This window comes from Serratia sp. BIGb0163, from assembly GCF_024809935.1.
Lineage (GTDB): Bacteria > Pseudomonadota > Gammaproteobacteria > Enterobacterales > Enterobacteriaceae > Serratia > Serratia quinivorans.
Genome location: NZ_JANUDZ010000006.1, coordinates 171,822 through 229,492 on the forward strand (window position 1 = coordinate 171,822; position 57,671 = coordinate 229,492).

51 protein-coding genes and 1 other RNA gene (1 of these 52 only partly in view) are annotated in these 57,671 nt (G+C 54.8%); 17 read left to right on the plus strand and 35 right to left on the minus strand.

All coding sequences use genetic code 11. The features are described 5' to 3' along the window. Positions 1–72: 72 nt before the first annotated feature. From patD to purL, 13 genes are all read right to left on the minus strand, one after another. On the minus strand, positions 73–1,497 hold the full coding sequence (patD, locus tag M2406_RS19705; RefSeq protein WP_259191077.1) for an aminobutyraldehyde dehydrogenase: 1,425 nt from the start codon (positions 1,495–1,497) through the stop codon (positions 73–75). Between the two features lie 51 nt (positions 1,498–1,548). Beyond that, positions 1,549–2,355 carry an ABC transporter permease gene (locus M2406_RS19710; RefSeq protein WP_112363261.1) on the minus strand — a complete coding sequence of 269 codons (807 nt, stop codon included), beginning with the start codon at positions 2,353–2,355 and terminating at the stop codon, positions 1,549–1,551. Continuing rightward, positions 2,345–3,283: an ABC transporter permease gene (locus M2406_RS19715; protein WP_369804750.1), complete on the minus strand. Its 939-nt coding sequence runs from the start codon at positions 3,281–3,283 to the stop codon at positions 2,345–2,347. The genes M2406_RS19710 and M2406_RS19715 overlap by 11 nt, the downstream gene beginning before the upstream one ends. A gap of 7 nt (positions 3,284–3,290) precedes the next feature. Beyond that, positions 3,291–4,319 carry an ABC transporter ATP-binding protein gene (locus M2406_RS19720; protein ID WP_012146352.1) on the minus strand — a complete coding sequence of 343 codons (1,029 nt, stop codon included), beginning with the start codon at positions 4,317–4,319 and terminating at the stop codon, positions 3,291–3,293. 54 nt (positions 4,320–4,373) lie between these two features. Next, a complete protein-coding gene (ydcS, locus tag M2406_RS19725) occupies positions 4,374–5,528 on the minus strand; it encodes a putative ABC transporter substrate-binding protein YdcS (protein WP_012146353.1) in 1,155 nt (384 codons plus the stop codon). Positions 5,529–5,590: 62 nt separating this feature from the next. Beyond that, positions 5,591–7,054 carry a gamma-aminobutyraldehyde dehydrogenase gene (locus M2406_RS19730; protein WP_259191078.1) on the minus strand — a complete coding sequence of 488 codons (1,464 nt, stop codon included), beginning with the start codon at positions 7,052–7,054 and terminating at the stop codon, positions 5,591–5,593. A 115-nt stretch (positions 7,055–7,169) separates the two neighbouring features. Further along, positions 7,170–8,093 (minus strand): LysR substrate-binding domain-containing protein, encoded by a 924-nt coding sequence (locus M2406_RS19735; protein ID WP_012146355.1) that lies wholly within the window; start codon positions 8,091–8,093, stop codon positions 7,170–7,172. Positions 8,094–8,391: 298 nt separating this feature from the next. Then, positions 8,392–8,730, minus strand: a complete 339-nt coding sequence (gene glnB, locus M2406_RS19740; RefSeq protein WP_004847623.1) for a nitrogen regulatory protein P-II — start codon at positions 8,728–8,730, stop codon at positions 8,392–8,394. Between the two features lie 10 nt (positions 8,731–8,740). Next, entirely contained in the window at positions 8,741–10,363 is a 1,623-nt protein-coding gene (locus tag M2406_RS19745; protein ID WP_012146356.1) for an NAD+ synthase, read from the minus strand. A gap of 129 nt (positions 10,364–10,492) precedes the next feature. After that, positions 10,493–11,830 carry a two-component system response regulator GlrR gene (gene glrR, locus M2406_RS19750; protein WP_012146357.1) on the minus strand — a complete coding sequence of 446 codons (1,338 nt, stop codon included), beginning with the start codon at positions 11,828–11,830 and terminating at the stop codon, positions 10,493–10,495. Then, a complete protein-coding gene (gene qseG / locus M2406_RS19755) occupies positions 11,827–12,699 on the minus strand; it encodes a two-component system QseEF-associated lipoprotein QseG (protein ID WP_115184008.1) in 873 nt (290 codons plus the stop codon). The genes glrR and qseG overlap by 4 nt, the downstream gene beginning before the upstream one ends. 2 nt (positions 12,700–12,701) lie before the next feature. Further along, positions 12,702–14,138, minus strand: a complete 1,437-nt coding sequence (locus tag M2406_RS19760; protein WP_012146359.1) for a HAMP domain-containing sensor histidine kinase — start codon at positions 14,136–14,138, stop codon at positions 12,702–12,704. Positions 14,139–14,933: 795 nt separating this feature from the next. After that, complete coding sequence (gene purL / locus M2406_RS19765; protein ID WP_259191079.1) at positions 14,934–18,824, minus strand: phosphoribosylformylglycinamidine synthase; 3,891 nt, start codon at positions 18,822–18,824, stop codon at positions 14,934–14,936. Between the two features lie 279 nt (positions 18,825–19,103). On the opposite strand from purL, the gene mltF reads away from it, so the two are divergent. Beyond that, positions 19,104–20,564, plus strand: coding sequence for a membrane-bound lytic murein transglycosylase MltF (mltF, locus tag M2406_RS19770; protein ID WP_026142494.1), 1,461 nt, complete (start codon positions 19,104–19,106; stop codon positions 20,562–20,564). On the opposite strand, the gene tadA is transcribed toward mltF, so the two are convergent. Continuing rightward, positions 20,565–21,110 carry a tRNA adenosine(34) deaminase TadA gene (gene tadA / locus M2406_RS19775; protein ID WP_375189166.1) on the minus strand — a complete coding sequence of 182 codons (546 nt, stop codon included), beginning with the start codon at positions 21,108–21,110 and terminating at the stop codon, positions 20,565–20,567. A 150-nt stretch (positions 21,111–21,260) separates the two neighbouring features. On the opposite strand from tadA, the gene M2406_RS19780 reads away from it, so the two are divergent. Together M2406_RS19780 and yiaY are read left to right on the plus strand one after the other, a co-directional pair. Next, complete coding sequence (locus tag M2406_RS19780; protein WP_259191080.1) at positions 21,261–22,313, plus strand: DUF2157 domain-containing protein; 1,053 nt, start codon at positions 21,261–21,263, stop codon at positions 22,311–22,313. A gap of 147 nt (positions 22,314–22,460) precedes the next feature. Next, positions 22,461–23,612 (plus strand): L-threonine dehydrogenase, encoded by a 1,152-nt coding sequence (yiaY, locus tag M2406_RS19785; protein WP_218218632.1) that lies wholly within the window; start codon positions 22,461–22,463, stop codon positions 23,610–23,612. Between the two features lie 39 nt (positions 23,613–23,651). On the opposite strand, the gene yfhb is transcribed toward yiaY, so the two are convergent. Genes yfhb through murQ form a run of 3 tightly spaced genes read right to left on the minus strand, consistent with a single transcriptional unit; the run spans position 23,652 to position 26,592 of the window. Then, the gene (gene yfhb / locus M2406_RS19790) at positions 23,652–24,308 is read right to left on the minus strand and encodes a phosphatidylglycerophosphatase C (protein ID WP_115184004.1); all 657 of its coding nucleotides are present in this window, start codon (positions 24,306–24,308) and stop codon (positions 23,652–23,654) included. Positions 24,309–24,311: 3 nt separating this feature from the next. Next, the gene (locus tag M2406_RS19795) at positions 24,312–25,679 is read right to left on the minus strand and encodes a PTS transporter subunit EIIC (RefSeq protein WP_135345062.1); all 1,368 of its coding nucleotides are present in this window, start codon (positions 25,677–25,679) and stop codon (positions 24,312–24,314) included. A gap of 19 nt (positions 25,680–25,698) precedes the next feature. After that, on the minus strand, positions 25,699–26,592 hold the full coding sequence (gene murQ, locus M2406_RS19800) for an N-acetylmuramic acid 6-phosphate etherase (RefSeq protein ID WP_115184002.1): 894 nt from the start codon (positions 26,590–26,592) through the stop codon (positions 25,699–25,701). Between the two features lie 174 nt (positions 26,593–26,766). Between murQ and M2406_RS19805 the strand changes: the two genes are divergently transcribed. From M2406_RS19805 to M2406_RS19815, 3 genes are all read left to right on the plus strand, one after another. After that, positions 26,767–27,615 (plus strand): MurR/RpiR family transcriptional regulator, encoded by an 849-nt coding sequence (locus M2406_RS19805; RefSeq protein WP_012146368.1) that lies wholly within the window; start codon positions 26,767–26,769, stop codon positions 27,613–27,615. Between the two features lie 136 nt (positions 27,616–27,751). Further along, positions 27,752–29,290 (plus strand): phosphoethanolamine transferase, encoded by a 1,539-nt coding sequence (locus tag M2406_RS19810; RefSeq protein WP_259191081.1) that lies wholly within the window; start codon positions 27,752–27,754, stop codon positions 29,288–29,290. Positions 29,291–29,398: 108 nt separating this feature from the next. Next, positions 29,399–29,659: a YfhL family 4Fe-4S dicluster ferredoxin gene (locus tag M2406_RS19815; RefSeq protein WP_012146370.1), complete on the plus strand. Its 261-nt coding sequence runs from the start codon at positions 29,399–29,401 to the stop codon at positions 29,657–29,659. 215 nt (positions 29,660–29,874) lie between these two features. On the opposite strand, the gene acpS is transcribed toward M2406_RS19815, so the two are convergent. The 7 genes from acpS to lepA form a co-directional block, all read right to left on the minus strand. Continuing rightward, a complete protein-coding gene (acpS, locus tag M2406_RS19820; RefSeq protein WP_012146371.1) occupies positions 29,875–30,255 on the minus strand; it encodes a holo-ACP synthase in 381 nt (126 codons plus the stop codon). Next, positions 30,255–30,986 carry a pyridoxine 5'-phosphate synthase gene (gene pdxJ, locus M2406_RS19825; protein ID WP_259191082.1) on the minus strand — a complete coding sequence of 244 codons (732 nt, stop codon included), beginning with the start codon at positions 30,984–30,986 and terminating at the stop codon, positions 30,255–30,257. Before pdxJ ends, acpS begins: the two co-directional genes overlap by 1 nt. Positions 30,987–31,059: 73 nt before the next feature. Then, positions 31,060–31,791: a DNA repair protein RecO gene (recO, locus tag M2406_RS19830; protein ID WP_017893720.1), complete on the minus strand. Its 732-nt coding sequence runs from the start codon at positions 31,789–31,791 to the stop codon at positions 31,060–31,062. Positions 31,792–31,799: 8 nt separating this feature from the next. Continuing rightward, entirely contained in the window at positions 31,800–32,708 is a 909-nt protein-coding gene (gene era / locus M2406_RS19835; RefSeq protein ID WP_012146374.1) for a GTPase Era, read from the minus strand. Continuing rightward, positions 32,705–33,385 carry a ribonuclease III gene (gene rnc / locus M2406_RS19840; protein WP_012146375.1) on the minus strand — a complete coding sequence of 227 codons (681 nt, stop codon included), beginning with the start codon at positions 33,383–33,385 and terminating at the stop codon, positions 32,705–32,707. Before rnc ends, era begins: the two co-directional genes overlap by 4 nt. A 182-nt stretch (positions 33,386–33,567) precedes the next feature. Next, on the minus strand, positions 33,568–34,545 hold the full coding sequence (lepB, locus tag M2406_RS19845) for a signal peptidase I (RefSeq protein WP_012146376.1): 978 nt from the start codon (positions 34,543–34,545) through the stop codon (positions 33,568–33,570). Positions 34,546–34,581: 36 nt separating this feature from the next. Continuing rightward, positions 34,582–36,378: a translation elongation factor 4 gene (gene lepA, locus M2406_RS19850; protein WP_012146377.1), complete on the minus strand. Its 1,797-nt coding sequence runs from the start codon at positions 36,376–36,378 to the stop codon at positions 34,582–34,584. A 542-nt stretch (positions 36,379–36,920) separates the two neighbouring features. Between lepA and M2406_RS19855 the strand changes: the two genes are divergently transcribed. After that, on the plus strand, positions 36,921–37,760 hold the full coding sequence (locus M2406_RS19855; protein WP_259191083.1) for a hypothetical protein: 840 nt from the start codon (positions 36,921–36,923) through the stop codon (positions 37,758–37,760). On the opposite strand, the gene rseC is transcribed toward M2406_RS19855, so the two are convergent. Genes rseC through rpoE form a run of 4 tightly spaced genes read right to left on the minus strand, consistent with a single transcriptional unit; the run spans position 37,757 to position 40,448 of the window. Continuing rightward, positions 37,757–38,233 (minus strand): SoxR-reducing system protein RseC, encoded by a 477-nt coding sequence (gene rseC, locus M2406_RS19860; RefSeq protein WP_041418661.1) that lies wholly within the window; start codon positions 38,231–38,233, stop codon positions 37,757–37,759. The genes M2406_RS19855 and rseC overlap by 4 nt on opposite strands. Further along, positions 38,230–39,189, minus strand: coding sequence for a sigma-E factor regulatory protein RseB (gene rseB / locus M2406_RS19865; protein ID WP_135345058.1), 960 nt, complete (start codon positions 39,187–39,189; stop codon positions 38,230–38,232). The genes rseC and rseB overlap by 4 nt, the downstream gene beginning before the upstream one ends. Then, positions 39,189–39,842 (minus strand): anti-sigma-E factor RseA, encoded by a 654-nt coding sequence (gene rseA, locus M2406_RS19870; protein ID WP_259191084.1) that lies wholly within the window; start codon positions 39,840–39,842, stop codon positions 39,189–39,191. The genes rseB and rseA overlap by 1 nt, the downstream gene beginning before the upstream one ends. A gap of 30 nt (positions 39,843–39,872) precedes the next feature. Next, on the minus strand, positions 39,873–40,448 hold the full coding sequence (gene rpoE / locus M2406_RS19875) for an RNA polymerase sigma factor RpoE (protein ID WP_012146382.1): 576 nt from the start codon (positions 40,446–40,448) through the stop codon (positions 39,873–39,875). 213 nt (positions 40,449–40,661) lie between these two features. Between rpoE and nadB the strand changes: the two genes are divergently transcribed. After that, positions 40,662–42,263, plus strand: a complete 1,602-nt coding sequence (nadB, locus tag M2406_RS19880) for an L-aspartate oxidase (RefSeq protein WP_174354903.1) — start codon at positions 40,662–40,664, stop codon at positions 42,261–42,263. 40 nt (positions 42,264–42,303) lie between these two features. On the opposite strand, the gene M2406_RS19885 is transcribed toward nadB, so the two are convergent. Then, positions 42,304–43,086 (minus strand): tRNA(1)(Val) (adenine(37)-N(6))-methyltransferase TrmN, encoded by a 783-nt coding sequence (locus M2406_RS19885; RefSeq protein WP_017893728.1) that lies wholly within the window; start codon positions 43,084–43,086, stop codon positions 42,304–42,306. 99 nt (positions 43,087–43,185) lie between these two features. Between M2406_RS19885 and srmB the strand changes: the two genes are divergently transcribed. Next, on the plus strand, positions 43,186–44,511 hold the full coding sequence (gene srmB / locus M2406_RS19890; RefSeq protein WP_012146385.1) for an ATP-dependent RNA helicase SrmB: 1,326 nt from the start codon (positions 43,186–43,188) through the stop codon (positions 44,509–44,511). Positions 44,512–44,571: 60 nt separating this feature from the next. On the opposite strand, the gene M2406_RS19895 is transcribed toward srmB, so the two are convergent. The 3 genes from M2406_RS19895 to grcA all read right to left on the minus strand — a co-directional run bounded on the left by M2406_RS19895 (position 44,572) and on the right by grcA (position 46,852). Further along, entirely contained in the window at positions 44,572–45,327 is a 756-nt protein-coding gene (locus M2406_RS19895; protein WP_259191085.1) for an ankyrin repeat domain-containing protein, read from the minus strand. After that, positions 45,320–46,282, minus strand: coding sequence for a phospholipase (locus tag M2406_RS19900; RefSeq protein WP_259191086.1), 963 nt, complete (start codon positions 46,280–46,282; stop codon positions 45,320–45,322). The genes M2406_RS19895 and M2406_RS19900 overlap by 8 nt, the downstream gene beginning before the upstream one ends. A 186-nt stretch (positions 46,283–46,468) precedes the next feature. Continuing rightward, positions 46,469–46,852: an autonomous glycyl radical cofactor GrcA gene (gene grcA, locus M2406_RS19905; protein WP_012146388.1), complete on the minus strand. Its 384-nt coding sequence runs from the start codon at positions 46,850–46,852 to the stop codon at positions 46,469–46,471. A 344-nt stretch (positions 46,853–47,196) separates the two neighbouring features. Between grcA and ung the strand changes: the two genes are divergently transcribed. Then, positions 47,197–47,880, plus strand: a complete 684-nt coding sequence (ung, locus tag M2406_RS19910; protein WP_012146389.1) for a uracil-DNA glycosylase — start codon at positions 47,197–47,199, stop codon at positions 47,878–47,880. A 50-nt stretch (positions 47,881–47,930) separates the two neighbouring features. Here ung and grpE read toward each other — a convergent pair whose 3' ends face one another. Then, positions 47,931–48,503, minus strand: coding sequence for a nucleotide exchange factor GrpE (gene grpE, locus M2406_RS19915; RefSeq protein ID WP_017893731.1), 573 nt, complete (start codon positions 48,501–48,503; stop codon positions 47,931–47,933). A gap of 124 nt (positions 48,504–48,627) precedes the next feature. Here grpE and nadK point away from each other — a divergent pair, with 124 nt between their 5' ends. The 3 genes from nadK to bamE all read left to right on the plus strand — a co-directional run bounded on the left by nadK (position 48,628) and on the right by bamE (position 51,706). After that, positions 48,628–49,506, plus strand: coding sequence for an NAD(+) kinase (gene nadK, locus M2406_RS19920; protein WP_012146391.1), 879 nt, complete (start codon positions 48,628–48,630; stop codon positions 49,504–49,506). A gap of 86 nt (positions 49,507–49,592) precedes the next feature. Then, positions 49,593–51,254 (plus strand): DNA repair protein RecN, encoded by a 1,662-nt coding sequence (recN, locus tag M2406_RS19925; protein ID WP_259191087.1) that lies wholly within the window; start codon positions 49,593–49,595, stop codon positions 51,252–51,254. A gap of 113 nt (positions 51,255–51,367) precedes the next feature. Next, on the plus strand, positions 51,368–51,706 hold the full coding sequence (gene bamE, locus M2406_RS19930) for an outer membrane protein assembly factor BamE (RefSeq protein WP_012146393.1): 339 nt from the start codon (positions 51,368–51,370) through the stop codon (positions 51,704–51,706). A gap of 114 nt (positions 51,707–51,820) precedes the next feature. Here bamE and M2406_RS19935 read toward each other — a convergent pair whose 3' ends face one another. Continuing rightward, positions 51,821–52,105, minus strand: a complete 285-nt coding sequence (locus M2406_RS19935; protein ID WP_259191088.1) for an RnfH family protein — start codon at positions 52,103–52,105, stop codon at positions 51,821–51,823. Further along, positions 52,098–52,532 carry a type II toxin-antitoxin system RatA family toxin gene (locus M2406_RS19940; RefSeq protein WP_012146395.1) on the minus strand — a complete coding sequence of 145 codons (435 nt, stop codon included), beginning with the start codon at positions 52,530–52,532 and terminating at the stop codon, positions 52,098–52,100. Before M2406_RS19940 ends, M2406_RS19935 begins: the two co-directional genes overlap by 8 nt. 161 nt (positions 52,533–52,693) lie before the next feature. Between M2406_RS19940 and smpB the strand changes: the two genes are divergently transcribed. The 4 genes from smpB to M2406_RS19960 form a co-directional block, all read left to right on the plus strand. After that, positions 52,694–53,176 carry an SsrA-binding protein SmpB gene (gene smpB / locus M2406_RS19945; RefSeq protein ID WP_012146396.1) on the plus strand — a complete coding sequence of 161 codons (483 nt, stop codon included), beginning with the start codon at positions 52,694–52,696 and terminating at the stop codon, positions 53,174–53,176. Positions 53,177–53,225: 49 nt separating this feature from the next. Further along, positions 53,226–53,606: a transfer-messenger RNA gene (ssrA, locus tag M2406_RS19950) on the plus strand. 192 nt (positions 53,607–53,798) lie between these two features. Continuing rightward, entirely contained in the window at positions 53,799–54,998 is a 1,200-nt protein-coding gene (locus tag M2406_RS19955; protein ID WP_259191089.1) for an integrase domain-containing protein, read from the plus strand. Between the two features lie 2 nt (positions 54,999–55,000). Next, positions 55,001–57,671: the 5' portion of a KAP family NTPase gene (locus M2406_RS19960; protein WP_259191090.1), read on the plus strand. Its footprint extends 539 nt past the window's final position; 2,671 of the gene's 3,210 nt are visible here — the first part of the coding sequence; the start codon lies at positions 55,001–55,003; the stop codon falls past the right edge of the window.

Here is a 57,671-nt window from a genome sequence, read left to right on the forward strand (position 1 = left end):
AGTTTTTATTATCATCAGACCGGCCGGAGCCGGTCTGAAAGCCGCATTATTTTGCAGATAAAACCTGATGAATCAATGTTTAAACATCACGTGGCGGATTGCGGTGTAATCTTCCAGGCCGTACATCGACATATCCTTGCCGTAGCCAGACAACTTTTGGCCACCGTGCGGCATCTCGCTCACCAGCATGAAATGGGTATTCACCCAGGTGCAGCCGTATTGCAAACGGGCGCTCAGACGGTGTGCCCGCCCCACGTCGCGGGTCCACAGGGAAGACGCCAGCCCGTAGTCAGACTCGTTGGCCCAGGCCAGCACCTGCGCCTCATCGTCGAACGGCGTGACGGTCACCACCGGCCCAAACACCTCACGCTGCACGATTTCATCCTCCTGACGAGCACCGGCCAACAGCGTCGGCTGGAAATAGTACCCAGGGCCGTTAACCCGCTCACCACCGGTCACCACCTGTACATGCGGCAACGCCTTGGCTCGCTCGACAAAACCCACCACCCGCTCCAGATGCTGAGCGGTAATCAACGGACCCAGTTCGCTGCTGGCATCGATCGGCGGGCCGATCTTCAGGCTGCCGATAGCCTCGCCCAACGCCTTCACCAACTGCGGATAGATGCCTTTCTGCGCGTAAATGCGACAGGCGGCAGTGCAGTCCTGACCGGCGTTGTAGAAGCCAAAGCTGCGGATCCCTTCCACCACCTGTTGCAGGTCGGCGTCGTCAAACACCAGCACCGGCGCCTTGCCCCCCAGCTCCATATGGGTGCGTTTAATGCCGGATGCGGTATGGCCAATGATATGTTCGCCGGTGGCGATTGAGCCGGTCAGGGATACCATGCGCACTTTGCTATGGCCGGTCAGCCTGTCACCGACGCTGGCACCACGACCAAACAGGACGTTGAGCACGCCCGGCGGGAACAGTCCGGCGGCCAGTTCAGCCAGCTTGAAGGTGGTCAGCGGTGTTTGTTCCGACGGCTTAAGCACCACGCAATTGCCCGCCGCCAGGGCCGGAGCCAGCTTCCACGCCGCCATCATCAGCGGATAGTTCCAGGGGGCGATCGAGGCAACGACGCCCAGGGGATCACGGCGGATCATCGAGGTGTGTCCAGCCAGATATTCACCGGCCGCCAGCCCGCTCAAACAACGGCTGGCCCCGGCGAAAAAGCGAAAGACGTCGGCCACACCCGGCAGTTCATCATTCAGCACGCAGTGATAGGGTTTACCGCAGTTAATCGATTCCAGGCGAGCGAAGGTTTCCGCATGACTGTCGATCAAATCCGCCAGCTTCAGCAGATGTTCAGCCCGCTCCTTCGGCGTGGTCTGCCCCCAGTGTTCAAAGGCGGCGTCGGCCGCCAGCACCGCCTGATCGACCTGCTCTGCACTGGCTTCAGCCACCTGTACCACTACCTCTCCGGTTGCCGGGTTATACACCGGCAACAACGCGCCCTGGCCGGTAACCAGTCGGCCGTTAATCAACAGTTGGCTTTGCATAGGATTATCCTTTTATAAGATGTCTGGTACGCATTAGGACCAAGAGGCTATTTATTTGCTGCTGCCGGCGACGCTTTCGCCGCCCTTGGTCAGGTAATAGGCCCCCAAAATCGGGATCATGGTCAGCAACATCACCGACAGCGCCACCACGTTGGTGATCGGCACATCGCGCGGACGACCGAGCTGATTGAGCAGCCACAGCGGCAGCGTGCGCTCATGCCCGGCGGTAAAGGTGGTAACAATGATTTCATCAAACGACAGTGCGAACGCCAGCATGCCACCGGCCAGCAATGCTGAACCCAGGTTGGGCAGCATCACGTAGCGGAAGGTTTGCCAACCATCGGCACCGAGATCCATGGAAGCCTCGATCAGGCTATGGGAAGTCCGGCGGAAACGAGCGATGACATTGTTGAATACGATCACCACGCAGAAGGTGGCATGACCGATCACGATGGTCAGAACTCCCGGCTCGATATTCAGCGCCTTGAACGCCGCCAGCAGCGCCAGACCGGTAACAATGCCCGGCAGCGCGATAGGTAACAGCAGCAACAGTGAAATGCTGTCCTTACCGAAGAAATCACGCCGGTACAGCGCCGCCGCCGCCAGGGTGCCCAGCACCAGCGCCACCGCCGTCGCCAGCGCAGCAATCTGCGCGGAAAGCAGCATCGCATCGATAATGTCCTGCCGACCGGCAGCGACACTAAACCAATGCAGCGTAAAGCCCTTCGGCGGGAAGCTGAACGCTGCGTCCTCGGTGTTGAAGGCGTAGATGGCGATAATCGCCAGCGGGAAATGCAGGAAGATCAGACCGCCCCAGGCGGCCAGTTTCAGCCCTAATGGTGCGCGCTCAGAGTGCATCGAAGGCCCCCAGACGTTTCACAATGGAAAGATAAATCGCGATCAACACAATCGGCACCAGGGTAAAGGCCGCTGCCATCGGCATATTGCCGATCGCCCCTTGCTGGGCGTACACCATGCTGCCGATGAAATAGCCCGGCGGCCCTACCAGCTGCGGCACAATAAAGTCCCCCAGCGTCAGCGAGAAGGTGAAGATCGACCCGGCGGCAATGCCCGGCACCGCCAACGGCAGGATCACGTAACGGAAAGTCTGCGACGGACGCGCGCCCAAATCCGCCGAGGCATGCAGCAACGAAGGCGGCAGGCGTTCCAGCGCCGCCTGGATCGGCAGGATCATGAACGGCAGCCAGATATAAACAAACACCAGAAAACGCCCCAGCCCCGAGGTCGACAGGGTATTGCCTCCAACGCCCGGCACGGTGAGGATTGCCGCCAACACCGGCTCCAGCCCCAGATGTTGCAGGAACCACTGCGCCACACCATCCTTTGCCAGCAGCAGCGTCCAGGCGTAGGCCTTGACGATATAGCTGGCCCACATCGGCATCATCACCGCGATATAAAAGAACGCTTTGACGCGGCCACTGGTGTAACGCGCCATGTAGTAAGCAATCGGGAACGCCAACACCGCACTGGCCAGCGACACCAGCACCGCCATGGTCAATGTGCGCAGAATAATGTCGTAGTTGGCCGGGTTGAACAGCGCCCGCAGGTTATCGAAGGTCAGATCCGGCGTCACCGTCATGGTGAAGTCGTCGAAAGTATAAAATCCCTGCCACAGCAGCGTCAGTAATGAGCCAAGGTACACCGCGCCGAACCACAACAGCGGTGGAACCAATAACAGCAACAGGTACAGCGTCGGCCGGCGATAGAGAAAGGTCGACAGGGCGCGCAGAGTACCGCGGCGCGGCGCGGGATAGTCGATGCTCATCTCCATCTCACCTCTCCTCCAGCAGGGGCACCATCGCCTCACGTGACCAGCAGGCGGTGACCGGCTGACCGATCAGATGCTGCTGCCCGGCGGCATGCCACTGAGGATTCGCCTCGCTGACCAGCAGTTTCTCACCGCTGCTCAACGCAATTTCGTAGCGCGTGGCCGCCCCCTGATAATGGATCTCTTGCAGCAATCCCTGCACCTGGATTTCACCCTGCGCGGCACCGGCCTGATCCATTAGGCGAATATGCTCGGGGCGGATCGAGAAAGTGGCGGTCTGGCCGAGTAAACGCTGAGCCAGTTCGCTGCGCACCACGTTAGAGGTGCCGACAAACTCGGCAACAAACGGCGTCTTCGGCCGCATGTACAATTCACGCGGCGCATCCACCTGCTCGATTCGCCCGTTGTTGAACACCGCCACCCGGTCAGACATCGACAAGGCTTCGCTCTGATCGTGGGTGACGAAAATAAAGGTGATCCCCAGTTGGCGCTGCAGCTTTTTCAGTTCGCCCTGCATCTGTTCACGCAGCTTGAGGTCCAGCGCGCCCAGCGGTTCGTCCAGCAACAGCACCCGCGGTCGGTTCACCAACGCGCGGGCCAATGCGACCCGTTGACGCTGGCCACCGGAAAGATGCGCCGGCTTACGCTCGGCCACGAAACCCAGCGCCACGCTGTCCAGCGCTTCCTGTGCCCGTGCCAGCCGTTCACGTTTGGCGACGCCCTTCACCATCAATCCATAGGCGACGTTTTCCAGTACCGACATGTGCGGGAACAGGGCGTAATCCTGGAATACGGTATTCACGTCGCGCTGATACGGCGGCAGGTTAGCCGCTTCCTGACCGTGAATGCGGATCGAACCGGCGCTGAGTTGTTCAAAGCCGGCGATCAGTCGCAGGCAGGTGGTTTTGCCCGAGCCGGAAGGCCCGAGCATGGAGAAAAATTCCCCGTCCTGTATCTCGATAGAAACCCGATCCACGGCGCGAACCTCGCCGAAGCTCCGCGAAACATCGATAAATTGCACGGCAATGGTCATGATCTGCGCTCCTGAAAGGCATTAATCGGGCGTAGCAGGCTACGCCCCCGCGGGTTAGCGACCGCCCATGATGGCGATATAGTCCTGAGTCCAGCGGCTGTATGGCACGAATTTGCCGCCCTGTGCCTGCGGCGTTTTCCAGAAGGCAATCTTGTCGAACTGGTTGAAGCCGTTGGTTTCACAACCTTTGTCGCCCAGTAGCGTGCTGGCCTTGCAGCCCGCCGGTGATGCCGGTACCGAACCAAACCAGGCGGCAACATCGCCCTGCACTTTCGGCTCCAGCGACCAGTTCATCCACAGGTAAGCACAGTTCGGATGCTTGGCATCACTGTGCAGCATGGTGGTGTCCGCCCAACCGGTAACCCCCTCTTTCGGGAACACGGTGCCAATCGGCTGGCCTTCTCCTTTCAGAGCATTGGCCTGATAGGGCCAGGCGCTGGAGGCCACCACGCCTTCGTTTTTGAAATCGCTCATCTGCACCGAGGTGTCATGCCAGTAGCGGTGGATCAAGGCATGCTGGGTGCGCAATAGCTTCAAGGCGGCCTGATACTGCTCTTCGTTCAGTTGGTACGGATCGCTGATGCCAAGCTGCGGTTGCGTGGCCTTCAGGAACAGCGCCGCATCGGCGATGTAAATCGGCCCGTCGTAGGCCTGCACCCGGCCCTGATTGGTCTTGCCGTCCGGCAGGTTCTGTTGCTGGAACACTACCGCCCAGCTGTCTGGCGGCGTTGGGAAGGTTTTGGTGTTGTACATCAGCAGGTTTGGCCCCCACTGATAAGGCGTGCCGTAGGTTTTGCCGTCAACGGTGTACCAGGCACCGTTCAGCAGGCGCGGGTCGATATTTTTCCAGTTGGGGATCAGTGCAGTGTTGATCGGCTGCACCCGTTTACCGAAGATCAATCGCAGCGAGGCGTCGCCGGAAGCGGTGACCAGATCGTACCCGCCCTTGGCCATCAGGCTGACCATTTCATCGGAGGTGGCGGCGGTTTTCACATTCACCGCGCAGCTGGTTTGCTTTTCAAACTGGCTGACCCAGTCATAGTTTTTATCGGACTGGCCACGTTCGATATAGCCCGGCCAGGCGATGATATCCAGTCGCCCTTCGCCTTTACCCAGCGCCTGCGGCAAGTCTGCCGCCTGGGCCAGGCCGCAAAGCACGGTGAAACAGAGTGCGGAAACTGTGGTGGTGACTGCGGTAGTTTTTCCCATCGTAATAACCCCTGTGTTGCGTATCTGTGTGCGGCAGGGAACGGCTGCCGCTGTAGTTTTCATTAGAAGCTGGCTTTAAACTTCGCCATTACATGCCTGACTACGCTGTAGTCCTGCAGTGAATCACTGGAAAGATCTTTGCCGTAGCCGGAGCGTTTCAGACCGCCGTGTGGCATCTCACTCGCCAGGGTGAAATGGGTGTTGATCCAGGTGCTGCCGTATTGCAGATGTGCGGCAATATGCAGCGCTCGATCGATATTCTGCGTCCAGACCGACGAGGCCAGGCCGTATTCGGAATCGTTGGCCCAGTTGACCGCCTGCTCCAGATGTTCGAAGCGGGTGACGCTCACCACCGGGCCGAATACCTCGCGCTGGACGATTTCGTCGCTTTGCAGGCAGCCGGCCAGCAGCGTGGGTTGGTAATAGAAACCCGGACCGGAGTGCGCGGCGGCGCCGGTAATCAACTCAATATGCGGCTGGCTGAGCGCCCGCTCGACAAAGCTGGCCACGCGATCGCGCTGGCGGCTGCTGATCAGCGGGCCGATTTCGTTATCTTCATCGCGCTTGCGGGCAAAGCGCAGGCTGGCAACCGCCTCGCCCAGCGCTTCCACCAGCTTCGGATAGATCCCCGCTTGCGCGTAGATGCGGCAGGCGGCGGTGCAGTCTTGCCCAGCGTTGTAGTAGCCGTAGGTGCGGATGCTGTTGACCACTTCATCCAGGTCGGCGTCGTCACAGACAATCACCGGGGCCTTGCCGCCCAGTTCGAGATGCGTGCGTTTAACGCTTTTCGCCGCGGCCTGCAGAATTTTTTGCCCGGTGACAATATCGCCGGTCACCGAGACCAAACGCACCTGCGGATGCCCGACCAGATGGCTACCGACCCCTTCGCCACCGCCATAGATGATGTTCAGCACGCCCGGCGGCAGGATGTCCTGCAGTGCGGGCACCAGCGCAAGAATGGTCAGCGGGGTGTGTTCGGAAGGTTTGAATACTACGGTGTTGCCCGCCGCCAGCGCCGGTGCGATCTTCCACGCCGCCATCATCAACGGGTAGTTCCATGGCGCAATCGAGGCCACCACGCCAATGGGGTCGCGGCGGATCATCGAGGTGTGCCCTTCAATATATTCACCGGCCAGTTGCCCCTGCTGGGTGCGCACCGCGCCGGCAAAGAAACGAAACACGTCGACGGCGGCCGGCAGATCGTCATTGAGCGCCTGATGCAGTGGTTTTCCGCAGTTGAGCGCCTCCAGACCAGCCAGGCGCGAGGCCTGCCGTTCGATGGCGTCGGCAATACGTAGCAGAATGGAAGCACGGTAGGCCGGTGTGGTGCGCGACCAGTGGCCGAAAGCCTGCTGCGCCGCCTTAACCGCACTGCCGACCTGCGCCGATGAGGCTTCGGTGATGGAAACCAGCGTTTCGCCATTGGCCGGATTAACGATGCACTCCTGCTGGCCTTCGCCTTCGACCGACTGACCGTTAATGAATTGCTGACAGGATAAACCTGAAAGGAGGTGCACATCTGCCATGGTGTATTGCCCCTAAGTGACCCAAACGTTAACCAAATGTGAATAAGTTAGTTTCAATCAGACTAAGCGAGCATCAGGCAGCCAACAAATTCTAAATACTGAACGCCGCGTTCGATTAAATCGAATGCTTCAGCCCGGCAGCGTGCATATTGCCATTCTCACGGGCAATGGTGAGGAAAGGCGTGACCAGTTCCGGCCGCGCACTGCCGCGTCGCCAGGCCAGGCCGATGTCGAGCGGCTCCAGCAGATCCACCAGCTTGCGGGCTTCAATCATGTTGCCCTCCAGCGACCAGGCGCGATAGGCCATGTCCGGCAGGATCGAGACGCCCATGCCCGCCGCTACCAGGCTGCGCACCGCCTCCGTCGAACCGGTTTTCATGGCGATCTCCGGTTTCACTCCGGCGCGCGCCCAGATACGCCGCGCATGCACGTCCATTTCGTCGGCATTCAGCTGGATCAGCGGCAGCTTCGCCACATCCGCCAACCCGATACTTTCATGATCCAGCAACGGATGCAGCGGCGGTAACCACAGACGATAAGGCGAGTGCATCAGCACTTCGGTCTGTAACGCATCACGATCCTCAATATTCGACAGTATCAGTACACCGATATCGATCTCCCCGCTCACCAGCAGGTGCTCAATATAAGGACGCTCATCTTCGATCATCTGAATGGTGACATTGGGATAGGCCGATTTAAACCGCTTGAGCAGTTCGACCAAAAAGTACCCGGCCACCAGGCTGGTCACGCCAATGGTCAGCTTGCCGGTCAGGCTTTCGGTACCCAGTTGCAGGCTGCGCTTGGCGTTATCCACCGTGGCGAGGATCAGGTAAGACTGGCGCAGAAACTGATGGCCCTGATGCGTCAGGTTCATGCCCTTGGCGTGGCGATCAAACAGCCGCACGCCAATGTCGGTCTCCAGTTGCTGGATGGCCAGCGTCAGCGAGGATTGTGAAACAAACACCGCCTGGGCGGCGGCGGAGATCGAACCGGTTTCCGCCACCGCAATGAAGTGGCGAATTTGGCGTAGCGTCATCATAGGTCACAACCTCAATCAAAACAGTTGGATTGAGTGTAGATGCCGCGCGCAAAGCGATCGGGAAAACTATTAAAAACGCGACAGCCTTCGCTTTTTTAGAATGCTCACAACAGGAATGACTGCAAAAGAAGGAGGAGTCGGCAGGAGCAGAACAGCAGATACAACAAGGGCGCAGTATTGAACCGCGCCCCCAAGCGACTGATAAAGCCTGTTATTAGGGAGAGCGTGCCGAAGGGGTCGTAGCAGCTTTAGCTGCCGGAGCGCCCCTCGGTGCGCTAGGCCCGAGTATCTCAATAAATCAGATTGCTTCTTCGTCCTGCTCGCCGGTACGGATACGCACTACGCGTGCCACGTCGAAGACAAAGATTTTGCCATCGCCGATTTTGCCGGTTTGCGCGGTCTGCATGATGGTCTCGACGCAGGTATCGACGATATCGTCGGCCACCACGATCTCAATTTTCACCTTCGGCAGAAAATCGACCATGTACTCCGCGCCACGGTACAGCTCGGTGTGGCCCTTCTGGCGGCCGAAGCCTTTCACTTCGGTGACGGTCATCCCGGTAATGCCAACCTCAGCCAGCGCTTCACGGACATCATCCAGTTTGAACGGCTTGATAATAGCGTCGATCTTTTTCATCTTGTTTCCTTTACCAATTTTTGCGGCCAAAGCCGGATGTGATTGGGTAGCGGCGGTCTTTGCCGAAATTGCGGGCGGTGATGCGCGGCCCGACGGCGGCCTGACGCCGTTTGTATTCGTTGATATCCACCAGGCGGATAACCTTGCGCACGATCGCCTCGTCGAAGCCTTCGGCCACCAGATCGGCAACCGACTTATCGCGTTCGACGTAACCTTCCAGAATTGCATCCAGAATGTCGTACGGCGGCAGGCTGTCCTGATCGAGCTGATCCGGCGCCAGCTCTGCGGACGGTGGACGATCGATAACCCGCTGCGGGATCACGTATGAGACGGTATTGCGGTATTCGGACAGCTTGAACACCAGCGTTTTCGGTACGTCTTTCAGCACGTCGAAGCCACCTGCCATATCACCATACAGCGTGGCGTAACCTACGGCCATCTCGCTTTTGTTGCCGGTGGTCAACACGATGCTGCGGCGCTTGTTGGACAGCGCCATCAACACCACGCCGCGGCAGCGTGCCTGCAGGTTCTCTTCGGTGGTGTCGCGTTCGGTGCCGGCAAACATTGGCGTCAGCTGGCCCATAAAGGCGTCGAACATAGGTTCAATAGAGACGATGTCGAATTCAATGCCGAGGATTTCAGCTTCTTCTTTGGCGTCAGCGATACTGATATCCGCGGTGTAGCGGAACGGCATCATCAGCGCCTGCACTTTATCTTTGCCCAAGGCATCGACGGCAATCGCCAGCGTCAGCGCCGAATCGATACCGCCAGACAACCCCAGTACCGCGCCCTTAAAGCCGTTTTTAGTGACGTAATCGCGCACCGCCAACACCAGGGCTTCGTACACCTGCGCCAACTGCGGCAGCTCGGCCGCCGGAGCGGTCATTGGCACCACCTCCAGCTCATTGAGCTCAAGCAGGGTCACCTGCTCGGCAAATGCGGTCAGGCGATGGGTCATGTTACCGGCCGCATCGAACACCTTCGAACAGCCGTCGAAAATCAGTTCATCCTGCCCGCCAATCTGGTTCAGATACACCAGCGGCAGATGGGTACGTTGGCAATGGCCGGCCATTAACGTTTTGCGGATATACGGTTTTTCGCGGTTGTACGGCGAGGCGTTGATCGACAAAATCATTTCGGCACCGGCCGCCTTGGCGGCATCGACCGGCCCTGGGAACCACAGATCTTCGCAAATCAGCAGGCCCAATTGATAGCCTTTCAGCTCAACCACGCAGGTTTCACTACCGGCCTGGAAGTAGCGTTTCTCATCGAAAACGCCGTAGTTCGGCAACTGCTGCTTGAAGTAACGCGCCAGCAACTGCCCTTCGGAGAACAGAGACAGCGCATTATACAGCTTGTCGCCTTCACGCCACGGATGGCCAACCAGAATGGCGACCTCGGCAGATGCCTGCTGCAGACGTTGCAGCTGCGCGTCACAGCGCTGGTAAAAATCGTTGCGGTACAGCAGGTCTTCCGGCGGATAGCCGGAGAGCGCCAACTCGGTGAACATGACCAGATCGGCTCCCGCCTTCTGCTGCTCTTGCACGGTTTGCAACATGCGTTCGGTGTTGCCTTCAATGTCACCGACCAGCAGATTCAGCTGGGCCAGTGCGATGGAAAGTGATCTGCTCATTGTTTAGGATCCCGCTTAATACGTTCCATGGTGCTCTGTGTTGGGCCACGCCACAAACAAGAGAACGGAGTGTAAATCATTCCGTCGCGTTTGTTGAGAACCTGCGTGCGCAGGCTGCGGCGGAAAACATCATTCTTTAAAATCGTTGGCGTCCAGTTCATGACGCGACAGCAATTTATAAAACTCGGTACGGTTGCGGCCTGCCATGCGCGCGGCCTGGGTCACGTTACCCTTGGTGATCTGCAACAGCTTGCGCAGATAGTGCAACTCAAACTGATTGCGGGCCTCGACAAAGGTCGGCAAGGCGGTATTTTCCCCTTCCAACGCCTGCTCAACCAGCGCTTCGCTGATCACCGGCGCAGAGGTCAGGGCCACACACTGCTCGATGACGTTCACCAGTTGGCGCACGTTGCCCGGCCAGGTGGCGGTCATCAGGCGTTTCATGGCGTCCGTTGAGAAGCTGCGAACGAAGGGTTTGTGTCGCTTGGCCGATTCGCGTAGCAGATGATTGGCCAGCAGCGGGATATCCTCGGCACGCTCATTCAACGCCGGGATCTTCAGGTTCACCACGTTCAGCCGGTAGTACAAATCCTCGCGGAATTCGTTTTTCGCCATCGCCTTTTGCAGATCGCGGTGAGTGGCGGAAATGATGCGAACGTCAATGTCCAGATCGCGGTTGCTACCCAGCGGGCGTACCTTGCGCTCCTGCAATACGCGCAACAGCTTGACCTGCAGCGAAAGCGGCATATCGCCGATCTCGTCAAGGAACAGCGTGCCGCCGGCTGCCGCCTGGAACAGCCCTTCGCGGCTGCTGACCGCGCCGGTAAAGGCCCCTTTGGCATGGCCAAACAGCTCGGACTCCAGCAGTTGCTCCGGCAGCGCCCCGCAGTTAATGGCGATAAACGCCTTTTTACCGCGAGGACTGGCACCGTGGATAGCCTGTGCCAACACCTCTTTACCTGTGCCGCTGTGGCCGTTAATCAATACGCTGACGTCCGACTGCGCCACCATTTTTGCCTGCTCCAGCAGGCGCAGCATAATCGGGCTGCGGGTGACGATGTCTTCACGCCAACTGTCATCACCGGCCGGCAGTGACAGCGATAGGGCATCGTCGATGGCTTTATACAGCGCATCACGATCCACCGGTTTGGTCAGGAAGCTGAACACCCCTTGCTGGGTAGCCGCCACCGCGTCCGGGATTGAACCATGGGCGGTAAGAATGATCACCGGCATGCCGGGCTGATGCTTCTGGATTTCGGCAAACAGCGCCATGCCGTCCATTTCATCCATCCGCAGATCGCTGATCACCAGATCAATCTTCTCACGCCCTAACAGGCGCAGCGCTTCCTGGCCGCTTTCGGCGGTGGTGACATGAAAACCTTCGCTGGTCAGGCGCATCCCCAGCAGCTTAAGCAGGCTGGGATCGTCGTCAACCAATAACAAATTGGCCGGTTTGCGTGCGGTCATTGCGCGTGAGACTCCTTGTTAGCGGGGGGCGGCGCGTAGGTATCTTCCGGCTCCACCGGCAAAGCGGTACCCTTCTCAGGTTCAGCATCCGATTCCGCAGCCTTGGCTGGCGCAACTTTCTTGCCCGTGGCGTCAGTTTTTTGCTGCGTGCCGCCGTTGTCCGGGATGTCACTCTGCATCTGCTTGCGCGAAGAGAGCTGGCGTTCGATATCGGTCAGGTTTTCCAGCTTGCGCGAGGTATCCTGCAGCTGCGCCTGTAAACGTATCTGGCTCTGACGCAGCGTATCTATCTGGCTGTCGGAGCTTTCCTGCAGGTGCTGATAGCGCGCCTTTTCATCAAACAGGGTGATCTGCAGTACCTGCTGTTGACGCCACAGCTGCAACAGCGGGCGCAGTGAGCTTGGGAACTCCATGCGGTAACTGTTCAGACGGTCGATCATCTGGCGACGTTCGCCCGAGGTCGGCTCGGCACTGGCCAACAGGATACTTTGCTTGAAAATACCGTCCCAGCTGTTGCCAGGCAGGGTTTTCGCCAGCGCACGCGCCTGGGTTGAACCGATACGATCGGCACAGTCCATGGCTCGCAGCCAGTAAAGTGAGTTATTCAACGCGTCTTTTTCGTCGAGCGGCCACAGGCTGTCGCAGGCTGCGATGCGATAATCCACCACTTTGGTGTCCGGGATCGCTTCTTGCTGCGGCTGATTCAGGCCACCGCTAACCGCACGATCGACGCAACCCGCCAACAGAAACGGCATAAAAAGAACGCTGCCTAAAAAGGAAAATCGACGCTTGCCGAGCGGCGTGCCCTGTGTGGCACGCGGTGAACGTTCGGTCTGCGAGAGACGAAGGCGTTTAGACCATGTGTACATTATTATTCATTCTCGGCGGTTAATGGCAATTCAATACGGAAGCAGACGTCGGTGCCGGCGACTTCAACCAACTGCAGTTCGCCACGCATGCGGCGGATACAATCCTGCGCAATGCTCAGCCCCAGACCGCTTCCTTTTACCGCCCCTTTTCGCTGGTGACTACCCTGGAAAAAAGGCTCAAAAATCATGGTTCTCTCGGCTTCGGGGATCGGCGTGCCGCTGTTGGCGACATCAATCTGCACCCGTTGCCCAACCTGACGGCTGCGGATCCAAATGTTACCGGATTCCTTGCCGTAGTGCACCGCATTGGAGTAGAGATTATCCAGCACGCGCATTAATAGCGTAGGCTCTGCCCAGCATATTTCCGCATCCAATTGGATCTCGGTGCGGATCAATTTTGCCCGGGCCGGCAAACTGTGTGCCGCCACCACCATTTCGACCATTTCTTTCAGCTCGACATTCTCATGCTCTGCCGGGCCATCGGCCAGTTTGCGGTTGTAATCCAGCAGTTGTTCAATCAGTTGCTGCAGGTGGCGACTGCTGCCGTCGAGAATGGTCACCACCTCTTTTTGATCGGAGGTCAGCGGACCGGCCACTTCGTCCGCCAGCAATTCGGTGCCCTCACGCATGCTGGCCAACGGCGTCTTCAGCTCATGCGAGATATGGCGCAGGAACTCATGGCGCTGCGACTCCAGCCACGCCAGACGTTCACTCAGCCAAATAATGCGCTGAGCCAGAGAACGCAGTTCACGCGGCCCTTTGAAAGAGTCGGTACTGCCCAACGCCCGACCTTCCCCCAGGCGGTTGATCATTCGCTCTACCGCTTTTACCGGGCCGATAATCATCCGGGTGAATAACACCACCAGCATTACGCTGACCAGAAACAGCATCAATGCCTGCCAGCCGAAGAACTGACCGCGCTCGGCAATCGCCTGCTGTAACTGCTGGCCGCGAGAGAACACCACGGCGCGCGTGGCCTGCACCATTTCGGCATTGGAACGCGAGAATGACTCCAGCAACGTCGAAGCCTGTGCGTCCGGGCCGCTGCTTTGGCATTTAATCGCCGCAAGCTGGGTCAGCAGATCGCGCAAGGTTTGATAATAGCGTTCATCCGGCAGGATCGGCGCGTGGGCATCGAGCATCTGTGAATACTGTTTGCGCTGGTTTTGGTACAACCGCGCCAGAGTGGGATCGACCAGTACGCAATACTGGCGGTAACTGCGTTCCATTTCCAGCGCCACGCTGGTCATTGCCTCACTGCGTCGCGCATCCACCAGCGTGGTGCGGTTGATGTCTGCCGCCTGCGCGCTGAGGTGATCCAAGCTCTGGTAAGCCTGATAGGCCAGCACCAGCAGTGGCAGCAGCACCAGCAGGAACGCCATCAGCACCAGTTGGCGCAGCGATCGGGGAAATAAACGCCATCTTTTCAATGAAATCATCTCACTGTCTCTAGTTGCTCCGATGCTAACCGAGTCGCCGATGAGAGGAAAGCCCGGTGTTCAGCGCAGCGTCAGGAAAATACCGTCAAGTGGGCCTTGGGCAGAAGTTTGCGTTTGGATCTGTCGCTAATGAAAGAGGGGTAAACAGGACTTTGAAGATTTGACGCTGGGGCAGAGCTGCCCCATCGCAAGAATGTGTGGATGCCCTTGAATCTCGTCCCCAGGGTGATGTAGCACATGGCTGGCATCGAACAGGACGAATAGCATCCGTACGTATCCGGGATTGATGAACACTCATCACAGTTGGATACAGGCGGTGCCTCACTCCACGTGTCGCCCGATGCTTGATAAAGCGCTTGCGCGTCTGTTATCGGTTTGGTTGGACGATAGGCACCATTTCTTTGGCATCATTCGGAGGCTTATGAGGCAACAATTCCGTCTAAATACGGGGCCGTCATAAATAGTTGAATGAGCAACTGGGCAGAATAATGCACTTAGCGTGCCAACTTTTCAAGTTATTTTTAACTCATTGATATTTATGAATAAAATATTTATTCACTGTCAAAACACACAAATTAACCGCGTATCCGGCGAAGAAAAAAACGCCACCCTGTCGCCAAAAACCGACAACTTAAGCCAATTAATTTTACACCATTACAAATCAATGAGTTATGTGTCTCTTTTTAGAGACAGTTAAAATAGCCGCTGTCGCAAAATACCGACAACCCTCAGCAGGCAGCGCAATAAAAAGGGGCGCAATCTCTTGCGCCCCTCAGGCTACCGCTAAATGCTCGCTTAACCCAGTTGCTTACGGGCGTTGCGGAACATACGCATCCACGGGCTGTCTTCGCCCCACTCTTCCGGATGCCACGAGTTGCTGACGGTGCGGAATACCCGCTCCGGATGCGGCATCATCACCGTCGCACGGCCATTGCTGCTGGTCACTGCGGTGATCCCGTTCGGTGAACCGTTCGGGTTGGCTGGGTAGGTTTCCGTGACCTGACCGGCATTATCGACAAAGCGCAACGCCACCAGGTTATGGTGCTCCAGAGCCGCCAGATGTGCAGCATCGCGCACCTCGACGTACCCTTCACCGTGCGAGACGGCGATCGGCATGCGTGAACCCGCCATACCCTGCATGAACAGCGACGGGCTGGCCGCCACCTCCACCAGGCTGAAACGCGCTTCAAAACGGTCTGACAAATTGCGTACGAAACGCGGCCAATGTTCAGCCCCTGGGATCAGGTCGCGCAGGTTCGACATCATCTGGCAACCGTTACACACGCCCAACGCCAGGGTCTGCGGACGGTGGAAGAAGGATTCGAACTCATCACGGACGCGATCGTTGAACAGAATAGACTTCGCCCAGCCTTCACCGGCACCCAATACGTCACCGTACGAGAAGCCGCCGCAGGCCACCAGCGTATGGAAGTCCTGCAGGTCGCGACGGCCTTCCAGCAAATCGCTCATATGCACGTCTACCGCATCAAAACCGGCGCGATGGAATGCTGCCGCCATCTCAACGTGAGAGTTAACCCCCTGCTCACGCAGTACCGCCACTTTAGGACGTGCGCCCTTGGCGATGTACGGCGCAGCAATGTCTTCTTCCGGAGCAAAGCTCAGTTTGACGTTCAGACCAGGATCGCGCTCATCCTGCTTGGCCTGGTGTTCCTGATCGGCACATTCCGGGTTATCACGCAGACGTTGCATCTGCCAGGTGGTTTCCGCCCACCAGGTGCGCAGCGTGGCGCGGCTTTCGCTGTATACCGTTTTATCGCCCTGTGTGATCACAAAGCGATCGCCAGTCTGCACGCTGCCGATGTGATGAACATTGTCCGTCAGGCCGTGCTGAGCAAATACCTGCTGTACCGCTGCAAGCTGGTCAGCCGTAACCTGGATCACTGCGCCCAACTCTTCGTTGAACAGCGCAGCCAGCGCATCGTCGCCCAGCGCTTTGATATCCACCTGCACGCCGCAGTGGCCGGCAAACGCCATTTCCGCCAACGTAACCAACAGGCCGCCGTCGGAACGGTCGTGATAAGCCAGCAGCGCGCGATCGGCCACCAACTGCTGCATGGCGTTAAAGAAGCCCGCCAACTGCTCAACGTTGCGCACGTCGGCCGGTTTGTCGCCCAGTTGACGATAAACCTGCGCCAACGCAGTGGCACCCAGCGCGTTATGGCCGTTACCCAGGTCGATCAGCAGCAGTGCGCTGTCGCCCTTATCGGTACGCAGTTGTGGCGTCACGGTGTGGCGGACATCTTCTACACGAGCAAAACCGGTGATCACCAGTGACAGCGGCGAGGTCATTTCGCGCTGTTCGTTGCCTTCCTGCCAGCGGGTTTTCATCGACATCGAGTCTTTGCCCACTGGAATAGTGATACCCAGCGCCGGACAAAGTTCTTCGCCCACCGCTTTCACCGCTTCATACAGACCGGCGTCTTCACCCGGGTGACCGGCTGCCGCCATCCAGTTAGCGGAAAGCTTCACGCGTTTGAGCGAACCGATTTCGGTCGCGGCCAGGTTGGTCAGCGCTTCCCCGACCGCCAGGCGGCCAGAGGCAGCGAAGTCCAGCAGGGCTACCGGCGCACGTTCGCCGATCGACATCGCTTCACCGTAATAGCTGTCCAGGCTGGCGGTGGTAACCGCACAGTCGGCCACCGGGATCTGCCACGGGCCGACCATCTGATCGCGTGCCACCATACCGGTCACGGTACGGTCGCCAATGGTGATCAGGAAGGTTTTCTCTGCAACCGCCGGCAGATGCAGTACGCGGTTGACCGCATCATTCAGGGTGATCTCGTCACGCTGCAGCGGCTGGCCTTTGGCCTGCAGACGAGTCACGTCACGCGTCATCTTCGGCGTTTTGCCCAGCAGCACGTCCAGCGGCATGTCGATCGGCTGATTGTCGAAATGGCTGTCGTTCAGCGTCAAATGTTGTTCTTCGGTGGCTTCACCGATCACCGCATAAGGCGCACGCTCACGGCGGCAAATCTCGTCAAACTGCGCCATCTGCGCCGGTGCAATCGCCATCACATAACGTTCCTGCGATTCGTTACACCAGACTTCCAGCGGACTCATGCCCGGCTCATCGTTCAGAATATCACGCAGTTCGAAACGACCACCGCGGCCACCGTCGCTGACCAGTTCAGGCATGGCGTTGGACAAGCCACCGGCACCGACATCGTGGATAAACAGAATCGGGTTTTGTTCGCCCAACTGCCAGCAGCGGTCGATCACTTCCTGGCAACGACGTTCCATTTCCGGGTTGTCGCGCTGTACCGAAGCGAAATCCAGATCGGCATCAGACTGGCCGGAGGCCATGGATGATGCCGCGCCGCCGCCCAGGCCGATATTCATTGCCGGGCCACCCAGCACCACCAGTTTGGCACCGACGGTGATTTCAGCTTTCTGCACGTGGTCGGCGCGGATGTTACCGATACCGCCCGCCAGCATGATCGGCTTGTGGTAGCCACGCAGTTCTACGCCGTTATGGCTGTTGACCTGCTCTTCATAGGTACGGAAATACCCCACCAGCGCCGGACGGCCGAATTCGTTATTGAACGCCGCACCGCCCAATGGGCCGTCGGTCATGATGTCCAGTGCCGTCACAATGCGGTCTGGCTTGCCGAAATCCTGCTCCCATGGCTGTTCAAAACCGGGAATACGCAGGTTGGAAACCGAGAAGCCTACCAGACCGGCCTTGGGTTTGGCACCGCGGCCAGTCGCGCCTTCGTCACGGATCTCGCCGCCGGAGCCGGTAGCCGCACCCGGCCATGGGGAGATCGCCGTTGGGTGGTTATGAGTTTCCACCTTCATCAGGATATGAGCGGCTTCCTGATGGTAGTCATACTGGCCGCTTTCCGGTGCGGCGAAGAACCGACCGACCTGCGAGCCTTCCATCACGGCCGCGTTGTCTTTATATGCCGACAACACGTAATCCGGCGTCTGTTCGAAGGTATTTTTGATCATTTTGAACAGCGACTTCGGTTGCTGTTCGCCGTCGATGATCCAATCGGCATTGAAAATTTTATGGCGGCAGTGCTCGGAGTTGGCCTGCGCGAACATGTAGAGTTCGATATCCGTCGGGTTGCGCCCCAGACCGGTAAAGGCATTCAGCAGATAGTCGATTTCGTCTTCGGCCAGTGCCAGGCCCAGCTTGAGGTTAGCCTGCTCCAGCGCGCTGCGCCCTTCCCCCAGCATATCGACCCTCTGGTAAGGTGCCGGCTGATGCTGAGCGAACAGTTGCTCCGCCTGTTGCAGGCTGCTGAAGACGGTTTCCATCATGCGGTCGTGCAACAACGTGGCAAGCTGCTGCCATTGGGCTTCGGTCAGCGCCTCTGCTTTGACGTAGAACGCCAGACCGCGCTCCAGCCGCAGCACCTGCTTCAAACCGCAGTTATGGGCAATATCGCTGGCTTTGGAAGACCACGGAGAAAGGGTACCCGGACGCGGCGTCACCAACAGCAGGCGGCCTTCAGGGGCATGTTCGGCGAGAGAGGGGCCGTACTTGAGCAGGCGCGCGAGCTTGGCGTGCTCTTCGGTATTTAACGGTGCGCTAACATCAGCAAAGTGGACGTACTCGGCGTAGATATCACTGACCGGAAGTTGAGCGTCCTGGCAGCGGGACAGCAGTTTGGTAACACGAAAAGCCGACAAAGCGGGCGAACCACGCAGTATTTCCATAATCAAAGTTCTCTCGTCTTCGAAGCAACTGACTTCAGCACTTCATTGGGCGCAACAGGGGGAAAACGCGCGCCATTATAGAGAATCTACGCCGCCGACGAAACCGTTTGCGTAGCTATTATTGATAAAAGCTCTCCGCCCCCTCGAATTGTCATAACGTGTCAATAAAGTTGCGCGCTGGCGTTTTGTTGCGCAAAATGCCCCGGCACTGTTGATTTAACCATAAGAAAAGACTGGTCAGCCGTCGGCAGTGCATGTGTGCCACCACTGGATAACTATTTGAAACGCCTTAAAATAAACTACATTCTAATCGGTGTTGTTACCTTGCTTCTGGCGCTCGCCCTGTGGCCCAATATTACCTGGCGCGGCGGTCAGGGCGGGCAACTCGAAGAGATCAAATCGCGCGGAGAGTTGCGTATCAGTACGCTAAACTCGCCGTTGACCTATTTCACCACCAAGCAGGGGCCGAGTGGTCTCGACTACGAGCTGGCAAAACGCTTCGCCAACTACCTGGGCGTGAAACTGGTGGTGATCCCGCACAAGAACATTAATGACCTGTTTGACGATTTGGACGATGACGATGCCGACCTGTTGGCCGCCGGTCTGATCTACAATCAGGATCGCCTCAGCCGTGCGCGCACTGGCCCGGCTTATTATTCCGTTTCCCAACAGTTGGTTTATCGCCTGGGTACGGCTAGACCGAAAACCTTTGCTGATATTAAAGGCAAACTGGCGGTGGCTTCCGGCTCGGCACACGTCAGCACCCTGAAACAGCTCAAGCAAAGTAAATTCCCGGATCTCAGTTGGGAAGCCTCCAGCGATCTCACCTCCAAAGAGCTGCTCGAGCAGGTGGCCGACGGCAAGCTGGATTACACCCTCGGCGATTCCGTTACCATCGCGCTGCTGCAACGCATCCACCCGCAATTGGCAGTGGCGTTCGACGTCACCGATGAAGAACCGGTCACCTGGTATCTGAAACGCGGCACCGATGACAGCCTGTATGCGGCAATGCTGGACTTCTACAGCCAGATGGTGGATGACGGCACGCTGGCGCGGCTGGAAGAGAAGTACCTCGGCCACGTAGGCAGTTTCGATTACGTCGATACCAAAACCTTCCTGTCCGCCATCGATTCGGTGCTGCCGACCTTCCGTTCGCTGTTTGAAAAGTACGCCAGCGAGATCGACTGGAAGCTGCTGGCGGCCATTGCCTATCAGGAATCGCACTGGAACCCGCAGGCAACCTCACCGACCGGCGTGCGTGGCCTGATGATGCTGACACGAGCCACCGCCGACGGTCTGGGGGTTAACGATCGTCTCGATCCCGAGGAAAGTATTCAGGGCGGTGCCCTCTACCTGCAAAGGCTAATGGCCAAGGTGCCCGACAGCGTGCCGGAAGATGAACGTATCTGGTTCTCACTGGCAGCCTATAACATGGGCTGGGGCCATATGCTCGATGCCCGCAAACTGACCAAAATGCAAAAAGGCAATCCGGACAGCTGGGTCGACGTCAAACAGCGTCTGCCGATGCTCAGCCAGAAACGCTATTACCCGCAATTAACCTACGGCTATGCGCGTGGGCGCGAAGCCTATAACTACGTGGAAAACATTCGCCGCTATCAGGTCAGTCTGGTGGGTTATTTGCAGGAAAAAGAGAGAAAGGCGGCACAGGAAGCGGCCGAACAGGCTGACCTGGGGAAAGGTTATCCGGCCGTTACGCCGGAACTGGCACTGAATTTCTGATTATTCCGGCTTGTTATCTACATCGGTGCGCTGCGCTTGTTTCAACGCCTTTTGCTGCTCACGACGCATGCGGAAAAAGTTGCTCAGCGTAGCGGCGCACTCCTCGGCCAGCACGCCGGACAGGATCTCCACCTGATGATTCATGCCGGGGTGGCGCAAAATATCCACCAGCGACCCTGCCGCACCGGTTTTAACATCGGCCGCGCCGTACACCAACCGACGAATACGGCTGTGCACCATAGCGCCTGCACACATCACGCAGGGTTCCAGAGTCACGTACAGGGTAGCATTCAGCAGACGGTAGTTCTGTAGCACCGCCCCGCCCTGCCGTAACGCCATGATTTCCGCATGCGCCGTCGGATCGTGGCGGCCAATCGGTCGGTTCCAGCCTTCGCCTATCACCTGATTATCCAGCACCAGCAATGCCCCTACCGGCACCTCGCCCTCTTCCTGCGCACGCAGGGCCAACCGCAATGCCTGACGCATCCAGTACTCATCATTATATTCAGTCATTGCATCATTCCTCGTGCACTTTGCGGCGGGCATTATACACAGTAGGGGCGCTGCATGCTGCGCCCGTGTTAGCCGGGGCGAATATATTCGCCCCCTACAGGTGGGAGCAAAGTTGAACTCTGCAGCTTGAAATACAACGGGTATATACTGATTGAATAACGGTGTTTTTCAGGGACAGGAAACATGAAATTCAGCAAAAAAAATGCCGCCGTGGTGCGAAAAGCACTGGACGGTTGGGTGGGTGAAGGCGCGCTGACCCCACAACAACAGCAACAGCTGCTGCAGCATGTAGAAGTGCAGCCCTTCGACTGGCGACGACTGGCGCGTTATGCATTTCTCGCGGCGCTGGCTTCGCTGGTGATAGCCATCAGCAGCCTGTTCGCCGACAGCGAGCTGCTTTACCACTTGAGCGAATTGTTCCGCTTCGACGCACCGGTGCGCATGACTATCGCTGCCGTAGTAGCCGCACTTTGCTATATCTGGGCGCTGCGTCGCCGTCGTCGCCATCCGGAAAAACGCTACGGCAATGAGGCGGCGCTGTTCGTTGCCGTGCTGTTTACCGCCTGTGCCCTGTGGCAGATGGGCGTCTGGCTGGATAACGGCAGCGGCCGGGTTTCACTGCTGCTGATATTCGCCGCCCTATTGTATGGGGTGATCGGCTGGTTCAGCCGTTCCGGGCTGGTATGGTGGTTTGCCCTGCTGTCACTCGGCAACGCCTTCGGCGCCGAAACCGGTTATATGTCCGGCTGGGGAGCTTATTGGCTGGGCATGAGTTTCCCGATGCGCTTTATTGCCTTCGGGATGGTCCTGATCGCCGCGGCTTTGCTGTTACGACCGCTGCTCGCCAGTCGCGGGCTGGAACGAGTTTCCCTGGCGATGGGCTTGTTGTATCTGTTTATTGCCCTGTGGTTGCTGTCAATCTTTGGCAACTATGGTGACCTCGACAGTTGGTACAACGCTCGTCAAATAGAACTGTTGCACTGGAGCCTGTTGTTCGGCCTGGTCGCCGTCGGCTGCATTTGGCTGGGGCTAAAACGTGACGACGGCATGCTGCGCGGGTTCGGCCTGACTTTCCTTGGCATTAACCTCTATACCCGCTTTTTCGAGTTTTTCTGGGGTGCGATGCCAAAGGCGATTTTCTTTGTGCTGCTCGGTCTGAGCCTGTGGGCATTAGGCCACTACGCTGAAAAAATATGGCAACTGGGCCGCAAACCGCACGACCTGACCGATGATTAACATCCGGCCACGTCTGCAGCGCAGCTAACAACAGGGTGGTTTAAAAGACAACGGGTATACCGCGAAATTGCGATAGATCATAAACGCTTAATAATTAGCGTAGTAATGTTTGAGGCAAGCAATAAAGCTTTTATCAAGGAGTGACTTATGGCTGCCTCAACTTTCTTTATCCCTTCCGTCAATATGATTGGTTCCGGCTGTCTGGACGAAGCGGCAAAGACCATGAAACAACAGGGATTGCGCCACGCATTGATCGTGACCGACAAAGTGTTGAATAACATCGGCGTGGTCGCCCAGGTTCAACAGTTACTCGTCGCGCAACAGATTGAAAGCTGCGTTTATGACGGTACTCACCCTAACCCAACTACCCTTAACGTGAAACAGGGCCTGGCGCTGCTGCAAGAACACCGCTGCGACTGCGTGGTTTCTCTTGGCGGCGGCTCACCGCACGACTGTGCCAAAGGCATCGCGCTGGTCGCGACCAACGGCGGAGAGATCAAGGATTATGAAGGTGTCGATCGCTCCGCCAAACCGCAGTTGCCGATGATTGCCATCAACACCACTGCCGGCACCGCGTCTGAAATGACCCGTTTTTGCATCATCACCGATGAAGCACGCCACATCAAAATGGCGATTGTCGACAAGCACGTCACCCCAATCCTGTCGGTCAACGACCCGCACCTGATGGCCGGTATGCCGAAAGGCCTGACCGCCGCCACCGGGATGGATGCATTAACCCACGCGATTGAGGCTTACGTTTCCAGCGCCGCCAACCCGATTACCGATGCCTGTGCGCTGAAAGCCGTCACCATGATTGCCGAATCGCTGCGCGACGCGGTCGCCGACGGCAGCAATATGCAGGCGCGTGAAAATATGGCTTACGCCCAGTTCCTGGCCGGAATGGCCTTCAACAACGCTTCTCTCGGTTATGTGCACGCCATGGCGCACCAGCTTGGCGGTTTCTACGATCTGCCTCATGGGGTATGTAACGCGGTGCTGCTGCCGCACGTGCAGGAGTTCAACGCCCGGGTTTGCGCGCCACGGTTGAAAGACGTCGCCGTCGCCATGGGGCTGGATGTGAAGCATCTTAACGACCCACAGGGCGCTGCTGCATGTATCGCCGCCATTCGTTTGCTGGCAAAAGACGTCGGCATCCCGGCTGGGCTGCTCGATTTAAAAGTGAAAGAACAGGACTTCGATACGCTGGCGGCCAATGCTTTGAAAGATGCATGCGGTTTCACCAACCCGATACAAGCCACCCACGAACAGATCGTCGCCATCTTCCGCGCGGCAATGTAATTATCCAAAATAGCAAAAGGGCGGATATCCGCCCTTTAGTTATTCCAACTGCTGCAGCTCACCCAGCTTACTGACCCGCCAGCGGTGCTCGCAGAAATACAGCAAAGGGTTATCCTGCTTGCTGTCGCTGTAGCCGCTATATAACTTCAGCGGCGCGCCGAGACGCTGTTCCAACTGGGTCACCTTCTGTACCCCCAGGCAACGCAGAGCCAGCACCCAACCACCGTAACGCCGTAAAATACGGCTGCCCACCAGGTGGACCTGCGGCAGAAAAGCAGAGTCCTGATACACCTGCTCCACCAGACGCTCCGGCGAACCGGTAATCAGCCATACCTGCGCATCATGCGCCTCGAGGTACTGGCGCAAACGCATTTGCACCACCGGGAAAGCGGTCACCTTATCGCGGAAATAACTGACAAAACGCTGTTCCAGCGCCTTTAAGCGGGCCTCCGAGCGACCAAAGGTAATCGACCACAGCAGCACGCTCATCGGCCAGCGGGCAGCACGGCCCATCACCAACAGCGTCAGCCCGACAACCGGCAACAACGGTACCACCAGCAACAGATTCAATGGCAGATGGCGCAACAAGAAACGCAAGAAACTGCCAAACATGTCTTCCTGATGCAGCGTGCCGTCCAGATCAAAGAACACCACACGGCGGCCTTCCGCGGCCTGTTGGCTCTGTTTCTCGCTCAAGCGCTACTCCTCAGGATCGTTGAATCCCATTATCCAGGTGAAAATAAATCCAGCGGCAATGGTAATCACCAGACCCGTCAGATACAACATCACCTTACCCGAGACAATGGTTAACGCCAAAGGTAAACCCGAGATACCGAAGGTGATCACCGTCGCCACCTTCCAGTAGCTGATCAGCGCCCCGCCCACGGCACCGCCGAGACACGCGGCGACAAAGGGCCTCCCCAGCGGCAAGGTCACCCCGAAAATCAAGGGCTCGCCAATGCCGAGAATACCGACCGGCAACGCTCCCTTGATCACCTTTTTCAGCCGTGCATTACGGGTTTTCATTAATACGGCCAGCGCAGCCCCGACCTGACCAACACCCGCCATCGCCAAAATCGGCAGCAGTGGGTTGGAACCATGTGCCTGCACCAGCTCGACGTGGATCGGCACCAGCCCCTGATGCAAACCGGACAGCACCAACGGCAGAAACAGCCCGGACAGCACTGCCCCCACCAGCAGGCCCCCTTTGTCGATAGCCAGGTTAGCGCCGTGGGCGATGGCATCCGAAATATAGCCGCCCAGCGGCTGCAGGATCACAATCGCCAACGATGCGGTCACCAGCGTGGTGATCAGCGGATTGAGGATCAGCTCGATCGACTCCGGCAGCCAATTACGCAGCCGCTTTTCAACCCAGCACATCAACGCCACCACCAGCAGCACTGCAATCACCCCGCCACGGCCAGGCTGCAACGCCTCACCGAACAAAGTGATTTGCGCCAATGCCGGGCTGGAGAGAATACCGGCCATCACGCCGCCCATAGCCTGAGAACCGCCAAACACCCTGGCGGCGTTAACCCCGACCAGAATATTCATGATGGCGAACACGGCGCTGCCAAAAATTGCCAGCAGTCCCAGCACGTTAGGGTAATTTAGCGCCAGTTCGCCGGCAATATCCGGCCGTTTCAGCAGGTTGATGATGCCGGTAATCAGACCGGAGGCGATGAACGCCGGGATCAACGGAATAAAGACATCGGCCAACTTTTTCAGCGCGCCGCTCATTGGCGCAGCATACTTTTGTTTGGCTTGTGCCTTGTTACGGGCGACGTCATCTCCGCTGGCCACGGCAACCGGTGCGCCGGTGAGCAGTGAACGCATGGCATCGACCACCTTGGCAGCGGCACCCGGCCCAACAATAAACTGATGCTGTTCGCCCTGTTTGATATAGCCCTTAACACCCGGTAACTGCTTGAGCGCCGCCAGGTCAAGGCGTTGCTCATCGCTAACCTCGACACGTACTCGTGTCATGCAGTTCTCCAGCCGGAGGATATTCCCCTCGCCGCCAATGCCCGCCAGAATCTGTGTCGCCAGTGCCGTTGTCTTGTCCATCGCCCGCCCCAGGTGTGGTTTAGCGCGTCAATGCCGCGCGCAAATAGCCGTCATGCTGTTGTAAGCGCTGCTGCGCCTCTTGTGCGTCGATACCGGCCAGGATCATCAGGATTGCCGGTTTGACTTCAAAACCGGTCTGCGTCAGCGCCGCTTCGGCCTGACTGCGCTCGGCACCGGTGGCTTCCACCACGATGCGGCAGGCACGATCCACCAGTTTTACGTTGGTGGCCTTCACGTCCACCATCAGGTTTTCATAGACTTTACCCAGTTTGACCATCGCCCCGGTCGACAGCATGTTCAGCACCAGTTTCTGCGCAGTGCCAGACTTCAGGCGCGTCGAACCGGTCAGGGCTTCCGGCCCCACCACCGGTGAAATCGCCACCTGCGCCTCATGGGCGATTGGCGAATCCGGGTTACAGGAGATCGCCGCCGTCGGACAGCCCAATTGGCGTGCATAGCGCAGTGCACCAATCACATAAGGTGTTCGCCCGGATGCTGCCAGCCCTACCACCATATCGGTAGCGGTCAAATCCAGCGCGACAAGGTCAGCCTCGCCCAGCGCCGCATCATCCTCCGCACCTTCCACCGCTTTGAGCAGCGCGCCCGGGCCACCGGCAATCAGCCCGATCACCATGCCATGCGGCACGCCGAAGGTCGGCGGACATTCGGAAGCATCCAACACCCCAAGGCGGCCGCTGGTGCCGGCCCCCAGATAAATCAACCGCCCACCGGCCTTCAACGCCGCGGCCGCCAGATCCACCGCTTGTGCGATGGCCGGCAAAACTTTTTCAATCGCCTCCGGTACCTTGCGGTCTTCCTGGTTAAAACAGCTCACCATCTCCAGCGTCGACATCTCGTCGAGCCCCATGGTGGCCGGATTGCGGGTTTCAGAGACTAAAGCGCCCAAGTTCATTTTTTCACCTTTGAATTTTTAATTCACAAACTTAAATCATTATTTGAATATTTTATTCAACAAAGCGAGCGCTTTTTGCTATTTTAGAGACTGGCTCACAAAAAATTTTCACTGCGCGTTTTCGCCATCACCGTGGCAGAATAGCGTCTGGTTTCCAGGGATATATCAATATCAATGAGTACCCTTCTTCGTATTCGCCAGATGTATCCAACGCTGGCTCAAAATGATCGCAAGCTGGCGGACTTTCTGCTGCATAACGCCGAGCAGGCGCGCCATCTCAGTTCGCAAAAGCTGGCCCAACTGGCTGGCATCAGTCAGTCGAGCGTGGTGAAGTTTGCTCAGAAGATGGGCTACAAAGGCTTCCCGGCACTAAAACTGGCGCTAAGCGAGACCCTGGCCCAACCGCAGACAGCCCCCGTAGTTACAGTACATAACCAGATCCTCAGCAGTGATGCCTTGAAAACCGTTGGTGAAAAACTGTTGGTAGAAAAGCAGGCAGCGTTGCGCGCCACGCTGGACATTAATAGTGAGGAACGCCTGCATCAGGCACTGGAAATGTTGCGTCAGGCGCGAAGGGTTATTTTGTTGGGGATTGGCGCTTCCGGCCTGGTCGCCAAAGACTTCTCCTATAAGTTGCTTAAAATTGGCGTGATGGCAGTGGCCGAGCAGGATATGCACGTCCAGTTGGCAACGGTTCAGGCGCTGGACAAGCGGGATTTGCTGTTGGCCATTTCGTTCAGCGGCGAACGACGGGAAATCAACCTGGCGGCGGAAGAAGCCCGCCTGGCCGGTGCTAAAGTACTGGCGCTGACCAGTTTCTCACCGAACGGCCTGCAGCAACGTGCCGACCACTGCTTATATACTATCGCCGAAGAACCCAACACCCGCAGCGCGGCCATCTCTTCCAGCACCGCTCAATATGCCCTCACCGATCTGCTGTTTATGGCCTTAATTCAACACGATCTTGATCATGCCCGCGATAGAATAAAACACAGCGAACAGTTAGTGAAAAAACTCGTCTGAGTCGTATAATGCCCATGCCACAAATACCAGAATATAAAAAACTCATCTAAAAAATAGAGTACGTGGCGTTTATTGTTTAAATTCCGCCCAGAATTTAATCAGGCATGGACAGCAATATATTGATAATCGAGTTTTTATGAAAACACATACAGCAATTTTAAATAAAACCCACATACTCGCAACATCCCCCGTGGCACGTCACTTTTTGCTCTTCGTTGTCGTTTCGTTGATATTAATAAAGGCGATGGGATATAGCGGCGCCAAAGGGATCGATATCCTGTTTCTTTCCCTTAGCCTGTTATTATTATCCGCAATCCCCCTCACTCGATATTTTCTGGTTATCCCCTATATTATATTCTGTGCCATTTATGCCCCCGTCGGCGTGATCTACGGCCCACCTTCCGTTCCCGTGGTGTCGGCCCTGTTTCAAACCAACCGGGCGGAAGCCATTGAGTTTCTGCACGCTATACCTGCCGGCTGCTACCTGTTACCCAGCGCCACACTGCTCACGTTGTTTATTCTTGCTCGCTATAGCTGGCAGCGGCCGCTCCCGTTAAAAAAATTATTGCCATTTTTGGTGATTTTTATCGTTTTGCTGTTCGCCAGAATACTCAGTGGGGGAGTGGAAAATCTTAAATTAGTGAATTTCTTTTCCTCGCTAATTTCTTCGTACCAGAGCTACAACCAACAAATAGCAGAAATTGAAGCCGGTACGCATTCCCAACCCAGCTGGAACGTCGATAGCGCAAAGAGTAACGAGGCTAACTATGTCATTGTGGTTGGCGAAAGCATGCGCAGGGACTATATGTCATTATTTGGTTATCCGACGCCAACGACCCCTTTTCTGGATCACGTGAACGGGACATTTTACAGTAATTATATTTCCACCGCGCCGAACACCTTCGAATCCTTGCCAAGAACCCTGGCATTGAGCGACGGAAAAACACATCATATTGCGGATAATATTATCACCCTGGCAAAAGTCGCAGGACTGCATACCTATTGGTTTTCCAACCAAGGGTTGATTGGCCAATTTGATACGCCGATCTCCAAAATAGCCATGTTTAGTGATGAGCATCAGTTCCTGAAAAAAGGAGATTACCAATCACGCAATACCGATGACGATGAACTGCTGCCACTGTTGCAAACGGCACTGGCCCATAATGGCGTGGGGAACCTGTATGTTCTGCATATTATGGGATCTCACTCGGACTTTTGCGAACGCCTCGGCGGTGAGCCACCGGCTTTCACCAGCGATAATTCCGAGCTAGGTTGTTACCTGTCGACCTACCGCAAGACAGATCGATTTATCGAGCATGCTTATCAAATGCTGCAAGAGACTCACTCTCCCTTTAAATTATTCTATTTCTCTGACCACGGTCTTTCTCACAGAGATATTGACGGCAAGCTGTATCTACGCCATGGCGGCAATAATCGGCAGAATTATGAGGTGCCACTGCTGGTGCTTTCTGATTCCGACCGACAGCGAACCCTTATTGAGGATCCGCACAGTGCCTTTGACTTTCTCAGTCTGTTTGCCCAACAGGCTGGGATTACCCTCACCCAACCACAATTACACGCAGCGGTGACTGCGCAAGGCACACGGCATGTCTTCAATGGTCAGGAAATGGTTGATTTTGATCAGTTGGCCAACGACCCGCCGGAGTTACTATGACGGCCCGGTTAAGCGCATCTGCTGCTACAGGTGAAAAAACGCCCGGAAAAATGGGTTTTATGATAGATTGCGCGCCTGTTCGTGTGCACCGATTAAAAGATAACTGACATGGCACTGCTGATTACCAAGAAATGCATCAACTGCGATATGTGCGAACCCGAATGCCCTAATCAGGCCATTTCGATGGGCGAGGATATCTACCAGATTGATACCGATCGCTGCACCGAATGCGTCGGCCATTACGATGTTCCCACCTGCCAGCAGGTGTGCCCTATCGATAACACTATTGTGGTTGATCCGCAGCACAACGAAACCAACGAACAGCTGTGGGACAAATTTGTGGTGCTGCACCACGCCGACCGACTCTGACCACGCAGTCAGATCAACAAGGGCGCCTACAGGCGCCCTCGGGTTTGATGACAAAGTTGTCTTTGAATCCGAGATACCCGGGCCTAGCGCACCGAGGGGCGCTCCGGCGGGCAAGCCGCTACGACCCCTTCGGCACGCTCTCCCTAATAACGGGCTTTGTCAGTAGTCTTAAGGGCGCGAATAGCGTCCTTTCGTTTTGTCGCCGGATAAAACCATTACCCTTCGATAATCACCGTGGCACAGGCATAGCGACGTTCATCCGCCAGCGAAACATGGATCGAGGTGACCCCCATTTCCTTTGCCAGCTCGGCGGCGCGAGCATGCAGGCGAATATTCGGCTTGCCGAGACCGTCGTTGAACACTTCAAACTGATTAAACGCCAGCCCATTGCGAATACCGGTGCCAAACGCCTTGGCGACGGCTTCTTTCACCGCAAAACGTTTGGCCAGAAAGCGCACCGGCTGCTGATGTTGCTGGTACAATTCCCATTCAGCCTCGCTCAGCACGCGGCGCGCGAGACGATCGCCACTGCGCTCAACGACGGCTTCAATGCGCGCCATTTCGACAATGTCGGTACCCAGCCCCAGCACCGCCATTAGCGACGCGCTTCGCGCATCAGTAACTTCATATCTGTCACCGCTGCCGGCAATCCACACATCACTGCCTGGCCGATGATTGCATGGCCGATATTCAGCTCATGCATTTCCGGCAGAGCAGCAATTGGCTGAACGTTATGGTAAGTCAGGCCGTGGCCGGCGTTGACCTTCAGGCCTTTCTCTGCGGCGTAGGTAGCGGCAACGGCAATGCGGTGCAGCTCGGCTTTCACCGCCAGTTCACCTTCGGCTTCGGCATAGGCGCCGGTATGAATTTCAATGTAAGGAGCGCCCACCGCCACCGCCGCATCGATCTGTCGATGATCCGGATCGATAAACAGCGAAACCAGAATGCCGGCCTTTGCCAGTTGCTCAACCGCGACGGCCATTTTGTCTTGCTGCCCGGCGACGTCCAGCCCACCTTCGGTGGTCACTTCTTCGCGTTTTTCCGGCACCAGACAACAAAAATGCGGCTTTAACTCTATGGCGATATCCAACATCTCATCGGTCACGGCCATTTCCAGATTCATTCGGGTCTGAATGGTCTGGCGCAAAATGCGAACATCGCGATCGGTGATATGACGGCGGTCTTCACGCAGGTGTACGGTGATCCCGTCGGCCCCTGCCTGCTCGGCAATAAATGCCGCCTGTACCGGATCCGGGTATTGGGTTCCGCGCGCGTTACGTAACGTGGCGATGTGATCGATATTGACGCCCAGCAGCAAATCAGCCATGACAACCCTCTAAAAAACGATTTTCAGTGGCCGTAGTTTACACGCGGGGACAGTGCTGCAAAAGGGGAAAAGGTCAGGCGTCGTCGACCGGCGGATCCGGCTGTTTACGGACAAACTGACGAAACAGCTCGCGGCTCTTCAGTGGTTTGCCCCCCAAATAGGGTTTGAGCGCCATGCGGGTGAAACGTTTGGCGGCACGCAAGGTTTGCACGTCCGGGAACTGGCGCTCTGCCAGCGCACGCAGCTCGCGGCCGGTAAAGCTGTAATGGTCCACCACCAGGCTGGCGATAAAGCCTTTTTCCTCGCGGTAGCGATAGGTCATGCCGTCGTCCACTGGCTGGCCACTACCGGCGCAGTGCAGGAAGTCCAGGCCGTAGCCCAGGTGATTAAGCAAGGCCAATTCGAACTGACGTAATGCCTGCTCCGGCGAAACGTCTTCTGCCGCCAGCGCCTGCAAACATTGCAGATAATCGAAGAATAATACCGAGTAGTTTGCTTCCTGCTCCAGCACCCGTGACAGTAATTCATTCACGTATAGGCCGCTGTAGAGCATCATGCCGCTAAGGGGTAAACCGAGAGAGACCGCTTCGGCGCTACGCAGCGTTTTGACTTCGCCACGACCGCCCCAGCGTACCAGCAGAGGAGTAAAGGGTTGCAGGCAACCCTTTAAATTGGAACGGCGGCTGCGCGCGCCTTTTGCCAGCAAGCGCACCCGCCCATGACCTTCGGTAAACATATCCAGCATCAGGCTGGTTTCACTGTACGGTCGTCCATGCAGGACGAAAGCGCGTTCCCAGCCGTCCATTGGATAGTTTATTTCAGGTCGTCGGTATAGCCTAGGCTACGCAACGCACGTTCGTCGTCCGCCCAGCCCGATTTCACTTTCACCCACAGTTCCAGATGCACTTTGGTTTCAAACATCTGTTCCATATCCTGGCGGGCTTCGATACCGATGGTTTTGATCTTGGCGCCTTTGTTGCCGATGACCATTTTCTTTTGGCCTTCGCGCTCAACCAGGATCAGCCCGTGGACGTTGTAACCGCCACGCTCATTCGGCACAAATTGTTCGATCTCAACCGTCACCGAGTAAGGCAGTTCTTCACCCAGGAAACGCATCAGCTTTTCACGGATAATTTCCGAAGCCATAAAGCGCTGGGAACGATCGGTGATGTAATCGTCCGGGAAGTGGTGTTCCGCTTCCGGCAATACCTTGCGTGCGATAGCCGCGATGGTATCCACGTTCATACCTTTTTCGGCAGAAATCGGCACTACGTCGAGGAAGTTCATCTGCTGGCTGAGGAACGCAATGTGCGGCAACAGCTTGGATTTGTCGGTAACGTTGTCGACCTTGTTGATCGCCAGCAGCACCGGGCATTTCAGGCTACGCAGCTTGTTGACCACCATTTCATCGTCGGCGGTCCAGTTGGTCCCTTCCACAACGAAGATCACCAGCTCGACGTCGCCGATTGAGCTGCTGGCCGCGCGGTTCATCAAACGGTTGATGGCGCGTTTTTCTTCGATGTGCAGACCCGGGGTGTCGACGTAGATGGCCTGATAGGCGCCATCGGTATCGATACCCATAATGCGGTGACGGGTCGTCTGTGGTTTACGCGAGGTGATGGAGACTTTTTGCCCCAGCAGTTGGTTCAGCAACGTGGACTTGCCCACGTTGGGGCGACCGACTATCGCAATAAAACCACAGTATTGTTTCTCTTCGCTCATTCAAGCTCCAGCTTTATTAACGCTTGTTCCGCTGCCGCTTGTTCGGCTTTACGGCGGCTTGAGCCGGTTCCCACGACGGGTTCGCTCAAACCACTCACCTGACAGTGGATAGTAAATTCCTGATCGTGCGCCTCACCGCGAACCTGCACTACCAGATAAGAAGGTAACGGCAGATGACGACCCTGCAAAAACTCCTGCAAACGGGTTTTTGGGTCTTTCTGCTTATCACCGGGGCTGATTTCGTCCAACCGGCTGCGATACCAGTCCAAAATCAGTCGTTCAACAGTTTGGATGTCGCTATCCAGGAAAACGCCGCCAATCAAGGCTTCCACCGTATCCGCCAGGATTGATTCGCGGCGGAATCCACCACTTTTCAACTCACCCGGACCAAGACGCAGACATTCGCCCAGATCAAACTCACGCCCCATCTCTGCCAGCGTATTACCGCGCACCAGCGTGGCGCGCATACGGCTCATATCGCCCTCGTCTACGCGAGGAAAACGCTGGAACAGCGCATTGGCGATGACAAAACTGAGAATGGAGTCACCCAGAAACTCAAGACGTTCATTGTGTTTACTGCTGGCGCTACGGTGAGTTAACGCTTGCAGCAAGAGCTCCTGCTGTTGAAAAGTGTAGCCCAGCTTCCGCTGTAGCCTATTTATTACGATGGGGTTCATGAGTTACCAATAGATCAAGAATGCGTCAAAAACTTGCAGCATACGGAACAGGCCTGCTTTGCCGAAAGCCAATCCAAAGCTGTTTCGTTTGCAGTGGCCCCCAACAGGGAGCCAACTTTTTATCGCTCGAGCCGGTATTCTACAACGAGTGGAAATATAATGCTGCGTTAATAGACGCCGGATTAATGAATTCCACCGATGCGGCTAAATCTTACGCCGGTAGGCCATTCGCCTTCCTGCTTTTCAAAACTCATCCAGATAGCCGTGGCCTTGCCTACCAGATTTTTCTCCGGTACGAAGCCCCAATAGCGGCTGTCGGCGCTGTTGTCGCGGTTATCACCCATCATGAAGTAATGACCCGCCGGCACAACCCACTCCGCCAACTGTTTACCCGGCTGCTGATAGTAAGCGCCCACCTGATCCTGCGTGCCCGGCACGGTCAGAATATGGTGAGAAACATTACCCAGCGTTTCCTGGCGTTCACGCAGGCGGATGCCGCCCTGCGGTACGTTTTCACTCAGCGGGATCTGGTAGAAACCATTGCTGGCCTCACCCATGCCGCTGCGGCTGAACAGCTGCACAAAGTCACTTGGCTGTGCGTCGTTATAAGTCACTGCCAATGCGGTGTCGCATGACTGGCCGCTATTACACGAAGGCTGAACGGTCACACGCTTATTGATCGGATCGTAACTCACACGGTCGCCCGGCAGACCAATTACGCGCTTGATATAATCGAGTTTCGGATCCAGCGGATATTTAAATACCGCAATATCACCGCGTTTCGGATGACCGGTTTCAATTAGCGTGGTCTGGGTAATAGGATCTTTAATGCCGTAGGCATATTTCTCCACCAGAATAAAATCGCCAATCAACAGCGTCGGCATCATGGAACCGGACGGGATCTGGAAAGGTTCGTAAATAAACGAACGCACCACAAAGACCAGCAGCAATACCGGGAAAACCGACGCGCCGGTTTCAATCCAACCCGGTTGTTTAGCCACTTTTGCCAGCGTTTTATCATCTACGGCGCCCGCAGTCTGTGCATTCACCGCCGCAATCTTCGCTCGGCGGGCCGGCGCCCATCTGAAGCGCTCAAAGGCCCAGATGATCCCGGTCACCAATGTGGCCAGTGCCAGGATCAGGGCAAACATATTCGCCATGCAAACTCCCTAGTTTCGCGACTTTATCGCTGTTACTTACTTGTCCTTGCCAACGTGCAGAATGGCCAGGAACGCTTCTTGTGGCAACTCGACGTTACCCACCTGCTTCATGCGTTTCTTACCGTCTTTCTGCTTCTGCAGCAGCTTCTTCTTACGGCTGACGTCACCGCCGTAGCATTTAGCCAAAACGTTTTTACGCAGCTGTTTCACCGTCGCACGCGCGATGATGTGAGTACCGATAGCGGCCTGGATGGCAATATCGAACTGCTGGCGTGGGATCAGCTCTTTCATCTTCTCTACCAGCTCACGGCCACGGTACTGCGAATTGTCGCGGTGAGTGATCAGCGCCAGCGCATCCACGCGCTCGTTGTTGATCAACACGTCGACGCGCACCATGTCAGAGGTCTGGAAGCGTTTGAAGTTGTAATCCAGCGACGCATAACCACGCGAGGTAGATTTCAGACGGTCGAAGAAGTCGAGTACCACTTCCGCCATTGGAATTTCGTAAGTCAGCGCAACCTGGTTACCGTGGTAAACCATGTTGGTCTGCACACCGCGTTTCTCGATACACAGGGTGATCACGTTACCCAGGAATTCCTGCGGCATCAGCATGTGACATTCGGCGATCGGTTCACGCAGCTCTTCGATGTTATTGAGTGGCGGCAGCTTGGATGGGCTATCAACGTAGATAGTCTCTTTGCTGGTGGTTTCCACTTCATACACTACCGTTGGCGCAGTGGTGATCAGCTCCAGATCGTATTCACGCTCCAGACGTTCCTGAATGATCTCCATGTGCAACAGGCCGAGGAAGCCACAGCGGAAGCCGAAACCCAGCGCGGTGGAACTCTCTGGCTCGTAGAACAGCGAGGCGTCGTTCAGGCTCAGCTTGCCCAGCGCGTCGCGGAAGGATTCATAGTCGTCGGAGCTGATTGGGAACAGGCCCGCGTAAACCTGCGGCTTCACTTTTTTGAAGCCCGGCAAGGCTTTGTCCGCCGGTTGGCGAGCCAGTGTCAGGGTATCGCCCACCGGTGCGCCAAGGATGTCTTTGATTGCACAGACCAACCAGCCTACTTCACCACAGTTCAACACGTCGCGATCGACACGTTTCGGGGTGAAGATGCCCAGACGATCGGCATTATAGGTTTGGCCGGTGCTCATGACCTTGATCTTGTCGCCCTTGCGCATGGTACCGTTCTTGACGCGCACCAGGGAAACTACGCCCAGGTAGTTATCGAACCAGGAGTCAATGATCAGTGCCTGCAGTGGCGCTTCCGGATCGCCTGCCGGCCCCGGAATATCACGCACCAGGCGTTCCAGCACTTCTGGTACGCCAACGCCGGTTTTGGCCGAGCAACGCACCGCATCGGTAGCGTCGATGCCAACGATGTCTTCAATTTCCTGCGCGGCGCGATCGGGATCGGCTGCCGGCAAGTCAATTTTGTTCAGTACCGGCACCACTTCCAGATTCATATCCAGCGCGGTGTAGCAGTTGGCCAGCGTCTGGGCTTCTACGCCCTGCCCGGCATCGACCACCAGCAGTGCACCTTCACAGGCGGCCAGTGAACGGGAAACCTCGTAGGAGAAGTCAACGTGTCCAGGGGTGTCGATAAAGTTGAGCTGGTAGGTTTGGCCGTCCTGCGCCTTATAATCCAGCGTCACGCTCTGCGCTTTGATGGTAATGCCACGCTCGCGCTCAAGATCCATAGAATCGAGCACCTGCGCGGCCATTTCACGTTCGGTCAAGCCACCGCAAATTTGGATAATACGGTCGGACAGCGTCGACTTACCGTGGTCAATGTGGGCAATAATGGAGAAATTTCGTATATGCTTCATTATAAAAGTTTTTCTGCCTTGGTATTTCTGAATTACTCGCCTATAGAAACCCGCATGGACCTAAAGCGACAGTGAATGGGTTCGGCCGTCTTGCGCCTGAATCGCTGCATTCTACATGCCACAACACTGAAAACCTAGCGATCGGTGCAGTGAAGGCATTCTATTATGTACACTTTAATGTTACAGAGCGCTCCGGGTTATGAAAGCGGATGTTAACAAAGCCCGACGCGGTCGACAGGGTAAGTTATAACAATCTTGCCCTCCCATATTGCCTCGCCAGCCGTTGACGGGATCGCCCGTTAATACATATCCACCAATAACGCAATAAACCCTCTCCTAATTCTGAATAAAATAATATTTGGATCAACATCTTAGAATTGCGCTTTGCCCCCCGGGCTTTAGGAAAAACCCGATGTACGCTCGCCGACTGCTCCTATAGAAATGAGGGTGAACACCGCGATAAAACATAATTCAGGGCACTACATCGGCATGCCCACCGGGGTTCACCAGCATATCTCTGCGTGTTGATTGGAAGGTGCATAATGATCGATAAAGGGCAAATGCTGAGCCGGCACGATTTTTCAAAGGTCAATTGGGGCATTCTCGCAGTGGCAGCGCTGCTGTTAACTCTCGGTGCGGCACTGCTGTTGCTGCCGCTGCTGAGCAACATGGATGAAAATGAGGTACTGACCTTACTGCAAACCGGCGCAGCGACTATTTTACTCGGCTGTATCCTGCTGGCACTGCGCCATTACCTGCGGCCAGCATTGACCTATCGCCTGTACGAACAGGGTGTTCGGGTGATTAACCCACATAGTCATAAAGAACGATTTATCCCCTTTGAAAAAATTGGTGATATTTATCGTTTTCGCGGCGGTCGTTTATTTGGGGGAGTCTTGGATGTAATGGCATTTCGCGCGTCGGCTGATCAACCCTGGTGTCCGGTGTTCAGCAATGTTTCCCACTCCTTGCGGCTGGCCGATACCATTATCGCTCAGCAGATCCAACAGCGTGGACCACAGGCCTTGAATGCACTGTATCAGGGGGAAGTGCTGTCGTTTCGCTATCTCAGTTGCGGCGCTCGCTGGCTGACCCAATTGCTGCCTGGCCATCGGAAAGGACAATCGGCCCAAACCTTGAGCCTGAGTTCAACGGCACTGATCACAGCTCAGGGGTCTATCCCGATTGAGCAAATCCGCGAACTGGAAAATAATCCGCAGCGCGGCACCATTCGCCTGTTGGATAATCAGGGCAATGCGTTATTTACTATCGGCTATTTTTCGCTGCTCAGCGCCGATTTGTTTATCGCGCTGCTGGAGCATATGATCTACGCCCGCATCACCGCCTACCATAACCCGGCGATGACGCGGCAGCAGTTTTAATGCAGAGGCTGGTTTTCCGTTTGCAGGCGCATGGCCCCAGGCGGTAAACCAATTTGCAGAACGATGGGTTGGTAATTTGCCTGTTCACCGAGGCGGTGTGCCAGACTGCGCGCCAGCATAAAGGCCGCGACACCGCCGAGCAGTGCGCCAAGCGCGGCAGAAGCATCGGTACCCAACCAGTATTGCAACAGGCTGCCCCCCAGCATCATGCCCAGTAGCGGCGTCAGATAAACCAGCATTGCTGAGCGCAACAGGCTGCCTTCCGCAATACCCACCTCAACCCGCTGGCCCGGCTCAAGCGGCTGCTCGATATGAACCTGCAACTGGTGTTCGGTTTCCGGCACCAGTTCATTCAACGCCCGCGCGCCACAGCCAGAACGGGCAGTACAACTGCCACACCCGGCTTTCGGCTCACAGCGCAGCAGCGCCACGCCCTGTTGCCACGAAACGACCGTGGCCCACTCTTTCATCATTGTGGTGACACCTTGAAGGAAATACTGTCAGCGATACGCTTGGCCGTTGCCGGCGGCAGTTCGCCCACGATAGTGATCTCATTGCCGTTACGCACTTCGGTTTGGATAGTACGACGCCCCTGGCGATAATATTGCTGGCCGGCACCGCTGCCCGCCGGGCTGATGTTGACCGAGAAACTGAACAAGCCGTCGCTGTAGAGCCGCGACTCAACAGGTTCGTTCACATTCGGCAACTTGCGGCGGTTACGTGCGACTTCATCGACCCCAGCCGGTAACCAGCCCGTGCTCCAGCTCAACTTGATTTTATCTATCGCCGGAAGCGACAGCAAGGGTGGCAGATTAGCCTTGATCAGCCCTTGCATCGCGCCTTGTACCTGCGACCCGACGACAAACGAAATCACCCGGTATTGCTCAAGCGTTTCGCCATCACGGTCGATCAAATCCACCCGCAACGGCAGCTTGGTGGCTTCATCCATCCAGACAATGTAGCTATAGCGTGAACCATCGCGAGCAACCACGCGGATCACTTCGCATGGACGATCGGAAATTCGGGTGCTGCCGACGGAGATGAAATCGTAATATTTCGCCAGACGGTCAAAATCAGCATAAACAATGGCCGGCAACGCATCGACGATGTGATCGCCGGACAGCGTAAAGGGCTCCAGGCCGGGTTCGAAATAGCTAATTCCGCCGCCACGCTGCAGCACTTCACGGCGCGGGCCGTCCATATGCAGTAATTGGCCGAGCGGTTGCTGGTCAATCACCGCATGACGATAGCGCAGCGATTCGATCCCCTGCTTGCTGATGCTGATATAGGCGAGTTCATAATTGAGCGAACGGCTGGCACTGCTCATCTGTTGTAACAACGCCCCGGACGCAGAGGGCTGCGCCGGGGCGATGTTTGAGTAGAGCAGGCTGCCCGTCAATAGACAGACGGAGAACCAAATTTGCTTCATTACTGCTGTTGCATTCCTAAAGACTGAGTTCCGGGAACCTGAACGGCAGCCTGTTGTGGGGTGCTTTGCTCAAGCTGCAGTTGATCAGAATGCAAACGACGTTGCAACTCATAATCTTGCAGCATAGCGTTAATGCGTTTGCGCTGTTCCTGCACCTGCTGCTGTTGACCGCTGCCGGTGGAGAAACTGTCTGCCGGCACGCCGAGGCTGACCGGTGACGCCTGCCCCATGATTGGCAGGGTATTAAACGCCGGTGATTCAGCGGCGCCAGATTGTGCAGCCGGTTGATTATATTGCTGTACGCCTACAATCACCGCCAGCGACACGCAGGCCGCCATACCAATCTGAGTGATCTGGCTGGCCCAAGGGCGGACTTTGTGCCAGAACGGCATTTTCTGCCAGGTGTGAGGTTGCGGCTGAGATTCCGTAACTGCAGAAGGAACCAGACGTGCAGGTTCTTTCTCAAGTGCAGCAGCAACACGATCTGCGATATCGAGATGCATAACTTGTCCGATATCACCCCGTAGTGTGTCACGTATCAGGTGATAGCTCTGCCAGCTTTGTTGAAGCGCCCTGTCTTTAGACAATGAACTCAGCAGCTCGCTGTCGAGCGATTCCCCATCCATCAGAGCGGAAAGCTTTTCTTTCTGCATGCCTAAGTACCCTTCCTGTGTCCGCCATTGCTAACGTTGAATCAGCGGTTGAACTTTATTATCGATAGCCTCCCTGGCGCGGAAAATACGCGAGCGTACGGTTCCTACCGGGCAATCCATGATGGCAGCTATCTCTTCGTAGCTTAGACCATCCAGCTCCCGCAGGGTAATCGCCATGCGAAGATCCTCAGGGAGAGACTCAATGGTACGGAAAACTATCTGTCTCAGCTCTTCTGACAACATTAAGTTCTCAGGGTTCGAAATTTCTTTCAGTGCACCCGCACTTTCGTAATTTTCGGCATCGTTGGCATCCACATCGCTGGATGGCGGACGACGGCCCTGAGCCACCAAATAATTTTTTGCCGTATTCACAGCAATTCGATACAACCAGGTATAGAAAGCGCTATCCCCACGGAACGATTCCAGTGCGCGATAGGCTTTAATAAACGACTCCTGTACCACATCCGGCACATCGCCCTGCGGTACATATCGGGAAACGAGACTCGCCACTTTATGCTGGTAACGAATTACCAGTAAGTTAAACGATTTCTGATCGCCCTTTTGGACCCGCTCAACCAGAACTTGATCCGTTAACTGCTCGCTCATCCGAGGTAAACTCTCCCCAAATCCGTCTCCACGCGTAAAATTGTACTGCCAGCCATACATTATTTTCCTGAGCAAGCACTCGCTTGGAGTTCATACAGAACACGAAGTTCCGTATTGCCATTGTTTTTTATGTTGATGTCACCCATCCGTGGCTTTTGCCCGGACAATTAGGCTAACATGAATTTCACTCTTCTTCTGCACACATCATACGCTATGCAACCATCATCTGAACATGTTAGCGATGTACTGATCGTCGGTAGTGGTGCTGCCGGCCTGTCATTGGCGCTGCGCCTGGCGCAGCATTGCAAGGTTACCGTACTCAGCAAGGGGCCGCTCAACGAAGGCGCCACATTTTATGCCCAAGGCGGGATCGCCGCGGTTTTCGATGAAACGGACAGCATTGCCTCACACGTAGATGACACTTTGATTGCCGGAGCCGGCCTGTGTGACAAAGACGCCGTTGAGTTTATCGCCGGCAATGCGCGCCACTGCGTGCAGTGGTTGATCGATCAGGGGGTATTGTTCGACACCGAGGTCAACGCTCAGGGCGAAGCACATTACCACCTGACGCGGGAAGGGGGGCACAGCCACCGCCGTATCCTGCATGCCGCTGATGCTACAGGTAAAGAAGTAGAGACTACCCTGGTGGGGAAAGCAAGCAACCACCCGAATATTTGCGTGATGGAACGCCGTAATGCGGTCGATCTGATCACCTCGAACAAAATCGGCCTGCCGGGCACTCGTCGGGTGGTCGGCGCCTATGTGTGGAACCGCGAGCTGGAGCAGGTAGAAACCTACCGCGCCAAAACAGTGGTGCTGGCTACCGGCGGTGCAGCCAAGGTTTATCAATACACCACCAACCCGGATATCTCATCCGGCGACGGGATCGCCATGGCCTGGCGCGCAGGTTGCCGGGTCGCCAACCTTGAATTCAATCAGTTCCACCCGACCTGTCTGTTCCATCCGCAGGCGCGTAACTTCCTGCTGACCGAAGCGTTGCGCGGTGAAGGTGCCTATCTGAAGCGCCCGGATGGCAGCCGCTTTATGCCCGATTTTGACCCTCGCGGCGAACTGGCACCACGGGACGTCGTTGCGCGAGCCATCGACCACGAAATGAAGCGTCTGGGTGCGGACTGCATGTATCTGGACATCAGCCATAAACCAGCTGAATTCATTACCCAGCATTTCCCGATGATCCATGAAAAACTGCTGACGTTGGGCTTTGACCTGACCAGCCAGCCGATTCCTATCGTCCCTGCCGCGCACTATACCTGCGGCGGCGTGATGGTCGATCAGCATGGCCGTACCGACCTTGACGGGCTGTATGCCATTGGCGAGGTCAGCTATACCGGCCTGCACGGCGCTAACCGCATGGCGTCCAACTCACTGCTGGAATGTCTGGTCTACGGTTGGTCAGCGGCGGAAGACATCATGATGCGTCTGCCGTTTATCAAGCTGGCGAAACAGCTGCCGCAGTGGGATGAAAGCCGGGTTGACGACGCCGACGAACGCGTGGTGATCCAACATAACTGGCATGAGTTGCGATTGTTTATGTGGGACTACGTGGGGATCGTGCGCACCACCAAACGGCTGGAGCGCGCATTGCGCCGCATCAATACCTTGCAGGCAGAAATTGACGAGTACTATGCCAACTTCCGCATCTCCAACAACCTGCTGGAACTGCGCAATCTGGTGCAGGTGGCGGAGCTGATCGTCCGCAGCGCCATGGAGCGCAAGGAAAGCCGCGGGTTGCACTATACGCTGGACTATCCGGATCTGCTGCCGGAAGCGCTGCCGACCATTCTGCAGCCCTAATGATGCCGCCTGGGCGCCTGACCATGGCGCCCTTTTCATTTCAGTAAAACAAATAGAAATCAGTAATCAGACGGCGAAAATCATCGGTGTAACTGCCATCGGCCAACTTAATCGCCAGCTTCTGCTCGGTTGCCTCTTCCGCAGGCTGACGCGTCAGGGCTAACAATACCCGGTGCATCGGCGTATCCGCGCGATCGCTGACATTCAGCCGCTGCGCAGTATGCCAGCCACGGCGATGTGCATTAGTTTCGAAAGCTTCACCAATGTCATGCGGCAGTACTACGCAAAAGGTTCCCTGCGGTGCGATTAGCTGTTCCGCACTGACCAGCAGGGCATCGTGGGTCAGGGTTTCGGTGTAACGTGCGTTGTGACGCGCCTGGTCGCGACAGGCGACCGCAGGCTCGAAATACGGCGGGTTGCTGACGATCAGGTCATATTGACCGGCATGATGTTGGGCAAAATGGTGAATATCCTGCGCATGCACCTGAATGCGCAGCGACCAAGGGGATTCCAGCACATTGTCATGCGCCTGTGCAGCGGCGGCTTCATCGAGCTCTACAGCGTCAATCTGCACGTTCTCGGCAGTACGCTGCGCCAGCATCAGCGCGATCAATCCGCTACCGCTGCCGATATCCAGCACCCGTTGTGCCTGCGCCAGGGGGGCCCATGCACCGAGCAGCACGCCGTCGGTACCCACTTTCATTGCACAGCGATCGTGAGCAACAAAAAATTGCTTAAAGGTAAAACCGCCGCGACGCGGAGTAAAATTCGCTTTCGATTGAGTGCTCACAATAACCACCTGAATACAAAACTGGCGTAGCATAAGGCAATCTGATTTTTGGGAAAAGAGATGCTTTCCGCTTAAATAGGTGAAGAACGCGGCCAACCCGTCTATAATCGGCGCCCCAAGTAGAGGTAGACCATGACAGTAACCAATTTTTCCGAGCTCGAACTCGATGAACGCCTGATAAACGCCCTGCGTGATAAAGGCTACGAACGCCCAACCGCCATTCAAGCCGAGGCGATCCCGCCTGCGATGGATGGGCGCGACGTATTGGGTTCGGCGCCGACCGGCACCGGCAAGACCGCTGCATTTTTGCTGCCGGTATTGCAACATCTGCTCGACTTCCCACGCAAGAAGTCCGGCCCACCGCGCGTACTGATCCTGACCCCGACACGCGAGCTGGCGATGCAGGTAGCCGATCAGGCACGTGAACTGGCTGCTCATACTTCGCTGGATATCGCTACCATCACCGGTGGCGTCGCCTATATGAACCACGCGGAAGTCTTCAGCGAAAACCAGGACGTGGTCGTTGCCACTACCGGTCGTTTGCTGCAGTACATTAAAGAAGAAAACTTCGACTGCCGCGCGGTAGAAACGCTGATCCTTGATGAAGCCGACCGCATGCTCGACATGGGCTTCGCACAGGACATCGAAACTATTTCCGCCGAAACCCGCTGGCGTAACCAGACCCTGCTGTTCTCCGCGACGCTGGAAGGCGATGCCATCCGCGAGTTCGCCGAACGCATTCTGAAAGAGCCGGTAGAAGTCGAAGCTGACCCGTCACGCCGTGAACGCAAAAAGATCCTGCAGTGGTACTACCGCGCCGACGACGTGGTGCATAAAACCGCCCTGCTGGTGCATTTGCTGAAACAACCGGACGTGCAGAAATCCGTAATCTTCGTGCGTAAGCGTGAGCGCGTGCATGAGCTGGCAGCCTGGCTGCGCGAGGCCGGTATCAATACCTGTTACCTCGAAGGCGAAATGGTGCAGGCCAAGCGTAACGAAGCGGTAAAACGCATGATGGATGGCCGTGTCAACGTACTGGTCGCCACCGACGTTGCTGCCCGTGGCCTGGATATCCTGGATATCACCCACGTGTTCAATTTCGACATGCCGCGCACGGCGGATACCTACCTGCACCGCATCGGCCGTACCGGTCGTGCCGGGCGTAAAGGCACCGCGATCTCGCTGGTTGAGGCACACGACCACCTGCTGTTGGGCAAAGTGGGCCGTTACCTGAACGAGCCGCTGAAAGCGCGGGTGATCGAAGAGCTGCGTCCGTCAACCAAAGTACCGAGCGAAAAAAGCAACGGCAAGCCTTCCAAGAAGGTGATTGCCAAACGCGCAGCCGACAAAGAAAAGAACAAAGAAAAAGCCAAGGTGAAAGTCCGTCATCGCGATGCGAAAAACGTGGGCAAACGTCGCCAGCCGAAGGCCAAACCTGAGAGCAACGGCGCGAAGTAATGCTGCCGTAGTGAATAAAAACCGCCTCCATTAACCTGAAGGCGGTTTTTTTATGCCCGCTTACTGCTGCGCGTAATGCGTTGCCTGCTGATGGGCTTTCAGCCAGGCATTCAGTTGACGATAACCCTCGCGCATTTCTTCACTCTGCAACGACGCTGGCGTTTGTGAGAAATAGAACTGGAAGGTCACTCCCTGCTGATTGCGGGCCTTGGCATCCGCCCCCGCCTGCAACAGCATCAGCGCCAACTGCGGCGCATTGGTTTTTGCCGCTACGTGCAAAGGCGTATCACCCAGCCGATCGCTCAACGTAACATCCGCCCCGGAGACCAACAGCAACCGCAGTTGCTCTTCCCGCCCGGCCAACACGGCAGTCGCCAAGGGGGTGGCGCCGGTTACCGCATTACGTGGATTAACCGCTCCCCCCTGCTCCAGCAACAGCCGCAAATACTGCGGGTCCTGCACCGCCGCCGCGGTATGCAGCGCGCTGTTGCCATCCAGACCCGGAATGGAAGCATCAGCTCCCAGCTCCAGCAGTAAGGCCAGACTCTGCGGTTGCTGCGCCAGTATTGCCCACTGCGGCAAAGTGACCTGACGCTCACCCTGCTCGCTCAGACGCCCCTGTGTGGCCTGTTCGGCAATACCCTGTACATCACCGCGCGCTACCGCCTGAGCCAGCGCTGCATTGCCACGTCCGTTGAACGGAGAAATATCCTGATTCATCTGTTGCTCCTTAGCCATAGTCAGCAAACCGGCGATCGCAACCAACGCCAGCATGGCGATAATCAACGTCTGCCGCACGCGCCGCCTGTCAGGCATTGGCCTTGTTCTCCCATGGCTTTTGCTCCGCCATCGAACTGATAACCTTATCGATTCCATGCGCGGTCAGGCTGCGATCCACATGTTTGCTCGGCCGCCAGTCGTCAATGCCACTCAGAGTATCGTTATTGGCCAACGTGATTTTATGCCCGATAGCGTCCGGGATCAGCGAAGTGGATTCCTGAGTGCCGGTCAGCATGTCGTATTGTTCGCTGTAACGGCGGATCCCCCCCGCTTGCGCATCTTGTTTCGCCGCTGCCGGATCGATCCCCATGCGGTTCAGCGTGTAATCGGAAACGCCTGCGGCATTAAAAGTCACCGCCACCGTGCCAGTCGCCAGTGCCGCCGTTGCAGCCAGGCCACCGCCAAGCGAATGACCGGCAATCACCAATGCCTCGCCAAACGCCGCTTTGGCGCTTTTGGCAACCGCGACTGCCTGATTGTACTGCACATCATCATAGCCGGTCGCCTGACGCACATTGCTCAACCAGTCACGCATATCATTGGTGCCGGCAAAGGCCAAGACATACTGCTGATTATCGCTGTAGATCCCGGCCTGGAAACCCGATGCCGAGTCATGCAGGCTGGCGGGGTCAATGCCTGCGCCGAGCAAGGCACTGTCGTTCAAGCGGGTGAAACCGCCAACGCCCTGACTGGCGGTGTTGTAAACGTCCTTGGCCAGTAACGCCAGCGTATAGTCCCCTTGCTGTGACTGTTGCCCACGCGTCACGCCCTGACTGGCAGCCACCGGCGCAGCGGCCGAAATATCGCTCACCAGCGTATTAAGCAGATTCTGGGCATTCAGACTGTTTGGGGAAAGCGTGGCCGCAGGGGCTTTAGCCGCTGGGGGCTCAATCGGCTGTGGCGAATTCAGGGGTTGCGGTACCGCACGGGCCACCGGGGGTTGAATGGCCGCAGGGCTGACCGCAGAGGTAAAACTCAAAGACATACTCATGCCGACTCCTTGTCGATAGACTTATCTATGCCGCACCCAAATGAGTGCTGCTGTAGCTATCGGCAGGTCGGAGCAGTTCTGTAATGCGAGTGATTATCTTTGCAAGGAATGTGATCAGGATTCACTTTTTGGCGGGCTGAGCAATGAAAAAGGGAGCCGAAGCTCCCTTATTAATCACGCAGACAATTACAGGCTTTCTGTAAAAGTACGTGTAATCACATCGCGTTGCTGTTCTGGCGTCAGCGAGTTAAAACGCACCGCATAACCGGACACGCGAATGGTTAATTGCGGATATTTTTCCGGATGCTTAACCGCATCTTCCAGCGTTTCGCGGCGCAGTACGTTCACGTTCAGGTGCTGCCCCCCTTCAACGCGCACGGTAGATTGCATTTCCAGCGGCACTTCACGGTACTCGATCTGGCCCAGTTCGCTGACCGGAACGACCTGATCTTCCGCGTAGTTGGCTTTCGCGCAAACGCAGCGAGCTTCGGATTTTTCATCGTCCAGCAGCCAGAAAGAGTTCACCAGCGCCTGGTCGTTCGCTTTAGTGATTTGAATACCAGTAATCATGTTGTTGCCTCCGTACAAGGGCGAAAAATTCTACTTCGAAAAAACCCAATGTTGGTTTCGGCCATTTGGTAAAACCATTGTTGTCTTGTTGTTCTGTATACCAGTCTGGCCGGGGCAATTCTTTGATTAAAGTCAATTTTTACGGGGTACCCGCACAGCACAACGGGGCAAGTTTATGTTTTATGTCAATTTTCCCCGCAAGACACCTCGCAATTATTTTTGTAAATTTTCAACAATATTTGCATAAAACGAAAAGACGCCAGGATAAAAGCGGGTTTCACTGAGTGAAGCTAAACGGTAAGCTATGCCCAGTGAATTGTTAACGAAAACAAAGGAGAGCGTTTATGTCCACCTCCCTCACCTGGCATGATGTCATCGGCAAGGAGAAAGAGCAGCCCTATTTTCATGAAACGCTTGCCTTTGTTGCCGCTGAACGTCAGGCCGGTAAGACCATTTACCCACCGCAAAAAGACGTGTTCAACGCCTTTCGCTATACCGAACTGGCAGACGTGAAGGTGGTGATCCTCGGTCAGGATCCGTACCACGGCCCGAATCAGGCCCATGGCCTGTCTTTCTCGGTGCTGCCCGGCGTGCCTGCTCCCCCTTCGCTGGTGAATATGTATAAAGAGCTGGCGACGGATATCCCGGGTTTTGAACGCCCTAGCCACGGCTGTCTGCAAAGTTGGGCGGAACAAGGCGTGCTGCTGCTTAACACGGTGTTGACGGTGGAAGGTGGCCAGGCGCATTCACACGCCAAACTGGGCTGGGAAACCTTTACCGATAAGGTGATCGCCGCGCTGAATGAAAACCGCGAAGGCGTGGTGTTTCTGCTGTGGGGCGCTCACGCCCAGAAGAAAGGCAATTTTATCGACAGCAACCGCCACCACGTGCTGAAAGCGCCGCACCCTTCACCGCTTTCCGCCCACCGGGGTTTCCTCGGCTGCCGCCACTTCTCGCAGGCCAACCAGCTGCTGGTGCAACAGGGGTTGCAACCTATCGACTGGCTGCCGCAACTGCCGCAGAGCTGATTCAGACGTAAAAAAGGCACCCTAAGGTGCCTTTTCTTTACTTAATTCGCTTAAGCCTTGGCTTTGGAAACCGCGACCATCGCCGGGCGCAGCAGGCGGCCATTCAGCGTATAGCCTTTTTGCATCACCATCATTACGTGATTTGGCTGGTGATCGGCCGATTCCATCAGGCTCATCGCCTGGTGTACTTCCGGGTTGAACGGCACGTTAGTGTCGCCAACGATTTCGATACCGTACTTACGCACTACGTCCTGCAGGGACTTCAGCGTCAGCTCGATACCTTCGATCATCGCCGTCAGCTCCGGATTGTTTTTATCCGCCAGATCCAACGCACGCTCCAGGTTATCCAACACCGGCAGCAGGTCACCGGAGAATTTCTCCAGGGCAAACTTGTGCGCTTTTTCAATATCCAGCTCGGTGCGGCGGCGGACGTTTTCCATTTCCGCTTTGGCGCGCAGCAGGCTGTCGCGTTCATGCTGCTGGGCTTCGGCCAGTTGAGCTTCCAGCTCAGCAATGCGCTCATCCCGCAGATCGACGCCCTCAGCCGCTTCCGGCAAGACTTCCTGCTGTTCCATTTCTTCCGAGACTTGCTCGTTTGGCGTCTTCTGTTCTTTACTACTCATGAATATCTCCGCGTTTTAGCATTAATCTCGCAACTTGGCTTATTATGGGGATCAAAACCGGGGTTTCAAGTCAACCGGTCACAATGTGGGGCATAAACTGGTCCCGGTGAGGAAAATCACAACAATGAATAAAAAATTCGCCTGTATTGGCATTGTTGGCCACCCGCGTCACCCTTCGGCGCTGGCAACGCATGAGATGTTATTTCACTGGCTGGTCGCCCGAGGCTATTCAGTGATGGTTGAACGGCAGATAGCCCAGGATTTGGGGCTGAAAGACGCCGTCACCGGCAGCCTGGCAGAGATTGGCCAAAAGGCCGATTTGGCCGTAGTGGTCGGCGGCGACGGCAATATGCTGGGCGCAGCACGCGTGCTGGCACGTTACGATATTAAAGTGATCGGTGTTAACCGCGGAAATCTCGGTTTCCTGACCGATCTTGATCCCGACAACGCATTGCAGCAATTGGCCGACGTGCTGGAAGGCGAATATATCGATGAACAGCGCTTCCTGCTGGAAACCATCGTACATAAGGAAAACCAGCAGTGCCGCATCAGCACCGCTATCAACGAAGTGGTGTTGCACCCCGGTAAAGTGGCGCACATGATTGAGTTCGAAGTGTATATCGACGATCGCTTCGCCTTCTCACAGCGCTCTGACGGCCTGATCATCGCCACCCCGACCGGTTCGACCGCCTATTCGCTCTCTGCCGGCGGGCCGATCCTGACGCCGTCGCTGGAAGCCATCGCGCTGGTGCCGATGTTCCCGCACACCCTTTCAGCCCGCCCGTTGGTGATCAACGGCAACAGCACTATCCGGCTGAAGTTTTCGCAGATTGGTAGCGATCTGGAGATCAGCTGCGACAGCCAAATCGCCCTGCCTATCCAGGAAGGTGAAGAGGTATTGATACGCCGTAGTGATTTCCATTTGAATCTTATTCATCCAAAGGACTACAGCTATTTCAATACGTTAAGCACCAAGCTGGGTTGGTCAAAAAAATTATTCTAAAAACTGCGCCAGCCTCTTTACTGTATATAAAACCAGTCTATACTGTATGTAACTACAGTTATGTATTTATATACAGGAAGGTTCCCATGCTGGCGCAATTGACCATCAGCAATTTTGCTATCGTTCGTGAGTTGGAAATTGATTTTCAACCGGGTATGACGGCGATTACCGGTGAAACCGGCGCCGGCAAATCGATTGCCATCGACGCGTTGGGGCTGTGCCTCGGTAATCGCGCCGACGGTAACGTCGTCCGATTGGGAGCCGCCCGTGCCGATATCTGCGCCCGTTTCTCACTGGCGGACACCCCTTCTGCACGACAATGGCTCGAGCAGAACCAGTTGGACGACAGCAATGAGTGCCTGCTGCGCCGGGTGATCAACGCAGATGGCCGTTCCCGTGGCTTTATCAATGGCACCGCCGTCCCGCTTTCGCAACTGCGCGAACTCGGCCAGCGCCTGATTCAGATCCATGGCCAGCATGCCCACCAGTTGTTACTCAAGCCTGAGCACCAAAAACAACTGCTCGACGCCTACGCCGATGAACCCGCCCTGCTGACGCAAATGCAACAGGCTTACCAGCGCTGGCACCAAAGCTGCCGCGAACTGGCTCATCATCAGCAACAGTCCATCGAGCGCGACGCACGCAAACAACTGCTGCAATACCAATTGAAAGAGCTGAACGAGTTTGCGCCGCAGGCCGGTGAGTTTGAACAAATCGATACCGAATTCAAACGCCTGGCCAACAGCGGCCAGTTGCTGACCATCAGCCAGCAAACCCTGCAACTACTGGCCGATAACGAAGAAAATAATATGCTGAGTCAGCTCTACACCGCCAAACACCTGTTGCTTGAGCTGGTCGGCATGGATGAAAAACTCAGTGGCCTGCTGGATATGCTGGAAGAGGCGTCAATCCAAATCAGTGAAGCCAGCGATGAACTGCGCCACTACGCCGATCGTGTGGATCTGGATCCAAACCGTCTGCAAGAACTGGAACAGCGCCTGTCGCGGCAAATCAACCTGGCGCGTAAACACCACGTCGCGCCAGAAGAGCTGCCGCAATTGCACCAGCAAATGCTGGATGAACAACAGTTGCTGTCACAACAAGAAAACGACCACGAACACCTGGCCGAGGCGGTCACGCTGCATCATCAGCAAGCGCTGTTGTTGGCAGAGCAGCTGCATCAAAAGCGTCAGCATTATGCCGCTGAGTTGACCACGTTGATTACCGACAGCATGCAGGCACTCTCCATGCCGCACGGTAAATTCAATATCGACGTGCGCTTCGAGCCGCAATATTTGAGTGCTGAAGGCGCGACCCGTACCGAGTTCTGCGTTTCCACCAACCCGGGCCAACCACTGCAGGCGCTGGCGAAAGTGGCCTCTGGCGGCGAACTGTCGCGCATCGCGCTGGCAATCCAGGTGATTACCGCCCGCAAGATGGAAACGCCAGCGCTGATTTTCGACGAAGTGGACGTAGGTATCAGCGGCCCAACCGCCGCCATTGTCGGCCGCCTGCTGCGCCAGTTGGGGGAATCTACCCAGGTTATGTGCGTCACTCACTTGCCGCAGGTAGCCGGTTGTGGTCATCAGCATCTGTTCGTCAGCAAACAGACCGACGGCACGGAAACCGAAACACAGATGTCACCACTGGATAAACGCGCTCGTTTGCAAGAATTGGCACGCCTTTTGGGCGGCAGTGAAGTCACCAGAAATACCCTGGCAAACGCGAAAGAACTGCTTGCTGCATAGAAAAGCTCAACTTTTTTACTTTCCTGAGGTCATATTGGGGCCCTGTAAAGGTTTCCAACTGCTGCAAGGTCTATTATCATCGGCATCCTATGCCCTAAAGGAATGTGATTACTATGCGCTGTAAAACGCTGACTGCCGCCGCTGTGGTTCTTGTGATGCTGACTGCAGGCTGTTCTACTTTTGAGAAGGTGGTTTACCGGCCTGACATCAACCAAGGGAACTACCTGACGTCCACCGACGTAGCTAAAATTCAAAAAGGTATGACCCAGCAACAGGTCGCTTATACATTGGGCACCCCAATGCTGCAGGACCCGTTCGGTACTCAGACGTGGTTCTATGTGTTCCGTCAGCAACCTGGTCATGAAAATATCACCCAGCAAACCCTGACGCTGACCTTTAACAGCGCGGGTGTCTTGACCGATATTCAGAACAAGCCGGCGCTGACCAAGTAATCCGCGCAGGAACTATCGTCCGGCCCGTGAGGGACGCGTCAAGTTCTTCATGACAGTACCAGGCTGCAACTCGGAAGATAAAATTCTGATAAAAAATAAGGCGCTCTTAGCGCCTTATTTTTTTGCCTTCTCTGCCCGTTGACGGCGCAGCTCTTTGGGGTCGGCAATCAATGGGCGATAAATTTCCACCCGGTCGCCATCGCTGAGCACATCACCCAACTTGGCCGGTCGGCTATAGATGCCCACCTTGTTACTTTGCAGGTCAATATCACCACGCAGTTCCAGCAGGCCGGAGGCGACAATTGCCTGCTCAACGCTGCTGCCCTCCGCCAGTGTGACATTGCGCAGATACTGACGCTCCGGTAAGGCGTAAACCACCTCGACCCGTATCTCAGACACTGTAGACCTCTTTCGCCCGCTGGGTGAATGCCTGCACCATGTTACCCGCCAGCTCTTTAAACACCTTGCCGAACGCCAACTCGATCAATTTGTTGGTAAATTCAAAATCAAGGTGCAGCTCAACCTTGCAGGCTTCCGGGCTGAGCGGCGTAAAGTGCCAGCCCCCCATCAAGGAGCGGAACGGACCATCAACCAGTTGCATATTGATGCTTTGATTATCCAGCAGCGTATTGCGCGTGGTAAAAGTTTTGCTGATACCGGCTTTGGCAACATCTACTGCAGCGGTCATTTCATTGTTGGACGCGTTAATCACCCGGCTACCGGTACAACCCGGCAGAAAATCGGGATAAGAATGAACATCGTTAACCAACTGATACATCTGCTCGGCGCTGAATGGCACTAACGCAGATCGACTGATCTGGGGCATATCATTTCCTGTGAGACACAAAACATACAAATCATACCATTTATCTATCGGCAAACAAAAAATCTGCTATGCAACACAGAGGCCAAAAATGCGAAAAATTGCGCAGGTGCTGAGCGGGAAAGGATTTCTTTCGCTGACGCATCCAGTATAATGAACACACTATGACAAAGAAAAAAGCACACAAACCCGGCTCTGCCACCATTGCGCAAAACAAGCGTGCGCGTTTCGAATACGCCATTGAGGAAGAATTCGAAGCGGGCCTGTCTCTGCAAGGGTGGGAAGTCAAATCGCTGCGTGCCGGCAAAGCCAACATCAGTGACAGCTACGTGACTTTTCGCGATGGTGAAGCCTACCTGTTTGGCGCCACTGTCTCACCGCTCAACGTAGCTTCTTCTCATGTGGTCTGCGATCCGACACGTACCCGTAAACTCCTGCTGAAAAAGCGTGAGCTGGACTCACTGCTCGGCCGTGTAAATCGTGACGGTTACACCGTGGTTGCCTTGTCCATGTATTGGAAAAATGCCTGGGCCAAGATCAAAATCGGCGTAGCCAAAGGTAAGAAAGAACACGATAAGCGCGATGACATCAAAGATCGTGAATGGCAGACGGCGAAATCCCGTATCATGAAGCACGCCAACCGATAAGCCTCTGGCTTAACGGGTAAAACTTCTGTTATACTGCGCGACGTAACTTGGGGCTGATTCTGGATTCGACGGGATTGTGAGGCCTTAGGAGCATGCCGAGGGGCGGTTTGCCTCGTTAAAAGCCGCAAAAAAAATAATTGCAAACGACTCGCAATTCGAATCTGCTGCTTTAGCAGCTTAATCAGCCTAAGAAACTGAAGATTCCCTCTCTCCCTAGCCTCCGCTCTTAGGACGGGGATCAAGAGAGGTCAAACCCAAAAGAGATCGCGTGGATGTCCTGCCTGGGGCTGAAGCGTTAAACCCAATCAGGCTAGTTTGTTAGTGGCGTGTCCATCCGCAGCTGACCGGCGAATGTGAAGATTGGACTAAGCATGTAGTGCCGACGGTGTAGTAATTCCGGACGGGGGTTCAAATCCCCCCAGCTCCACCAAATGATGATCCGGGTATTACCAGATAAGTCCGGAGAAGTACGGAAAGCCCGCATACCACCTAGGTTTGCGGGCTTTTTTGTGTCTGTAGTAGTCCGAGAATATCCAGCTAAATCCGGGATTTATTGGTATACGTTTAGGTATACGTTAAAATGTATGCCATAAACGTATACCAATTATGGAAGAACCCTTACATGGCGCGGACTACACGCCCCCTCACACATACCGAAATACAAAAAGCCAAAGCCCTAGAGAAAGACCTCACCCTACACGACGGTGACGGCCTGTTCCTGTTAGTCAAAACCACCGGCAAGAAATTGTGGCGTTTCCGCTACCTCCGCCCCGGCACCAGTTCACGGACTATGGTTAGCCTCGGTGCCTACCCTGCCCTGTCACTTGCCGACGCCCGGCAAATACGTGCCGAAAAGCTCGCGATACTGGCAAGAGGCATTGACCCACAGGCCAAAGAAGCAGAAGAAGCGGAACAAAAGCAGGTAGCCCAAGAAAGCATTTTCCTGAATGTGGCAAAGCAATGGTTCGCATTAAAACAGGCCAGCGTCAGCGCTAAGCATGCTGAAGACATCTGGCGTTCTCTTGAAAAGGACATACTGCCATCTATCGAGAATGTCCCAGTTCAGGACATTAAAGCACGTTTGCTGATTCAAGTGCTGGAACCTATCAAAGCCCGTGGTGCATTAGAGACAGTCCGGCGTTTGGTGCAACGCATCAACGAAATCATGATTTACGCCGTCAACACCGGTTTGATTGATGCTAATCCGGCTTCTGGCATCGGCAATGCGTTCGAGCGCCCTAAGAAGCAGCATATGCCGACCATACGGCCCGAAGAACTGCCCAAGCTGATGCGCACAATCTCGATGAGCAATTTATCAATCCCAACCCGTTGCTTACTTGAGTGGCAGCTACTTACGCTTATACGTCCTGCAGAAGCCTCCGCAACCGCATGGGCTGAGATCGATATAGAGAAACGTGAGTGGCGTATCCCGGCGGAACGGATGAAGGCTAAGCGAGATCACATCGTTCCACTGTCAGACCAAGCATTAGAGATACTGGAAATCATGCACCCTATCAGTGGCAGGCGTGAGCATGTATTCCCTAGCCGTAATGATCCACGCAAACCAATGAACAGTCAGACTGCTAATGCTGCTTTGAAGCGTATTGGCTATGGTGGTAAATTAGTTGCGCATGGTTTAAGGTCTATCGCAAGCACCGCTTTAAACGAACAAGGTTTTAATAGCGATGTGATCGAAGCAGCCCTTTCTCACGCTATTCATGATGAAGTAAGAAAAGCATATAATAGAAGCACATATTTAGAACAAAGATGTGAAATTATGAGTTGGTGGGGCATGAAAATAAAAAACAGTTATGGAGGGTAAAAATGTCATTTATTCTACACACAGAAACACCATCATTAGAAGATAAGATTGATGGTAATAGTCATAAAAACATTGCCATTAAAATTGCGGATGCTTTAAATAACGACAATTTAAATATAATTGGCATTAATGGACCATTAGGTTCTGGCAAGTCAACCGTAATAAAAATATTAGAGCAAGAACTTGCTGACGATAACTTTAATTTCATAAATTTTGATGCTGAAATATATCAGCAGGGTTCAACCAAGAAAGCTCTAATTACAAAAATTTATGATGGAATTTTACCAAAAATCCCACACAGTCTCAAACGAGTGCTAGAAGAACATAAGGATAGTGCACTTGGTAATAGTGTGACTTACAAAAAAATACAAGATAGCGAAATTAGCTTATGGGCTGTATTATTTATTGCATCTATATTTATCTGTAGCCAATCAATTAGACCGTTACAATTGGAGTGGGGTAGAAAACCAGAGGATTTCAGTCTCATCTTAGGTATTGCTCTAATTACATTTTTAATATCACCATTAATTGTTTTAGTGGCTTTTATTCTACGCTCGATTTGGGATAAATCTCTTAAGATTGGAAATCTAATAAAAAGGAACTCTGTTGATACAATCACCGAGAAAATGTTAGTTTCAAAAGAAGTTGGAAGCATCGAACTGCATAACGCAATAAGTGGTTTTAAAGAGTGCATCCCACCTGGCCTGAAATTTTTACTGGTAATAGATAATTTAGATAGAATATCTCCGGAAAAAGTTAAAGAAATATGGAGTGACATTGAGCTTATTAGTAACTCTTCAGAAAAAAGATTAAAACTGCTAATCCCTTACTCATCTGAGCATGTCGCAAAATCTCTTTCCAATGACCCTTACGAAGGAAGAGAGTATATATCCAAAAGAATACCTATTAGTTTTCAGATACCTCCAATACTTTCAGCGGGTTGGAGAAATGCATTCTCTAATTATTGGAAAGAAAGTTTCCCTGAAGATAAAGATCATCTTTACCATGATACTTCAGAACTCATCGAAATTTGGCTTCCTGAAAGCTATCAACCTGTGACACCGCGATATTTAAAGAAACTAGTAAATGATATTCAAATAATATCCGTTTCCACCCCAGTTGAAGTTAAAAACATAGCATGTGCTTATTACATACTCACGACAAAGCAAAATGAACGTCCTTTTAGTGATTTGTTGATTGAAAATTTCGATAATCATGAACTTGACAAGACATTGATAGATAAGTTCAAAAAAAGCATTAGAAAGCTTCAGAGAATATATGGAAACGACCGACAAAATTGGGTTGATGAACTTCTATGCATTAATTACCAAACCAATGCTACTTTAGCGCAAGGTGAGTTAATTGATGAACCTCTTAAGATAGCATTAAAACAAGCTAATTCTGATGATTTATCTAGAGTTTCTGATATGTTCGGATTCCATTCTGCTTGGAGAAGAATAATAGACTCAACAGATCCAACTGACTGGTTCGTAACTCTATCTAAAATTCCCACTGTCAAAAAAGACATGGTTAGAGAAATTCTTCCTGAGGTTATCAGATCATTGGATACTTTAGATGAAACTTCTGCCTCTACAATAGACAATGACAATTTCCTGCCCGCCCTTAATCATCTTAAAGAAAGTGGTTTTGAAGTTCATGGTAAGTATATTGATATTTTAAAAAACAGAATATCTAAAGAAATTCTTAGCTTTACTTCTTTAGACGATGACTCACTAATGAAACTTGGAGCTTACAACCCAGAAATACAACGAGTGATATCTCAGTGCGATTTAATGGCAAAATTGATAAATGAGAACATTTTAAATGATATATACCCTCAGCCAGAATCAATTTTCTACATATTAAACCTTAAAGATAAATCTCAGGATTTTTTAAATTTAAAAATAACAGATTACAAGCTAAAGCCTGAGAGTCTCATACATGGCCTGCAATATTCTTATGAGCATGACATTAATATTCGACTAACAGATCCTGATATTGACAGACATGCCATATTTGAAAACCCTGCAATAACCAGCATAATTAAAGATGGGTCCTCCCCACAACTAGATGCTGTTTATAGTAATTTTACAAGCAACTCATTTAAGAGTGTTTTTTCCTTTGAGGTCATGGTTCTTATTCAACAATGGCATACATCTAACTTAACCAGTTACTACAATAAGATAATTTCCTCAACTATTGATTGGAAAAATGAATGCATTGCACATTTTATAGCACAAATGGTATCATCTAAAACCATTTCTTCAATAGAAAGCTATAAAAATCAAATTTCTGATGAACTCATGCTTATCTCCAACTTGTCGTGTTACTTAAAATACATCTCCGATTTTTCAAGAATTACAGATGCGCTTACAGAAGAAACATTAAATGAATATCTCATCCCAGCAATAGACATTTTAGCGCATCAAGATGAATTAAAGATTAATAACATAAAGCATGTGGTAACAAAATCATTTTCCACCTTAGGTAAATATCTAAATGAAAACACATTGGATAAATTTACAAAAAACAACGAGGCCGATATTTGCAACGAAATAGAAGATCAGTATATTAAAGTAATCGATAAGTCGTTAGTAAGCTTCATTCTTAAAGGAGATACGGACACCCCTCTTGTCAAGTCACTAATCTCTAGTTTTGAGTATGAATTAGACT

What these genes read in the sequence shown, in the direction of transcription:
- patD (WP_259191077.1), bottom strand. Translation starts at nt 1,497, where the DNA reads ATGCAAAGCCAACTGTTGATTAACGGCCGACTGGTTACCGGCCAGGGC.
- M2406_RS19710 (WP_112363261.1), bottom strand. Translation starts at nt 2,355, where the DNA reads ATGCACTCTGAGCGCGCACCATTAGGGCTGAAACTGGCCGCCTGGGGC.
- M2406_RS19715 (WP_369804750.1), bottom strand. Translation starts at nt 3,283, where the DNA reads ATGAGCATCGACTATCCCGCGCCGCGCCGCGGTACTCTGCGCGCCCTG.
- M2406_RS19720 (WP_012146352.1), bottom strand. Translation starts at nt 4,319, where the DNA reads ATGACCATTGCCGTGCAATTTATCGATGTTTCGCGGAGCTTCGGCGAG.
- ydcS (WP_012146353.1), bottom strand. Translation starts at nt 5,528, where the DNA reads ATGGGAAAAACTACCGCAGTCACCACCACAGTTTCCGCACTCTGTTTC.
- M2406_RS19730 (WP_259191078.1), bottom strand. Translation starts at nt 7,054, where the DNA reads ATGGCAGATGTGCACCTCCTTTCAGGTTTATCCTGTCAGCAATTCATT.
- M2406_RS19735 (WP_012146355.1), bottom strand. Translation starts at nt 8,093, where the DNA reads ATGATGACGCTACGCCAAATTCGCCACTTCATTGCGGTGGCGGAAACC.
- glnB (WP_004847623.1), bottom strand. Translation starts at nt 8,730, where the DNA reads ATGAAAAAGATCGACGCTATTATCAAGCCGTTCAAACTGGATGATGTC.
- M2406_RS19745 (WP_012146356.1), bottom strand. Translation starts at nt 10,363, where the DNA reads ATGAGCAGATCACTTTCCATCGCACTGGCCCAGCTGAATCTGCTGGTC.
- glrR (WP_012146357.1), bottom strand. Translation starts at nt 11,830, where the DNA reads ATGACCGCACGCAAACCGGCCAATTTGTTATTGGTTGACGACGATCCC.
- qseG (WP_115184008.1), bottom strand. Translation starts at nt 12,699, where the DNA reads ATGTACACATGGTCTAAACGCCTTCGTCTCTCGCAGACCGAACGTTCA.
- M2406_RS19760 (WP_012146359.1), bottom strand. Translation starts at nt 14,138, where the DNA reads ATGATTTCATTGAAAAGATGGCGTTTATTTCCCCGATCGCTGCGCCAA.
- purL (WP_259191079.1), bottom strand. Translation starts at nt 18,824, where the DNA reads ATGGAAATACTGCGTGGTTCGCCCGCTTTGTCGGCTTTTCGTGTTACC.
- tadA (WP_375189166.1), bottom strand. Translation starts at nt 21,110, where the DNA reads ATGCCCGCCGCAAAGTGCACGAGGAATGATGCAATGACTGAATATAAT.
- M2406_RS19780 (WP_259191080.1), top strand. Translation starts at nt 21,261, where the DNA reads ATGAAATTCAGCAAAAAAAATGCCGCCGTGGTGCGAAAAGCACTGGAC.
- yiaY (WP_218218632.1), top strand. Translation starts at nt 22,461, where the DNA reads ATGGCTGCCTCAACTTTCTTTATCCCTTCCGTCAATATGATTGGTTCC.
- M2406_RS19795 (WP_135345062.1), bottom strand. Translation starts at nt 25,679, where the DNA reads ATGGACAAGACAACGGCACTGGCGACACAGATTCTGGCGGGCATTGGC.
- murQ (WP_115184002.1), bottom strand. Translation starts at nt 26,592, where the DNA reads ATGAACTTGGGCGCTTTAGTCTCTGAAACCCGCAATCCGGCCACCATG.
- M2406_RS19805 (WP_012146368.1), top strand. Translation starts at nt 26,767, where the DNA reads ATGAGTACCCTTCTTCGTATTCGCCAGATGTATCCAACGCTGGCTCAA.
- M2406_RS19810 (WP_259191081.1), top strand. Translation starts at nt 27,752, where the DNA reads ATGAAAACACATACAGCAATTTTAAATAAAACCCACATACTCGCAACA.
- M2406_RS19815 (WP_012146370.1), top strand. Translation starts at nt 29,399, where the DNA reads ATGGCACTGCTGATTACCAAGAAATGCATCAACTGCGATATGTGCGAA.
- acpS (WP_012146371.1), bottom strand. Translation starts at nt 30,255, where the DNA reads ATGGCGGTGCTGGGGCTGGGTACCGACATTGTCGAAATGGCGCGCATT.
- pdxJ (WP_259191082.1), bottom strand. Translation starts at nt 30,986, where the DNA reads ATGGCTGATTTGCTGCTGGGCGTCAATATCGATCACATCGCCACGTTA.
- recO (WP_017893720.1), bottom strand. Translation starts at nt 31,791, where the DNA reads ATGGACGGCTGGGAACGCGCTTTCGTCCTGCATGGACGACCGTACAGT.
- era (WP_012146374.1), bottom strand. Translation starts at nt 32,708, where the DNA reads ATGAGCGAAGAGAAACAATACTGTGGTTTTATTGCGATAGTCGGTCGC.
- rnc (WP_012146375.1), bottom strand. Translation starts at nt 33,385, where the DNA reads ATGAACCCCATCGTAATAAATAGGCTACAGCGGAAGCTGGGCTACACT.
- lepB (WP_012146376.1), bottom strand. Translation starts at nt 34,545, where the DNA reads ATGGCGAATATGTTTGCCCTGATCCTGGCACTGGCCACATTGGTGACC.
- lepA (WP_012146377.1), bottom strand. Translation starts at nt 36,378, where the DNA reads ATGAAGCATATACGAAATTTCTCCATTATTGCCCACATTGACCACGGT.
- M2406_RS19855 (WP_259191083.1), top strand. Translation starts at nt 36,921, where the DNA reads ATGATCGATAAAGGGCAAATGCTGAGCCGGCACGATTTTTCAAAGGTC.
- rseC (WP_041418661.1), bottom strand. Translation starts at nt 38,233, where the DNA reads ATGATGAAAGAGTGGGCCACGGTCGTTTCGTGGCAACAGGGCGTGGCG.
- rseB (WP_135345058.1), bottom strand. Translation starts at nt 39,189, where the DNA reads ATGAAGCAAATTTGGTTCTCCGTCTGTCTATTGACGGGCAGCCTGCTC.
- rseA (WP_259191084.1), bottom strand. Translation starts at nt 39,842, where the DNA reads ATGCAGAAAGAAAAGCTTTCCGCTCTGATGGATGGGGAATCGCTCGAC.
- rpoE (WP_012146382.1), bottom strand. Translation starts at nt 40,448, where the DNA reads ATGAGCGAGCAGTTAACGGATCAAGTTCTGGTTGAGCGGGTCCAAAAG.
- nadB (WP_174354903.1), top strand. Translation starts at nt 40,662, where the DNA reads ATGCAACCATCATCTGAACATGTTAGCGATGTACTGATCGTCGGTAGT.
- M2406_RS19885 (WP_017893728.1), bottom strand. Translation starts at nt 43,086, where the DNA reads ATGCTACGCCAGTTTTGTATTCAGGTGGTTATTGTGAGCACTCAATCG.
- srmB (WP_012146385.1), top strand. Translation starts at nt 43,186, where the DNA reads ATGACAGTAACCAATTTTTCCGAGCTCGAACTCGATGAACGCCTGATA.
- M2406_RS19895 (WP_259191085.1), bottom strand. Translation starts at nt 45,327, where the DNA reads ATGCCTGACAGGCGGCGCGTGCGGCAGACGTTGATTATCGCCATGCTG.
- M2406_RS19900 (WP_259191086.1), bottom strand. Translation starts at nt 46,282, where the DNA reads ATGAGTATGTCTTTGAGTTTTACCTCTGCGGTCAGCCCTGCGGCCATT.
- grcA (WP_012146388.1), bottom strand. Translation starts at nt 46,852, where the DNA reads ATGATTACTGGTATTCAAATCACTAAAGCGAACGACCAGGCGCTGGTG.
- ung (WP_012146389.1), top strand. Translation starts at nt 47,197, where the DNA reads ATGTCCACCTCCCTCACCTGGCATGATGTCATCGGCAAGGAGAAAGAG.
- grpE (WP_017893731.1), bottom strand. Translation starts at nt 48,503, where the DNA reads ATGAGTAGTAAAGAACAGAAGACGCCAAACGAGCAAGTCTCGGAAGAA.
- nadK (WP_012146391.1), top strand. Translation starts at nt 48,628, where the DNA reads ATGAATAAAAAATTCGCCTGTATTGGCATTGTTGGCCACCCGCGTCAC.
- recN (WP_259191087.1), top strand. Translation starts at nt 49,593, where the DNA reads ATGCTGGCGCAATTGACCATCAGCAATTTTGCTATCGTTCGTGAGTTG.
- bamE (WP_012146393.1), top strand. Translation starts at nt 51,368, where the DNA reads ATGCGCTGTAAAACGCTGACTGCCGCCGCTGTGGTTCTTGTGATGCTG.
- M2406_RS19940 (WP_012146395.1), bottom strand. Translation starts at nt 52,532, where the DNA reads ATGCCCCAGATCAGTCGATCTGCGTTAGTGCCATTCAGCGCCGAGCAG.
- smpB (WP_012146396.1), top strand. Translation starts at nt 52,694, where the DNA reads ATGACAAAGAAAAAAGCACACAAACCCGGCTCTGCCACCATTGCGCAA.
- M2406_RS19955 (WP_259191089.1), top strand. Translation starts at nt 53,799, where the DNA reads ATGGCGCGGACTACACGCCCCCTCACACATACCGAAATACAAAAAGCC.